This is a genomic window from Streptomyces sp. NPDC039609 (assembly GCF_055596705.1).
In genome coordinates this window covers 334593-391935 of sequence record NZ_JBVIUJ010000002.1, presented here as the reverse complement: position 1 = coordinate 391935, position 57343 = coordinate 334593, and the positions used below count along the sequence as shown (strand labels likewise).

The 57343-nt window shown below is 71.7% G+C and carries 47 protein-coding genes, 1 tRNA gene and 1 pseudogene (2 of these 49 only partly in view); 21 read left to right on the top strand and 28 right to left on the bottom strand.

Annotated elements, in window-relative coordinates; all coding sequences use genetic code 11:
* Positions 1-989, bottom strand: partial view of an energy-dependent translational throttle protein EttA gene (gene ettA, locus ACZ561_RS07210; protein WP_470990658.1) — the 5' portion only. It extends 676 nt beyond the left edge of the window; only the first 989 of its 1665 coding nucleotides appear in the window; its start codon is at positions 987-989; its stop codon lies beyond the left edge, outside the window.
* Between the two features lie 368 nt (positions 990-1357).
* On the opposite strand from ettA, the pseudogene ACZ561_RS07205 reads away from it, so the two are divergent.
* Positions 1358-2099: pseudogene (locus ACZ561_RS07205) on the top strand (helix-turn-helix domain-containing protein); the annotation flags it as partial.
* An 88-nt stretch (positions 2100-2187) separates the two neighbouring features.
* Here ACZ561_RS07205 and ACZ561_RS07200 read toward each other — a convergent pair.
* On the bottom strand, positions 2188-3273 hold the full coding sequence (locus ACZ561_RS07200) for a pentapeptide repeat-containing protein (protein ID WP_470990656.1): 1086 nt from the start codon (positions 3271-3273) through the stop codon (positions 2188-2190).
* 227 nt (positions 3274-3500) lie between these two features.
* Here ACZ561_RS07200 and ACZ561_RS07195 point away from each other — a divergent pair, with 227 nt between their 5' ends.
* Positions 3501-4169, top strand: a complete 669-nt coding sequence (locus ACZ561_RS07195; RefSeq protein WP_470990654.1) for a hypothetical protein — start codon at positions 3501-3503, stop codon at positions 4167-4169.
* 330 nt (positions 4170-4499) lie between these two features.
* Positions 4500-4790, top strand: coding sequence for a hypothetical protein (locus ACZ561_RS07190; protein ID WP_470990652.1), 291 nt, complete (start codon positions 4500-4502; stop codon positions 4788-4790).
* A 241-nt stretch (positions 4791-5031) separates the two neighbouring features.
* On the opposite strand, the gene ACZ561_RS07185 is transcribed toward ACZ561_RS07190, so the two are convergent.
* The 5 genes from ACZ561_RS07185 to ACZ561_RS07165 all read right to left on the bottom strand — a co-directional run bounded on the left by ACZ561_RS07185 (position 5032) and on the right by ACZ561_RS07165 (position 11364).
* Positions 5032-5412, bottom strand: coding sequence for a hypothetical protein (locus ACZ561_RS07185; RefSeq protein ID WP_470990650.1), 381 nt, complete (start codon positions 5410-5412; stop codon positions 5032-5034).
* Positions 5413-5542: 130 nt separating this feature from the next.
* Entirely contained in the window at positions 5543-6946 is a 1404-nt protein-coding gene (locus ACZ561_RS07180; protein WP_470990648.1) for a Cys-Gln thioester bond-forming surface protein, read from the bottom strand.
* A gap of 286 nt (positions 6947-7232) precedes the next feature.
* The gene (locus ACZ561_RS07175) at positions 7233-7751 is read right to left on the bottom strand and encodes a single-stranded DNA-binding protein (protein WP_470990646.1); all 519 of its coding nucleotides are present in this window, start codon (positions 7749-7751) and stop codon (positions 7233-7235) included.
* A 148-nt stretch (positions 7752-7899) separates the two neighbouring features.
* Complete coding sequence (locus ACZ561_RS07170; protein WP_470991318.1) at positions 7900-9729, bottom strand: GTPase; 1830 nt, start codon at positions 9727-9729, stop codon at positions 7900-7902.
* A 27-nt stretch (positions 9730-9756) separates the two neighbouring features.
* Positions 9757-11364 (bottom strand): dynamin family protein, encoded by a 1608-nt coding sequence (locus tag ACZ561_RS07165; protein ID WP_470991316.1) that lies wholly within the window; start codon positions 11362-11364, stop codon positions 9757-9759.
* 302 nt (positions 11365-11666) lie between these two features.
* On the opposite strand from ACZ561_RS07165, the gene ACZ561_RS07160 reads away from it, so the two are divergent.
* Positions 11667-11739: transfer RNA gene (locus tag ACZ561_RS07160), tRNA-Arg, on the top strand.
* Between the two features lie 117 nt (positions 11740-11856).
* On the opposite strand, the gene ACZ561_RS07155 is transcribed toward ACZ561_RS07160, so the two are convergent.
* From ACZ561_RS07155 to ACZ561_RS07135, 5 genes are all read right to left on the bottom strand, one after another.
* Positions 11857-13023, bottom strand: coding sequence for a lactate 2-monooxygenase (locus ACZ561_RS07155; RefSeq protein WP_470990644.1), 1167 nt, complete (start codon positions 13021-13023; stop codon positions 11857-11859).
* A 61-nt stretch (positions 13024-13084) separates the two neighbouring features.
* Complete coding sequence (gene crcB / locus ACZ561_RS07150) at positions 13085-13438, bottom strand: fluoride efflux transporter CrcB (protein ID WP_470990642.1); 354 nt, start codon at positions 13436-13438, stop codon at positions 13085-13087.
* 70 nt (positions 13439-13508) lie between these two features.
* On the bottom strand, positions 13509-13856 hold the full coding sequence (locus ACZ561_RS07145) for a DUF190 domain-containing protein (RefSeq protein WP_470990640.1): 348 nt from the start codon (positions 13854-13856) through the stop codon (positions 13509-13511).
* Entirely contained in the window at positions 13853-14263 is a 411-nt protein-coding gene (locus tag ACZ561_RS07140) for a FluC/FEX family fluoride channel (protein ID WP_470990638.1), read from the bottom strand. Before ACZ561_RS07140 ends, ACZ561_RS07145 begins: the two co-directional genes overlap by 4 nt.
* 9 nt (positions 14264-14272) lie before the next feature.
* On the bottom strand, positions 14273-15001 hold the full coding sequence (locus ACZ561_RS07135; protein ID WP_470990636.1) for a DsbA family oxidoreductase: 729 nt from the start codon (positions 14999-15001) through the stop codon (positions 14273-14275).
* 155 nt (positions 15002-15156) lie between these two features.
* Between ACZ561_RS07135 and ACZ561_RS07130 the strand changes: the two genes are divergently transcribed.
* Both ACZ561_RS07130 and ACZ561_RS07125 read left to right on the top strand, forming a co-directional pair.
* Positions 15157-16257: an LLM class flavin-dependent oxidoreductase gene (locus ACZ561_RS07130; RefSeq protein ID WP_470990634.1), complete on the top strand. Its 1101-nt coding sequence runs from the start codon at positions 15157-15159 to the stop codon at positions 16255-16257.
* Between the two features lie 944 nt (positions 16258-17201).
* Complete coding sequence (locus ACZ561_RS07125) at positions 17202-18395, top strand: IS701 family transposase (RefSeq protein WP_470991314.1); 1194 nt, start codon at positions 17202-17204, stop codon at positions 18393-18395.
* A gap of 186 nt (positions 18396-18581) precedes the next feature.
* On the opposite strand, the gene ACZ561_RS07120 is transcribed toward ACZ561_RS07125, so the two are convergent.
* Positions 18582-20549, bottom strand: coding sequence for a helix-turn-helix domain-containing protein (locus ACZ561_RS07120; RefSeq protein ID WP_470990632.1), 1968 nt, complete (start codon positions 20547-20549; stop codon positions 18582-18584).
* A 406-nt stretch (positions 20550-20955) separates the two neighbouring features.
* On the bottom strand, positions 20956-21939 hold the full coding sequence (locus tag ACZ561_RS07115) for an NADPH:quinone reductase (RefSeq protein ID WP_470990630.1): 984 nt from the start codon (positions 21937-21939) through the stop codon (positions 20956-20958).
* A 100-nt stretch (positions 21940-22039) separates the two neighbouring features.
* Between ACZ561_RS07115 and ACZ561_RS07110 the strand changes: the two genes are divergently transcribed.
* The 8 genes from ACZ561_RS07110 to ACZ561_RS07075 all read left to right on the top strand — a co-directional run bounded on the left by ACZ561_RS07110 (position 22040) and on the right by ACZ561_RS07075 (position 33982).
* A complete protein-coding gene (locus ACZ561_RS07110; RefSeq protein ID WP_470990628.1) occupies positions 22040-22492 on the top strand; it encodes a GNAT family N-acetyltransferase in 453 nt (150 codons plus the stop codon).
* A 197-nt stretch (positions 22493-22689) separates the two neighbouring features.
* Positions 22690-24279 (top strand): class I adenylate-forming enzyme family protein, encoded by a 1590-nt coding sequence (locus tag ACZ561_RS07105; RefSeq protein WP_470990626.1) that lies wholly within the window; start codon positions 22690-22692, stop codon positions 24277-24279.
* The gene (locus ACZ561_RS07100) at positions 24276-26297 is read left to right on the top strand and encodes an FAD/NAD(P)-binding protein (RefSeq protein WP_470990624.1); all 2022 of its coding nucleotides are present in this window, start codon (positions 24276-24278) and stop codon (positions 26295-26297) included. Before ACZ561_RS07105 ends, ACZ561_RS07100 begins: the two co-directional genes overlap by 4 nt.
* 43 nt (positions 26298-26340) lie before the next feature.
* Entirely contained in the window at positions 26341-27975 is a 1635-nt protein-coding gene (locus ACZ561_RS07095) for a lyase family protein (RefSeq protein ID WP_470990622.1), read from the top strand.
* A 104-nt stretch (positions 27976-28079) separates the two neighbouring features.
* Complete coding sequence (locus ACZ561_RS07090; protein ID WP_470991312.1) at positions 28080-29432, top strand: MFS transporter; 1353 nt, start codon at positions 28080-28082, stop codon at positions 29430-29432.
* Positions 29425-31557 carry a molybdopterin oxidoreductase family protein gene (locus ACZ561_RS07085; RefSeq protein ID WP_470990620.1) on the top strand — a complete coding sequence of 711 codons (2133 nt, stop codon included), beginning with the start codon at positions 29425-29427 and terminating at the stop codon, positions 31555-31557. The genes ACZ561_RS07090 and ACZ561_RS07085 overlap by 8 nt, the downstream gene beginning before the upstream one ends.
* Positions 31554-32873 (top strand): FAD-dependent oxidoreductase, encoded by a 1320-nt coding sequence (locus ACZ561_RS07080; RefSeq protein WP_470990618.1) that lies wholly within the window; start codon positions 31554-31556, stop codon positions 32871-32873. The genes ACZ561_RS07085 and ACZ561_RS07080 overlap by 4 nt, the downstream gene beginning before the upstream one ends.
* A complete protein-coding gene (locus ACZ561_RS07075) occupies positions 32870-33982 on the top strand; it encodes an NAD(P)/FAD-dependent oxidoreductase (protein WP_470990616.1) in 1113 nt (370 codons plus the stop codon). The genes ACZ561_RS07080 and ACZ561_RS07075 overlap by 4 nt, the downstream gene beginning before the upstream one ends.
* A 94-nt stretch (positions 33983-34076) precedes the next feature.
* Here the strand turns inward: ACZ561_RS07075 and ACZ561_RS07070 are convergent, their stop codons facing one another.
* The 6 genes from ACZ561_RS07070 to ACZ561_RS07045 form a co-directional block, all read right to left on the bottom strand.
* Positions 34077-35978 (bottom strand): anthranilate synthase family protein, encoded by a 1902-nt coding sequence (locus tag ACZ561_RS07070; RefSeq protein ID WP_470990614.1) that lies wholly within the window; start codon positions 35976-35978, stop codon positions 34077-34079.
* Positions 35975-36598 (bottom strand): isochorismatase family protein, encoded by a 624-nt coding sequence (locus ACZ561_RS07065; RefSeq protein WP_470990612.1) that lies wholly within the window; start codon positions 36596-36598, stop codon positions 35975-35977. Before ACZ561_RS07065 ends, ACZ561_RS07070 begins: the two co-directional genes overlap by 4 nt.
* Before the next feature lie 47 nt (positions 36599-36645).
* Entirely contained in the window at positions 36646-37416 is a 771-nt protein-coding gene (locus ACZ561_RS07060) for a 2,3-dihydro-2,3-dihydroxybenzoate dehydrogenase (RefSeq protein ID WP_470990610.1), read from the bottom strand.
* A gap of 46 nt (positions 37417-37462) precedes the next feature.
* On the bottom strand, positions 37463-38635 hold the full coding sequence (locus tag ACZ561_RS07055; RefSeq protein ID WP_470990608.1) for a 3-deoxy-7-phosphoheptulonate synthase: 1173 nt from the start codon (positions 38633-38635) through the stop codon (positions 37463-37465).
* Between the two features lie 253 nt (positions 38636-38888).
* Positions 38889-40328: a multicopper oxidase family protein gene (locus tag ACZ561_RS07050; protein WP_470990606.1), complete on the bottom strand. Its 1440-nt coding sequence runs from the start codon at positions 40326-40328 to the stop codon at positions 38889-38891.
* Positions 40329-40854: 526 nt separating this feature from the next.
* A complete protein-coding gene (locus ACZ561_RS07045; protein WP_470990604.1) occupies positions 40855-41397 on the bottom strand; it encodes an SRPBCC family protein in 543 nt (180 codons plus the stop codon).
* Between the two features lie 249 nt (positions 41398-41646).
* On the opposite strand from ACZ561_RS07045, the gene ACZ561_RS07040 reads away from it, so the two are divergent.
* The 5 genes from ACZ561_RS07040 (at position 41647) to wrbA (ending at position 47939) form a co-directional block, all read left to right on the top strand.
* Positions 41647-43377 carry a carboxylesterase family protein gene (locus ACZ561_RS07040; RefSeq protein ID WP_470990601.1) on the top strand — a complete coding sequence of 577 codons (1731 nt, stop codon included), beginning with the start codon at positions 41647-41649 and terminating at the stop codon, positions 43375-43377.
* A gap of 44 nt (positions 43378-43421) precedes the next feature.
* The gene (asnB, locus tag ACZ561_RS07035; RefSeq protein WP_470990597.1) at positions 43422-45278 is read left to right on the top strand and encodes an asparagine synthase (glutamine-hydrolyzing); all 1857 of its coding nucleotides are present in this window, start codon (positions 43422-43424) and stop codon (positions 45276-45278) included.
* A 130-nt stretch (positions 45279-45408) separates the two neighbouring features.
* Positions 45409-46284: an MIP/aquaporin family protein gene (locus ACZ561_RS07030; RefSeq protein ID WP_470990595.1), complete on the top strand. Its 876-nt coding sequence runs from the start codon at positions 45409-45411 to the stop codon at positions 46282-46284.
* A 38-nt stretch (positions 46285-46322) separates the two neighbouring features.
* Complete coding sequence (locus ACZ561_RS07025) at positions 46323-47189, top strand: arylamine N-acetyltransferase family protein (RefSeq protein WP_470990593.1); 867 nt, start codon at positions 46323-46325, stop codon at positions 47187-47189.
* A gap of 132 nt (positions 47190-47321) precedes the next feature.
* Complete coding sequence (gene wrbA, locus ACZ561_RS07020) at positions 47322-47939, top strand: NAD(P)H:quinone oxidoreductase (RefSeq protein ID WP_470990590.1); 618 nt, start codon at positions 47322-47324, stop codon at positions 47937-47939.
* A gap of 123 nt (positions 47940-48062) precedes the next feature.
* Here wrbA and ACZ561_RS07015 read toward each other — a convergent pair whose 3' ends face one another.
* The 4 genes from ACZ561_RS07015 to ACZ561_RS07000 all read right to left on the bottom strand — a co-directional run bounded on the left by ACZ561_RS07015 (position 48063) and on the right by ACZ561_RS07000 (position 51670).
* Positions 48063-48926 carry an AfsR/SARP family transcriptional regulator gene (locus ACZ561_RS07015; protein WP_376446332.1) on the bottom strand — a complete coding sequence of 288 codons (864 nt, stop codon included), beginning with the start codon at positions 48924-48926 and terminating at the stop codon, positions 48063-48065.
* Positions 48927-49259: 333 nt separating this feature from the next.
* Positions 49260-49910: a ScbR family autoregulator-binding transcription factor gene (locus ACZ561_RS07010; protein WP_376446333.1), complete on the bottom strand. Its 651-nt coding sequence runs from the start codon at positions 49908-49910 to the stop codon at positions 49260-49262.
* Positions 49911-50068: 158 nt separating this feature from the next.
* The gene (locus ACZ561_RS07005) at positions 50069-50839 is read right to left on the bottom strand and encodes a glucose 1-dehydrogenase (RefSeq protein WP_470990587.1); all 771 of its coding nucleotides are present in this window, start codon (positions 50837-50839) and stop codon (positions 50069-50071) included.
* Between the two features lie 138 nt (positions 50840-50977).
* On the bottom strand, positions 50978-51670 hold the full coding sequence (locus tag ACZ561_RS07000; protein ID WP_470990585.1) for an HAD family hydrolase: 693 nt from the start codon (positions 51668-51670) through the stop codon (positions 50978-50980).
* A gap of 364 nt (positions 51671-52034) precedes the next feature.
* On the opposite strand from ACZ561_RS07000, the gene ACZ561_RS06995 reads away from it, so the two are divergent.
* Positions 52035-52991: a ScbA/BarX family gamma-butyrolactone biosynthesis protein gene (locus ACZ561_RS06995; protein WP_470990583.1), complete on the top strand. Its 957-nt coding sequence runs from the start codon at positions 52035-52037 to the stop codon at positions 52989-52991.
* Between the two features lie 5 nt (positions 52992-52996).
* Here the strand turns inward: ACZ561_RS06995 and ACZ561_RS06990 are convergent, their stop codons facing one another.
* Both ACZ561_RS06990 and ACZ561_RS06985 read right to left on the bottom strand, forming a co-directional pair.
* The gene (locus tag ACZ561_RS06990) at positions 52997-53464 is read right to left on the bottom strand and encodes an anthrone oxygenase family protein (protein WP_329120396.1); all 468 of its coding nucleotides are present in this window, start codon (positions 53462-53464) and stop codon (positions 52997-52999) included.
* Positions 53465-53510: 46 nt separating this feature from the next.
* Positions 53511-55061, bottom strand: coding sequence for a vWA domain-containing protein (locus tag ACZ561_RS06985; RefSeq protein WP_470990581.1), 1551 nt, complete (start codon positions 55059-55061; stop codon positions 53511-53513).
* A 216-nt stretch (positions 55062-55277) separates the two neighbouring features.
* On the opposite strand from ACZ561_RS06985, the gene ACZ561_RS06980 reads away from it, so the two are divergent.
* The gene (locus ACZ561_RS06980) at positions 55278-55988 is read left to right on the top strand and encodes a helix-turn-helix transcriptional regulator (protein ID WP_470990579.1); all 711 of its coding nucleotides are present in this window, start codon (positions 55278-55280) and stop codon (positions 55986-55988) included.
* Between the two features lie 6 nt (positions 55989-55994).
* Here ACZ561_RS06980 and ACZ561_RS06975 read toward each other — a convergent pair whose 3' ends face one another.
* Positions 55995-56861: an ABC transporter permease gene (locus ACZ561_RS06975; protein ID WP_329120389.1), complete on the bottom strand. Its 867-nt coding sequence runs from the start codon at positions 56859-56861 to the stop codon at positions 55995-55997.
* Positions 56858-57343: the end of an alpha/beta fold hydrolase gene (locus ACZ561_RS06970; RefSeq protein WP_470990577.1), read on the bottom strand. 2208 nt of this gene lie beyond the right edge of the window; the window shows 486 of its 2694 coding nt (coding positions 2209-2694); the start codon falls outside the window, past its right edge; the stop codon is at positions 56858-56860. The genes ACZ561_RS06975 and ACZ561_RS06970 overlap by 4 nt, the downstream gene beginning before the upstream one ends.

The window sequence follows — 57343 nt, the reverse complement described above, 5'->3', positions numbered from 1 at the left end:
GCCTTGGAGAGGTTGTTGACCTCGACGACGATGGAGCCCAGGCGCGGGCCCGGCGGGATCTGGATCTCCTCGAAGTCCAGCTTCCGCATCTTGTCGGCCTCGGCGGCCATCTCCTCGTAGCGAGCGAGACGGGCCTTGGACTTGGCCTGACGCCCCTTGGCGTTCGACCGCACCCACTCGAGCTCTTCCTTCAGACGCTTCGCACGCTTGGCGTCCTTCTGGCCCTCGACCTTGAGGCGGGTGGCCTTGTTCTCCAGGTAGGTGGAGTAGTTGCCCTCGTAGGGGTGGGCGCGACCACGGTCGAGCTCCAGGATCCACTGGGCCACGTTGTCGAGGAAGTACCGGTCGTGGGTGACGGCGACGACGGTGCCGGGGTACTTGGCGAGGTGCTGCTCCAGCCACTGCACGGACTCGGCGTCCAGGTGGTTGGTGGGCTCGTCGAGGAGGAGCAGGTCGGGCGCCTCGAGGAGGAGCTTGCAGAGCGCGACGCGGCGCTTCTCTCCACCGGAGAGGTTGGTGACGGGCCAGTCGCCGGGCGGGCAGCCCAGCGCGTCCATGGCCTGCTCGAGCTGCGCGTCGAGGTCCCAGGCGTTGGCGTGGTCCAGGTCCTCCTGGAGCTTGCCCATCTCCTCCATGAGCGCGTCCGAGTAGTCGGTCGCCATGAGCTCGGCGACCTCGTTGAAGCGGTGAAGCTTCCCCATGATCTCGGCGGCGCCGTCCTGGACGTTCTGGAGGACCGTCTTGGACTCGTCGAGCGGCGGCTCCTGGAGGAGCATGCCGACGGTGTAGCCGGGCGACAGGAAGGCGTCACCGTTGGACGGCTGCTCAAGACCGGCCATGATCTTGAGGACGGTGGACTTACCGGCACCGTTCGGGCCGACCACACCGATCTTCGCACCGGGCAGGAAGCTCAGCGTCACGTCATCGAGGATGACCTTGTCGCCGTGCGCCTTGCGCGTCTTGCGCATCGTGTAGATGTACTCAGCCAAGAGAAACCGTCCGGCAAAGAGTGAGTGGGCAGATACACCCCATCTTGCCTGACCGCCACCCCTGGGGGCGAACCAGTAGGCGAGGGACCCGCTGACCTGCGGGTTAGCGGATCACTCCGGTAGCCGATCTGTCACTGTTGGTCGCCCCTGGTCGCCCTTGAGCCCCTTCGCACGGCCCACAGACGGCCCGGGAGGGCTCGACTCGGACCTACTAGACGTCGCAGGGATGCCGCCTGTCCCATGGAGACGCGCACCACCCGGAACGTCCTGTGAATGAGACGGCTGGTGCTGTGACCGCGAACCTTTGCCGGGTTGATCGTTGCGCTGGTTGGAAGTGACGGCGCTTCCAACCAGCATGGGGAGGCGGGATGGCGCAACCGGTCAGGGTTCGCAGGCTGACCGAGCAGGAGGGGCAGAAGCTCCAGAGGATCGTGCGGCGGGGCAGTACCAGCTCGGTGCGGTTTCGGCGGGCGATGATGCTGATGGCCTCGGCCGGCGGCAGCACGGTCCCCGTCATCGCGCGTCTGGTCCAGGCGGACGAGGACACAGTCCGCGACGCGATCCACCGCTTCAACGAGAAACGAGATCGGACTCGCATGCCTGAACCCTCAGTGGGCGGGAGGCCGCCACCGCCTGCTCAGTGGTGACGATGAGGACTCCGTCGTCCAGACGGCCACCACCCGGCCGCCCCAGGTCGGCAGGCCTTTCACGCACTGGTCGATCCGCAAGCTCGCCGATCACCTACGGCGCAACATCGCCCGCCCGATCCGGATAGGCCGCGAGGCCCTGCGGTGCCTACTGGCCCGCCGGGGGATCTCCTTCCAGCGCACGAAAACCTGGAAAGAGTCCCCGGATGCAGAATTCGATGCCCAGCTGGAGCGGATCGAGTACGCGATCAACGAGCGGCCCGACCGAACGTTCGCCTTCGACGAATTCGGCCCGCTGGGCATCCGCCCAAGCCGGTTCCTGCTAGGCCGAGGAAACCCGTCCCGCCGACTGCCGGCCACGTATCGCCGCACCCACGGAATCACCTACTTCCACGGCTGCTACTCGGTCGGCGACGACCAGATGTGGGGCGTCAACCGCCGCCGCAAGGGCATCGACCACACGACGCGAACGCGCCCGCAGCGAGAAAGGCATCCGCTGGGGCGGACGACCCCTCAGTGCATCCGCCTGACGGACTACCTCGGTTGAAGCATCAGTCCGAATGCAGGGGTGGGACGTTCCTCGCGAGCGCGGCGGCTTGCAGCAGGATGCTCGGCTCGGCGCCGGGGTCCTCGACCATGACGACGCCTGCCGCCTGGATGTCGAAGCCTGTCGGCCAGATGGTGACGTCGCTTGCCAGCGCACCCTCCAGCTTCGCCCGTGTCAGGTCGGCACTGGTGAGGTCGCTTCCTCGGAGGTCAGCCAGTCTCAGATCCGCGCCGGTGAACTTGGCGCCATGGCCCCGCGCCTTGCGCAGATTCGCCTCCCGCAGGTCGGCACCCGAGAAGTCAGCCTCGCGGAGGTCGGCCCTGACCATGCGAGCACCGCGCAGGTCGGCTTCGATACAGCGGCTCTGGTGGAGAATCGACGTCCCGAGCTCCACGTGTCGCATGTTGGCCGCGATCAGCGATGCCTTGGTCAGGTTGACCTGGTAGATGCTCGCAGCTTCCAGGCAGGCGCCGTCGAAGTTGATGTGGTGCAGCCACAGTCCGTCGCAGTCGGCCCGACGCAGGTCGGTATAGCTGACGTTGAGCCAGTCGGGCTGGCGTTCCTGGCACAGGACTCCGAGGCCGGTGAGCGCCACCTGGGCATCCGGGGCACGTGTCTCCAGCGGAGGCACGGAGTTGATCGAGGCTTCCGCCGCCGGCGAGTCTTGCGCTTGCGGGGGCCATGGCAGGTGAGTCCGGAGGAACGCGGCCTTGATCGAGATGACCGCCTCCCGGTCGTGAGCCGAATGGTCCGCGATCCGCCACAGTGCGTAGAGGCCGCCGATCCGCACGTCCGTCTTCTCGCTGCCGAGCTGGTCGACCGCCCGGCTGAAGCGGTCGGTGATGTGTCCCTCCCGGGTGGCGTTCAGCCCCTCCTGGTTGACCCTCAACTGCCGCCAGGTGGCGTACGCGCCGAAGAGGACGACAGCGCCACCGACCGCCTGCACGAGCGTCGTGCGTACGTTGTTCACAGCCGCGAGCCGCTCAGCGGCCGAGATCCTGGCCTCGCCGAGATCGCGCTCGACTACCAGCCCTGGCAGCACCACGACCACTACGGCCAGCGCGGCGGGCACGGCCAGCAACGCCGCCACCGCGGAAAGAGCGGCACTGACACGACGCTGCCGAGAGGTGCCCGGTATGCGCCGCCTATGAGTAGATCCCCCCGCATCCATGCGTACATGATCGCAGGGCGACCCGGAAGCCGGTGTACCTATCCGGTCAGAGCACTAGCCGCGACCGGTGTACCTATCCGGTCAGAGCACTAGCCGCGCGGGGGCCTTGGATACTCCTTGGTAGCCGCATGAGCGGGAGCGTCAACGTGGCCTCGTGGATCGCCTACGCCGTGCAGCCGTACAACTGGCCCTTGGAGAGCAGCCCACTCGAACTGGACATGCGGCTGGCTGCCGCCAACCTTCCGCGCAGCCATGACAAGCAGGTGCCTGAGTGCGCCCGGCACCCCACCCGTCGGGCACGGAGTGTTCACGACTACCTTCTTATCCGTGGCTTCGGCCGGATCGGTCAGCGACGTCATTCCCCGCTACCAGGCCCCGGAGGAGCGCTACCGGACGCGGGCGGTTGCTGGGATTGCCGTACCTGGCTGCTGTACTGCAGGATCCAGGCGGGGGTGACCATGGAACGGCATGTTCTGGAATCGCTGTTGGCCGGTGATGACGAGGCGTCCCTGATAGCTCTGGCCACCCTCCGCAGCGGCGCCACCTACTCGGTGGCAGACCGGGCACAACCCGCAGGAGCGCATGCCGGAGTCTTCAACCGCCGACTTCAGCGCATGCGGATGCACGGACTCGAACCTCTTGGGCTGGAACGAGCAGTGCAGCTCATCCGCGAACATGGCCAGCCCGTGCGCACAGGGCTGATCGATGCCGCCGATCGGACATGGACCACCCTGCTCTTCCTCACCGAGGACGGCAGCGCACTAGTGGCCTGCGCCGGCTGGCCGAAGCCGCTGGTCAGGAAGCCACCGCCTTAGGAGAGACGGAGGGCCTGCCCGCGCCCGACCCGCACGGTTGTGGTGCTGGTCGGCCCACTGCGCAGACTCCGTAGACGCCCCTCGTTCCCCGTGACTCCCCGCACGATCTGGCACGGATATGGCACGGCGGCCTCTTCGTCCCGAAGCAACTCGGGTGGGGGCGCCTCCTTAGGTTGCTGTGCCACTCACCTGCGCTGATGGCCCGCAGGCGTCCGCACTCGTTCGCCGGTGTTCGTCTGCGTTGTCACGCAGACGGACACTCACTGCGGTTGGTCTTCTTATGCGGGAAACCTCGCTGCGGACGTGCCGAACTGCCAGTACGGTCGGCTCGTGATCAACATCAACGTGCGTGGAGACCTGGGAAAACCCATAGCTCGTGCCCAGGTCGGACTGGAGTGGACGGACCTCTTTCCTGCTCTGGACCCGGTGAACTTCCCGATGCTGTGGGCCTTGGATCCCTACGGGGATGCCATCTTCAATAAGCGGCAGGTGCCGTTGCTGCTGGCAGAGCTTGATCGACTTCCCGAAGCACACGGCGGTGAGTGGGTGGGCCAGGCTCGGGAGTTGTGCCAGGTCGTTCAGAGTGGAACACACCGTTACCTTTGGTTCATCGGGGACTGAGTGGTCTTGAAAACCGTCGTGGCAGCGATGTCGCCGCGGGTTCAATCCCACCCCCACCGCAGGTGAACGGCCCCTGACCAGCCAACTTGGTCGGGGGCCGCTTCCGTGTCCGCGCACCGTGATCGTCCCGGTATTCCCCGAGGTTCCCTGCTCGATCGGGCACGGGAGGGGCACGCTTCCAGTCGTCGAGCCATGGGCCGGGTGATAGGGAGCGCGCCACTGTACGAACGACCTGGGCCTGTCACCGACGGTCGCCGCCGGTCACCGCTGCCTTCCGCGCGCTCGTCCGGGCCCGGGCCGTCACCATGCCCGTGATCGCACAGGCCCCGGCAGCGACGGTCAGGCACACGAGGGTCGGGTTGATCCAGGCGGGAACGAGGTCGAAGGAGGCGTTGCACTTGTTGTGCAGCGGAAACGGGCGGCTCGGCTCCTGCCAGTGCTCGGCCCGGTACGCCTCGTCGTAGTCCTGGCCTGCCAGGCCGCAGGATTCTCTGACATCGAGGCCCCCTGCGAGCGCGCCCATGACGAATACGAGGAACAGCCCGCAGCAGCAGGCCGCGGTGAGAAGCAGCCACAGGGCCGGGCTGCGCCGGACTGCGCCACTGCTCGGTTGGTCGGTCATCTTGCGATCTTCCCCCTTGGCCCCGGGCCCCTCGCCCCTGCGGGCCGTCGCGGCGGCACGACACCGGCCCCGGCGCGCGAGTCGCGCACCGGGGCCGGTGGGTGCCGTGAGGCGGGTACTGCTTCGGGTACTACTGGCCGGCCGTCTTCTTCTTACGGAGGAAGAAGACCGCGCCGCCGCCGAGGACCACGAGGAGCGCGGCGATGCCGGCGATCATCGGGGTGGCGTTGGAGCTACCGGTCTCGGCCAGGTCGCCGCCGCCGGTCGTGGAGCCGGTGGTGGAGCCGCCCGTGGTGGTGGCCGGCGTGGTCGGGGACGGCTCGGTCGACGGGGTCTCCGACGGGAGCGGGCCCGGGGTGGCCGTCTTGCAGTCGAGAACGCCCTTGAAGTTCTTCTCGAAGCCGTTCGGGCCGGTGATCGTGAAGTCGTAGGCCTCGTCCTCGGCCAGCGGGATCGTCACCGTCTGCGACTTGCCGGCGCCGATGGTGACCGTCTTGCCCTTGAGCTCGAAGGTGAAGTCCTCGTCACCCTCGTTGGAGGCCGTGACGTCCAGGCCGCCCTTGGCGCAGTTCTTCTCGGCCGTGACGGCCGGGATCGCGCCCTTCTTCGCCCAGGTGGCGGTGGCCTTCGCCGTGACGCTGGAGGTGCTGGTGCCCGCCAGGATCAGAGTCTGGCTCTTGACCTTGGTGGAGACGAACGCGCGGCCGATCGGGACCGTCGTGTCGGCCTTGATCGTCAGCTCGGCGGCGCCGTCGGGCGTGCCGGCCGGAACGTCGAAGAAGACCTGGCTGCCGTTGGAGACGTTGGAGACGACCTTGCCGTCCTTGTCCACGAGCTTGACGCCCGCGGGCGCGCCCGGCGCGAGGGAGACGGCGGCCGAGGCGGCGTTGGTGTCGACCGTGATCGGGCCGAGGCGCTCGCCCGACTTACCGGCGACGGAGGCCGGGGAGAGGCTGAGGGAGGGCTTGGGCTCCGTCAGGTTCTCGGCGTTCTTCTCCAGGTACTCGGTGAGCTTCTTCGCGTCCTTGTTGACCGGCTCGGCGTCAACGTTGTCCGAGAAGTGCCAGATCGCGGCCTGGGTGGCGGCGGCGGCGGTCTCCTTGGTCAGGTTCTTCGCGCCGACCTTCTTGGCCAGCTCGTCGAGCTTGTCCACCTGCGGGTAGGAGTTCTGCAGGATCCAGCGGATCTTGCCGGCGTTCTTGTTGTCGTGCAGGGAGGACTGGTCCCAGCCGACTTCCTTGTACTCCTGGCCGGTCTTCGCGCCGGTGTACAGGTCGATGCAGTACGTCTGCAGCGAACCGCCGGGCGTCACCTGCATCTCGAACAGGCCGGCGGAGACCTTGCCCTGGCCCTTGATCTTGACCGTGTCGAAGACGGTGAGCTTGCCCAGCGTGGCGGTCGCGCCGCCGGTGCCGTCGGCGCCCTCGTCAGCGGCAGCCGGTCCCGCGATGGCTATGGCACCCGCAGCGACGAGGCCGGAGACCACGGTCGCGGCGGCAAGGCGGGCAACGCCGCGCCTCCGAACAGAAAACATGAATTTCCCCTCCGGGCGAGCTGCTCCGCATCGTCGGTCGCGACACGTGGGGGGAGCGCTTCGCCAGCAGACTCACTGACCCAGTTGACTCAAAAGACCCAAGCGGCTCACATGGCGCATGTGCCGACTCAAGTCCCGTATGAGTACCCGCGAATCCTAGGGAGAGGGAAGACCCGAGTGCCCGTTCATACGGTCTGATAACCATTCCGACTCGGAATCGTTATGTCCGGGGTCCGATTCACGAAGAAGCGCTGGTCGCAGTATCGACAAATCCCCCAACTCGAGGTCAGGACACGGGCTCCCATACACGCGGAGTCCCTCCCTCCACTTGTGCCCTCACCTGGGCCTCCGCCTCCGCCCCCACCTCCGCCGTCTCCCACGGGTCGCTCTCCGCACCCCCGTTCGCCTGGCGTTCCGTCAGACGGGGCTCACCTTTCACCACCCGGCGGAACGCCGCCGTACCGCGCGTCAGATCGTGACCCACGGCCAGCGCGTCGATGTCCACGAAGGTCCTGCGGCGGCCGTCCGGCCGACCCTCCTCCAGGTCCTCCTCGCGCACCCGCAATCGGCCGTGCACCACCAGCGGTTCGCCCACCGAGACCGAGGCGGCCAGGTTCGCGCCGAGTGCCCGCCAGGCGAACACCGTGTAGAAGCTGGTGCGTCCGTCCGTCCAGGTGCCGCGCTCCCGGTCCCAGCGGCGCGCGGTCACCGCGAAGCGGAACCGGGCCACCCCACCCGTCGCCGTGTCCCGGTACTCCACGGCCGTCGCGACGTTCCCGACGAGCGTCACCATCGTGTCGTTCATGCGTCTCCCCTTTCCGCGCCTTCTCCGAAACCGGCTCCGCTCCCGAAGCCGGTTTCATCGTGGACCGGGCCAAGAACCCCTGCCCGAGCCTGTGGAGAGGTCACCTCCTGGGGAAAACTCCGTCACCCGTGGGGGTGTCGCGGAGGGCTCACCTCAGCCGTGCCCCCGACCTCGTACCGCCCCACCGCGTACCGCCCGCCCCGCCCAGCCGTGTCACCCGCATGCCCGACCGGGTCGCCGACACCGTCACGAACTGGTCGCGCACCTCCCGATACCGCATCAACTCCGCCGAGATCGGGTCCAGCACCCGCGCCCGTCCGCACGCGGCCGCCGCCTCCCGCAGCTTCCGCTCGGCCTCCTGCCCGTACCGTCGGGCCGGCCCCGTCACGGCCGCGGCGCACGCCCACTCCACCAGCGGACCGCCGACGATGCCGCCGATCATGATGAGCACCGGCGGCAGCAGCCCCGGCTCGACGACACCGACGATCTGCCCGACCAGCCACAACGCGCCGAAGATCTGCAGCAACGTCATGAGCACCTGGGCGAGGACGGCGGCCGGCCACCAGGCGGGCCGCGGCGGCCGGGCGGCCGGATCGCCGATGGTCACGGCGAGTTCGTCGAGCGCCTCGGGCAGCCCCTCGGCCCCGCGCGCCGCCGCCTCGCGCACCGCCTGGGCCCAGGGGGCCGGCAGCCCGCGCGAGGCCTCGTCGGCCACGGTCCGCACCGCCTGTTCCACTCTCTGGCGCGCGGTCAGTTCGTCCTCCACCGGCGTCTTGAGGCGGGGGTCGGTGGAGCCGTGCCAGCGGACCCGCTCGTACCAGCGGTAGAGCCGCAGCCAGGGCGTGCCGCAGGCACGGATGGCTCCCCGGCGCCAGACGCGTTCGGCCGCCTCGCCGGCGGCGGTGGCACCGACGGCGACCGCGAGGCGGCCCGCGAAGGCCTCCCGCGCCCGCTCGCCCAGACCGGTCTGCCCGTCGGAGACGTAGACCGGCCGGAGCCGGGCCGCCGCCGCGTCGACGTCGGCCGAGAGCCGCCGCGCGGGCGCGGTGCGCTCCTGGACGAACTGGCCGAGCAGTTCGCGCAGTTCGCCCACGCCCTCCCCGGTGAGGGCGGAGAGCGCGAGGACGGTGGCACCGGGCTCGCCGTGCTCGCCGAGGGCCATGCCGTCCTCGTCGAGGAGGCGGCGCAGGTCGTCCAGGACGATGTCGGCCGCCTCGCCGCCCAGCCGGTCGATCTGGTTGAGGACGACGAAGGTGACCTCTGCGTGGCCCGCGAGCGGGCGGAGATAGCGCTCGTGGAGGACGGCGTCGGCGTACTTCTCCGGGTCCACGACCCAGATCACGGCGTCGACCAGGCCGAGGACGCGGTCGACCTGGTCCCGGTGGGCGGTGACGGCCGAGTCGTGGTCGGGCAGGTCGATCAGGACGAGCCCCTGCAGCTCCTCGTCGGCCGCGCCGCCCGCGAGGGGGCGACGGCGGAGCCGGCTGGGAACGGCGAGCCGGTCCAGGAGCCCCGCCGAGCCCTCGGACCAGCTGAGCGCGATGGGCGCGGAGGTGGTGGGACGGCGCAGCCCGGTCTCGGAGACGGGGACGCCGGCGAGGGCGTTGAAGAGGGAGGACTTGCCGCTGCCGGTGGGTCCGGCGATGGCCACCACGGTGTGGCGGGCGGAGAGCCGCTGGCGGGCGGCGGCCTCGTCCAGGACGCGTCCCGCCTCGGCGAGCCCGGCCTCGGCGAGGGCGTCGTTCTCCAGGCGGGTACGGGAGAGGCCGACGAGTTCGTTCAGGGCGTCGAGGCGGGTGCGCAGGGCGCCGCCGTAGTTCCCGACCAGGAGTGGCAGATCCTCGTCGGCGGGCCCTCTCTCCGGCCCCGCCCTCTCGCCCGTCTTCATTCCCGCGGCCAGGTCCGCCCGGCGCGCGATCAGGCCGTCGTCCCAGCGGTCGTCCACCGTGGCGCCCGTGGCGCCACCCGCGTTGCCCATGCTGTCCGTGCTGCTGCTCACCGGTCGTCACTTCTCCTTCTGCAGTACGGAGAGCGCGGCGATCAGCGCCGCCTGCGGCTCGGGGGTCACGTCGAGGGCTTCGAGGGGCGCGAGACGCCGGTGGCGTTCGATGCGCAGGACGTGGCCGAGGTACGTCATGACCAGGTCGCCGCCCTTGTCGCGCAGCCGCAGGGCGGCCTGGGCGCCGAGGAGTTCGGCGAGGCGCTCGCCGGCGCTGCGGGTGCGGCGGCCGCCGAGGAGCGCGGCGGCGAGCAGGGCGGAGACGGTGCCGGCGTCGGGGGCGGCGGTACGGGCGCTGGCGGGTCGCTCCGTGGTGCGGAGCTCGTCCTCCGCAAGCTCTTCGAGTTCGCGCCGCCAGCGCCGCACGGTCATCTCGATCCGCTCGTTGGCCTCCCGGTCGGGGGCGGCGACGGCGTCGCCGAGGCCCGCCGCCGCGGGCTCGCGGCGCCAGACGTCCTGTACGCGCTCGTCCGCGGCGGCGACCGCGCACTGGAGGAGGGCGGCGAGGGATTCGACGAGGGCGTCGAGGAGCTCGTCGGCGGAGCTGTCGCGGGGGTAGCCACGCCAGCGGGTCCTGGCGTCCCCGGCCAGGACGGCCCCACGGCCCAGCTGCTTGCGGAGGCGCTCGCTCTGCTCCTCGTACGCCGCCTCGACCGCGCCGCCGAGGCGGACGGCGGCGGCGTACTGGGCGGCGACCGCCCCCGCGAGCTCGGGAATCCTGGAGTCGAGGGAGCTGACGACACCGGAGGCGGTGCGGCCGACGGCCTGCTGGCGGGCGGCGGGGTCCTGGGCTCTGTGGGCGAGCCAGGCGCGCAGCGGGGCGACGGCGGTGTCGGGCAGCAGCCCGCGTCCGCCGCCCGCGGACTCGGGCAGCTCGGGGATGGTGAACCGGGGCACGTCCCCGAGGCCCGCCTTGTGGAGAAGGGCCTCGTACTGCCGGGAGACCTCGCCGATGATCTGGTGCGGGACGCGGTCGAGGACGGTGATCAGGGTGGCGTCGTACTCCTTGGCTGTACGGAGCAGATGCCAGGGGATGGCGTCGGCGTAGCGGGAGGCGGTCGTGACCATCACCCAGATGTCGGCGGCGCAGATCAATTCGGAGGCGAGCAGCCGGTTCTCGACGACGAGGGAGTCGATGTCGGGCGCGTCGAGCAGGGCGAGCCCGCGGGCGAGGGCGGAGGACGTCTCGACCCGCAGCGCGTTGTCCTCCGGCGGCTCCTCGGCCGCGTGGTCGTCGTCCTGGTGGGGCAGCCAGACGCGGGTGAGCTGGGACAGGATGCGCAGCCCGGCGAACCAGTGGTGATCGTCGGGGTGGCAGACGAGGACAGGGGTACGCGTGGTGGGGCGGAGCACGCCTGCCTCGCTGACCCGCCGCCCCACAAGCGAGTTGACGAGGGTGGACTTGCCGGCTCCGGTGGAGCCGCCGATGACGGCGAGAAGAGGGGCGTCGGGATCCTTCAGGCGGGGCACCAGATAGTCGTCCAGCTGGGCGAGCAGCTCGACGCGGTTCTGCCGGGCGCGCGGGGCGCCTGGGAGGGGGAGTGGGAGACGCACGGCCGCGACACAGTCGCGCAGGGCGGAGAGTGCGTCGATCAGCTGAGGCCGTTCGTCCAAGGTCACCACATGCGAAGAATGCCCAATTTTGGAGCCATTTTGAAGCGTATAGCGGTCCTACGCGCCGACCGAACAGCCGATGACACGAGCCTCAGGCATAACGAGTGCACAACACCCGGGCCAAGTGGCGCGAAAAGCGCTGCGGGAATCGCACCTGCCTGCGATTATCGTTCCGCTTCACCGAACCTCCACATCGTGCCACGCAGGTGAAGCAACCGGGCCAAGGGGATCGGAGCCCTATCCTTGACCCGACAGGCCACGCCCCACCCACCAGGGGCTCCCGGCCGCACGGCCACCACCCGGCCCCCGTAGCTCAGTGGATAGAGCAGGCGCCTTCTAAGCGCTTGGCCGCAGGTTCGAGTCCTGCCGGGGGCGCATATCACAGGACCCTCCTTCGGGAGGGTCTTTTTGCTGGCCGGCGGCGGGTTTCGGCTCGCTTTGCATGCACTCGGTCCCGCCGGGCGTGTTCCGGCCCGGCGGGACCGCCGGGGGTCAGGCCGTCGGGGCGGTCGTGAGATCGTCGCGGGTCAGGGTGGTCGGGGTCGTGTGGCCCGACAGGGCCAGGGTGAGGTCGAGTTCGGCGAGCAGGCAGCGGATGACGTGGTCCACGCCCGCCTGGCCGTCGAGGGCCAGGCCGTAGGCGTACGGGCGGCCCACGAGGACGCCGTCCGCGCCCAGGGCGAGGGCCTTCGCGATGTCGTCGCCCGTGCGTACGCCGCTGTCGAAGAGGACCGTCAGGCGGTCGCCGACCGCGTCCGCCACGGCCGGGAGGGCGTCGGCGGCGGCGATCGAGCCGGCCACCTGGCGGCCTCCGTGGTTGGAGACCACCACGCCGTCCATGCCCGCGTCGGCGGCGGCGCGGGCGTCGTCGGGGTGGAGGATGCCCTTGAGGACGATCGGGCCGTCCCAGTTCTCGCGCAGGAACGACAGGTCCGCCCATGTCTTGCCCGGGTCGGAGAACATGGACACGAAGTGCATCACGGCCGCGTTCGGGTCCTCCTCCACCGGCTTCGCCAGGCCGGCGCGGAACGCCGGGTCGGAGAAGTAGTTCGCCGTCCCGACGCCGTGCAGAAACGGCAGGTACGCCTGGTCGAGGTCGCGCGGCCGCCAGGAGAGCATCGGCGTGTCGAGCGTGACGACGAGCGCCGTGTAACCGGCCGCCTTCGCCCGGCTCAGGAAGGAGCGCGCGACCTCGACGTCCTTCGGCCAGTACAGCTGGAACCACCGCTCCCCCTCCCCCATCGCCTCCGCGACCTGCTCCATCGGCGTGCTGGACGCGGAGGAGAGGATGTACGGGATGCCGCGCGCCGCCGCCGCACGCGCGGCCGCCGGCTCGGCGTCGGGGTGCAGGATCGACAGCACGCCGACGGGCGCGAGGGCCATCGGGGCGGGCAGCGAACGGCCCAACAGCTCTACGGAGAGGTCCCGTTCGCGCACGTCACGGAGCATCCGGGGGACCAGCCGCCGCCGTTCGAGCGCCGCCCGGTTGGCGCGGGCGGTGGAACCGTCGCCCGCGCTGCCGGCGACGTAACCGACGGGCCCAGGGCCGAGCCGCTGGGCGGTCAGTTCCTCCAGCCGGGTCAGATCGGTGGGGAGCCGCGGTACGGCTCCGGTCAGCCCGTTGAGGTAGATCTCGTACTGGAAGTCCGCCCAGCTCATGCGCAGACACCGCCCTTCGGAAGATCGCCGTGGGAGCACCTTGCCACCGGAGTCGGGCGCCTCACCAGGCCCGTGCTGCCTCCACTCCCAGCCATACGGCCCCGAGTCCGGCGGCCAGGCTCCCGGTCACGTTCGCCACCGCGTACCCCTTCGCCCCGCCTTCGTACAGCCTCAACGTCTCGTAGGAGAACGTGGAGTACGTCGTCAGCGCCCCGCAGAGACCGGTGCCGAGCAGCAGGTGCGCCTGCGCGGACGAGACCCCGGTCAGCAAGCCGAGGACGAACGATCCGACGATGTTGACCGTGAAGGTGCCCCAGGGGAAGACGGAGTCGTGGCGCGACTGGACGGCACGGTCGGTGAGATAGCGCAGGGGCGCGCCGACCGCGGCGCCCACGAGGACCAGAAGCCAGTTCACGTGAGGTCGCCCTCCGCCACAAGCCGCCGGCAGACACGTGTGCGGCGGTCGGTCGGTCCGCGGCCGTGTGTCACTCCCGCCGCTCCCTGCCCACGTACCGGATCACCTCGCAGTCGTCGAGGATCACCAGCCCCTCCGACACCAGCGCGTCGAGCTGGGGCAGGAAGTCCCTGATCCGGTCCTCGGTGTCCACGATCACGATGGCGACGGGCAGGTCCTCGCTCAGTGAGAGCAGCCGCGAGGTGTGGACGAGCGAGGACGCGCCGAAGCCCTCGACGCCCCGGAAGACGGAGGCGCCGGCGAGGCCCGCCTCGTGCGCGCGGTGCACGATCTCGGCGTACAGCGGCCGGTGGTGCCAGGTGTCGCTCTCGCCGAGGAGGATCGTCACGCGCAGGGCCCTGCCCGCCAGTCTCGTCATCGTGTCCTCCTCGCCAGAGCGCCACGGGTCGCGAAGGTCGCGGCCCACACGGCGGCCATCGCGGCCACCACCGTCGCTCCCATGTATGCCACGCCGCGGGCCGTGTCCCCCGCGCCCAGCAGACGCTGTGTGTCGAGGGCGTACGTGGAGAAGGTGGTGAAGCCGCCGAGGACGCCCGTACCGAGAAAGGGGCGTACGAGCCGGTGGGACGGGGTGGCGACCTCGGTGACCAGGACCGTCAGGACGCCGATCGCCGCGCAGCCGGACACGTTCACGACCAAGGTGGTCCAGGGGAACGCACCGGCCGGCGTGGGCCAGACGAGCGACGCGCCGTGGCGGGCGGCCGCGCCGAGGGCGCCGCCGACCGCCACGGCCGCGACGACCGGAAGCTGCCCGCGCACATCCATGCGGTCAGGTTAGGCGGTCTCCTGCCCCGAGCCGTCGGACACCCGCTCCGCCGCCAGGGAGTCCAGGAGCGCCCCGGCCCAGCCCGCGTCGTAGTGGTCGAGGCGCGGGAAGCCTCCGTTGTACAGGTCGCCGGTGAAGACGTACGTGGCGCCCGGGTTGTGCGCCGCGTAACCGCCGTCCGCGAAGAAGTGCGGGCTGCCCTGGATCGCGGGGCCCTGCGCCTCGTGCCACTGCTCGTACACCTCGCGTCGGCCCGCGCCGCGCGCGAGGGCCGCCTCCAGGGCCCGGGCGTCGACGTCGGGGCAGGTCTCGGCGATGTCGAGGATCACGGAGTGGATCGCTATGCAGCGGTGCTCGGTGTAGAAGGCCTTCCGCAGCCCGGCGTCGAGCTGGTCGGCGCCGCGCAGCCCGCCGGCCTCGGGCGCCTTCGCCGCCTGGACGGCTTCGAGGGCGGGCAGGACGCTCGACGGGTACTCCCACGCGGGCGCGTCCCACAGGCGCCAGCCGAGCTCCGGGCGGTGGGCACCGAGCATGACGATCTCGGCGTCGACGATGTGCTTGGGCGTGGGCTGGCGGTTGAACAGCTCCAGCGGGAAGGCGCGGTGGTCGATCAGGAGGTCCTGCCCGCGCTCGGCGGCGGTGGCCCGCAGGGTGTGCAGGGCGAGCGAGGCCCAGGGACAGCCGATGTCCGACCAGGCGGTGACGACGGGCGGTTGCGCGTCTCGTACGGGAGTCATGGCTGTGAGCGTGGGCGTCCCCGGACGGCTCGTCCAGTGACCGCGACCGACTCCGTCACCATGCCGCCAGCTTTCCGGATAAGTTTCCGTTTCTGCTCGGGGTCGTGCACTATGGAGGGGACAGACTTTCCTGGGGCGGCTTGGAGTGTTGTGTCATGCAGTTCGGAATCTTCACCGTCGGGGACAGGACCACCGATCCCACCGACGGCAGCACGCCGGGCGAGTACGAGCGGATCAAGGCGATGGTCGCCATCGCCCGCAAGGCGGAGGAGGTCGGGCTCGACGTCTTCGCGACCGGCGAGCACCACAACCCGCCCTTCGTGCCGTCCTCCCCGACGACCCTCCTCGGGCACATCGCCGCCCGTACGGAACGGCTGATCCTCTCCACGTCCACGACGCTGATCACCACCAACGACCCGGTGAAGATCGCCGAGGACTTCGCGATGCTCCAGCATCTCGCGGACGGCCGCGTCGACCTGATGATGGGCCGGGGCAACACCGGCCCGGTGTACCCCTGGTTCGGGCAGGACATCCGCCAGGGCATCCCGCTGGCCGTCGAGAACTACGCGCTGCTGCACCGGCTGTGGCGCGAGGACGTGGTGAACTGGGAGGGCCGCTTCCGTACGGCTCTCCAGGGCTTCACCTCGACGCCGCGACCGCTGGACGGTGTCCCGCCCTTCGTCTGGCACGGCTCCATCCGCTCCCCCGAGATCGCCGAGCAGGCCGCGTTCTACGGCGACGGCTTCTTCGCCAACCACATCTTCTGGCCCAAGCAGCACACGGCCAAGATGGTCGGCCTCTACCGGAAGAGGTTCGCGCACTACGGGCACGGCACGCCCGAGCAGGCCGTCGTCGGCCTGGGCGGCCATGTGTTCATGCGCAAGAACTCCCAGGACGCGGTACGGGAGTTCAGGCCGTACTTCGACAACGCGCCCGTCTACGGCCACGGTCCGTCCCTTGAGGAGTACACGCGCGAGACCCCGCTGACCGTCGGGTCTCCGCAGGAGGTCATCGACCGCACGATGTCGTTCCGCGAGTACGTGGGCGACTACCAGCGGCAGTTGTTCCTCGTGGACAGCGGCGGGCTGCCGCTGAAGACGGTCCTGGAGCAGCTCGATCTGCTCGGCGAGGAGGTCGTCCCGGTGCTGCGCAAGGAGATGGAGAGCCTGCGCCCGGCCGGGGTGCCGGCGGGCCCGACCCATGCGGCCCGGGTGGCGGCGCGCGACGCGAAGAGCGGTGAAGGGGCCGGCGCGTAGACCCACGGCGCGGGGGCCGGCGCGTGGACGCGCGGCGCGCGGGCGGCGCGTGGAGAACGGCACGTGGGCCGGCCCCGTAGACCGCGCGTAGGCCCGCCCGCAGACCGCGCGTACGCCGGCCCGTGGAACGGCCCGTGGGCCGACCCGGACACGCACGCGCGGGCCCGCGCGCGGACGCGCGGCGCGCGGGCGGCACGTGGGCCGGCGCGTGGAGAACGGCACGTGGGCCGGCCCCGTAGACCGCGCGTACGCCGGCCCGTGGAACGGCCCGTGGGCCGACCCGGACACGCACGCGCGGGCCGGCGCGGAGACTCGCGCGTCGGCCAACCCATAGACCCGCGCGCAGGCCGGCGCGGGGACCGGTGCGTCGGCCGGCGCTCGGTGGCGTGAAGGCCGACGTGTGGTCGGCACGGGCCGGAGCGCGCGAGATCGGCCCGCGTACATCGGCGTGTGGGCGGAGGCGCATACCCGGAACGCGCGCCTAAGCGGAACGGGCCGGGAGCGGCCTCCAGACGTGAGCGAGGCGGACAGGCGCGGTCCCTGGCCTGGGGCATTAACCAGGGGCCGGCCCGTGCCGCCTCGTTCAGCGATGGTCGGCCCGGGCCACATGGCGGTCAAAGTCGGGGCGCGGAGTCTGTCAGATCCCCTACCGGTATGCCGCCCCGACGCCCGCCCCCGCGACCCGTCGCGCTGCCTCTGGTGGGCCGGCCACACCTCACCCCCCGTCCGACCTGAGCCCGACACCCCCTGCGGCGCTCCCCGGGCCGGTGACGGTGGTCCGACCACCATCCGGCGGCCCAGGGGGGTGCCGGGTACACCTCGTGCCACGGACGCCGGGGCGAGACCGTGGAGGTGCAGCTGGAGGGAGCTGCAAAACCGTAGGCAGGAGTGTCGTGAGTACATCCGTCGCAACCAAGAGCAGGACCCTTCTCGATCCACTGGGAATCCAGCACCGCAACGAGCAGGTGCCGCACTCCGCGGCGTACCGGAACGCGGTGGCCGACGATGTCTACGACGAGCTCTGTGCCACGCTCTTCTCGGGGTTCCCCCGGCGGGACCAGCGGCTGAAGGCGGAGCAGTATCTTCGGGGGCTGCTGACCGCACAGGGCCGGAAGTCCATCCGTAACATCGCGGCGCAGATCGGCGGGCCGGCCGCCGAGCAGAGCCTGCACCACTTCATCTCCAGCTCCACCTGGGACTGGCGGCCGATGCGGGCCGCGCTCGCCGGGTTCCTGGAGCAGAACAGCTGCCCGCAGGCGTGGGTGGTGCGGTCGATGCCGATACCGAAGGCCGGCGAGCACTCGGTGGGCGTGGACCGCCGGTTCGACCCCGAGCGCGGGCAGGTCTTCCGGGGCCAGCAGGCGTTCGGCGTGTGGTTCGCCGCGGAGGAGCTGAGCGTTCCGGTCAACTGGCGGCTGTTCCTGCCCGATCCGTGGGTGAAGGACCGGACCCGGCGCGACCGGGCGGAGGTTCCGGAGGGCGCGGGCGAGGAGACGATGGAGGAGTGCGCGGTCGCGGCGGCGCTCGACACGGCGCGCTGGCAGGACGTCACCCGCAAGCCGGTGCTGCTCGACATCCGGGGCGGCGCGGGGCGGGCGGCGCTGAACCGGCTGTCCGGGGCGGGTGTTCCGGTCGTCGCCCGGATCGGCGCGACGTGCCGGCTCGCGGTCGCGGACCGGGCGCTGCCCGGCTTCGGCGCCGGGCCGCTGCCGGCCCAGCAGATCCTGGAGTCGCTCAAGGGCCTGCGCCGCCCGGTGGGCTGGCTGGACACCGCGGCCGGCGCGCGGACGTCGCGTACGTCGCTGGCGACGGTGGTCCGGGTCGCGCTGCCGGCGCCCGCGGGGGAACGGATGCGTCCGCTGCTGCTGCTCGGCGAGTGGGACGACCCCCGGCGGCCCCCGGCCCGGCTGTGGATCACCGACCTCAACGGTTCGACGGTCGGCTCGCTGCTCCGGCTGACGAAGCTGGCCGGACGGGTCGAGCGCGACTTCACCCAGGTCGGCGAGAGGGCGGGCCTGCGGGACTTCGTGGGCCGCTCGTTCCGTGGCTGGCACCGCCACATCACCCTGGCCTCGGCGGCGCACGCGGCGACGGTCCTGGCGACGGACTGGGACGCGGCGTACGGCTCCGCCGGCTGACACCGGCCGGGGCGGGGGCGGCCACCGTGCCCCCCGCCCCGGCGGGTCATGAGATCGGCCCCTCCCATCTCGAGGCCTCCCGAGGCCTCCCGACGCGTCCCGACGCGTCCCGACGTCGGAACAGGCCCGTCCCGACGTCGGAACAGGCCCGTCCCGCACGTCACGGAGTCGGCGCGGTCCCGCGCGTCACGACGGTGGGCGGGGCGCGTCCGGGGCTGGGCGGGTCGGGTCGGTGCCGCGCTGCTGGGCCAGGACGTCGCGGGTGCGCTGGAGGCGGAGGGCCAGCTGGACCTCCAGGACCTGGCCCGGCTTCTGCCATTCCGCGCCCAGGAGTTCACCGATCCGCTCCAGCCGCCGCGAGACCGTGTTCGGATGGACGTGCAGCGCCTCCGCCGCGTTCGTCGGGCTGCCGCCCGACGCGAAGTACGCCTCCAGCGTGCGCGTCAGATCGGTGAACCGTTCAGCGTCGTACTCCAGTACGGGGCCGATCGCGGACTCGATGAAGCCGTCGACGTCGTGGTCGTCGGAGAGCAGTAGCCCCAGGAACCCCAGGTCCTGAACGGACGCCGCGGACCCCGAACCGCCCAGCGCGCTCATCGCGTCCAGGCAGCGCATGGCCTCCAGATACATCCGGCCCACCCCGTCCGGGCTCCAGCCCGGGCCCGCCGCGGCGACCGAGACCGGATGGCCGAGGAGCGGGGACAGCTCGCCGGAGACCGCGCGGGCGGCGGCCGAGGCGTCGAGCCCGGGCAGCAGCAGGACGAGGCAGCCGCCCTGGACCGTCTTCAGACCGGACATCCGGTACGCGTACGAGGACGCCCACACCACGGCCCGCCCCTGCTCCCCGCCCTCCGGCCGGGCCACCACCAGGACGTGCGGCTTGCGCAGGTCGATGCCGAGGCGGCCGGCGCGCTGCACCAGCTGCTGCGGCGGGGCGTGCTGCGGGTCGGCGAGCAGGTCGTCGAGGAGCTCGTCGCGGACCGGGCCCTCGGCGACCGCCGTGGAGCGCTGCATCAGGAGAAGGAACGCGACCGACTGAGCGGCCAGTTCGAGCAGTCGCTCGTCCTCCCCGGTCAGTCCGGTCGCCGCGCGTATCACCAGGACGCCGAGGTCCTCGGAGCCCGCGATGACGGGCGCGACCCAGGTGTTGTCGCCGGTCACGACGGGCCGTCGGCCGGCGTGCGCGTCCAGCGACGCCTTCGCCACGGACTCCTCGTCGAGGCCCGCGATCTCGCCGCCCGAGGCGAGGCTGCGGCCGCCCGGATCACGGATCATCACGGTGCCGTCGAGGGCGTCTCCCGCCGCCTTGGCCACGTTGCACAGGTCCCCGCCCGCCAGGACGAGGTTCATGATCCGGCTGTGCGCCTCGCTGACGTGCCGCATCCGCGTGAGGCTCGACCTGGCGCGGGAGCTGTCCAGCTCCAGTTCGGTGACCTCGGCGCGGGTCTGGTCGAGGAGGCCCGCCTTCTCGATGGCGACGGCGGCGAGGTCGGCCAACGAGGACATCAGCCCGATCTCGTCGGGGGTGTAGTGGCGGACCCTGCGGTCCGCCCCGTAGAGCGCGCCGACGGTCGTGTCCCCGCTGCGCATCGGTATGGCCATGATGGCGTGCAGCCCCTCGGCCCGGACGACCTCGTCGACCGCCCGCGCGTACGGAAAACGGTCGTCGTCCAGATAGTCCGAGGTCCAGGCCGGTTCACCGTGGGCATGGGCCTCGGCGCCGAGGCCGTGGCCGTCGAGGACGCGCAGACCGGTGGTCAGTCCGGTGTGCGAGCCCTCGGTGGTGTGGATGAACGAACCGTTCGTGTCGCGCAGGCTGACGTAGGCCATGTCGAAGAACAACAGCCGCTTGGCGCGGCGGGTGATGACCCGCAGCAGGCTGTCGAGGTCGTACGGCAGCGTCAGGTCGCGGGCCGTGTCGACGAGGGCGGCGAGACCGGCCTCGCGCTGTTCGCGGCGCTCGAAGGAGGAGGAGATACCGGTGGCGAGGTGGACGGCCCGTTCGAGCCGGGCCAGTTCGTCCACCGGGAGGCCCGCGTCGCGGGCCTCGTGGAGCAGCGTCTCGTAGCGGCTGGGTGGGGCCTGTTGAGCCAGCAACTCCAGAACCGCGAGCGCGTCGGTGCCCCCACCGCCGTCCGCGCCGTGCTTGGACATGTCCCAACCCCCGTTGTTGAGAGAAACCGGGAGCCCCGGAGGGAACCCGTACCGCTGGCCGAAACTAATTCGGCCCCGGGAGAGGGTCAACGGTGACCTCGGCCACTTGGTTCCCGCGGCGTGGCAGGGTGGGGAGATCACCGTCGGACAGGGGCAGTGGTGTCGTGGGACCACCTTCCGCCCGGAGGTGGGCGGAAGGTGGTGTGGTCGACCACGGCAGGACGTCAGGGCGGCCCGGGCCGGACGGACCCACCGTCAGGAGCCGGACCGCGGCCGGGCGTCGGGGCGCTGCCGAGGACGTGTGACGGAGCGCTGGGTCGCGGGCACGTGTCCGGGCGCGGGCGGGTGACGACGCCGAGCCATGAGGACCCGCCCGCCCTCGTCGGGAACGGGCCTCGGCCCCGCCTCAGAACCCCGTCGTACGGAGCACCAGGCGGGTGCCGTGCGGGCCCGTCGTCTCGATGCGGCGGTGGACCTCGGCGGCCTCGCTCAGCGGGCGGACCTCCATCTCGCGCGGACAGAGGAGCCCGGCGGCGAGCAGGTGGTTGATCGCCTCCGCGGCCTCGGCCAGTTCGGCGGTGGTGGCGTGCGAGATGACGAAGCCCGCGATCGAGCCGTCCTTCATGTAGAGCTGCCCGGCAGGCAGGACGGGCCGGCTGCGGGCGCCCGCGAGGAGCACGATCCGGCCCCGGCGGGCCAGCAGGTCCACGCTGTGCGCGAGGTCGTTGGTGCCGGAGGCGTCGAGGTACGCGTCGACACCGTCCGGGGCCGCCTTGCGAATCAGCTCGTGCGCGCCGGGGTCGGTGTAGTCGAAGACCTCCGAGGCGCCGAGCGAGAAGACGTACGCCGCGTCCCGCTGCCGGGCGGTGGCGATCACCCGCGCCCCCGCCCACACGGCGAGGGCGACCATCGCGCTGCCGACGTTGCCGGCCGCTCCCGCGACCACCACCGTCTCCCCGGCCCGTACGCGGCCGTGCGTGAACAGTCCGAGGTACGCGGTGGCCGCTGGGTGGACCACGGCGACGGCGGTCTCCGGGTCGACGCCGGCCGGGAGCCGGTAGAGCCGGTCGGCGGCGACCACGGCCTTCTCGGCCGCCGCGCCCTGGCGCCCCTCGTGGCCCAGGCTGTTGCTCCACACCAGATCGCCGGTGGTGAATCCGGTGGCGCCCGCTCCGCTCTCCACGACCCGGCCGACGAGATCGCGGCCGATCACGAAGGGAAAGGGCAGCGGCGTGCTGAAGACTCCGGATCGGACGAATGTATCGACCGGATTGACGGTGGTGGCCAGGACATCGACCAGAACATCCGTGGGCCCGGGGCGTGGTTCGGCCACCTCTCCGTAATGAATCGCTTCCGGCGGTCCGAGCTCTTCGATGTAGGCAGCGCGCATACCCGGATACTGACAGGACTGTTCCGCGATTTCGCCCGCTCGTCCCATGATCTGTCAACTCGGCCGGATCGTGCGGCATTACGGTCCTAGTCTGACGTTCATGGAATTGACAATGACCGATCCCACTCCGGACGACCCCGCGTTCGGCACCGACGTCGGCTCCCTGATCCGGGCCCTGCGCCCCGGCCTGGACGCCGCCGGCTTCCTGGAGTTCGCGACAGCGGCGCACCGCCAGGGACTGGTCTTCACCGCCGCCCACGACACCACCGGCCGCTGCCTGGGCGTGGCCTCGCACCGCGTACTGGCCACCAGCCGGGGCCGCCTGCTCTTCGTCGACGACCTCGTCACCGATCCCGCCGCCCGCTCGGCCGGGGTGGGCGCGCGTCTTCTCGACGAACTGCGGGAGCGGGGCCGACGGGCCGGCTGCGTACGGATGGAACTCGACACGGGCACGGTCAACCACGGCGCACAACGCTTCTACCACGCACAGCGGATGAACATCGTGGCCCTCCACTTCGCGCAGGAGTTGGACACCGGACTTGACGTACCTTGATTGGCTTCGTTGACCATCTCCCAGGCGCTCAGCAGTATCCCCTTCCGAGAACGGCGAAATAGCTCCGTCCATTCTCCGTCCGCCCTTCTTCACCCGCGCATTCCTGCGGGAGCGGCCCGAATTCGCCTTGCCGACCTCTGCCGATCACTGCTGATCTCTGCCGAACTCGGCATTTCTACTGACGAAAGCCTGGGGACATGCTGCTGCAGCGCATTGGAAACCGTGGAATCCGGCTGGGCACGCTGTTCGAGCGAGCAGCGTCCCGGCATCCGGCGAACGTGGTGATCCTCGACCACGACCTCGACATCGCGCCCGACCTGGGGCGACGCACGACGGTCGCGGAGCTGGCCGACCTGATCGACGACTTCGCGTCCCGGCTGTGGGCGGCGAAGGTACGCCCCGGGGAGCGGGTCGTCGTATACAAGTCCGACGGCTTCGACATCACGCTGCTGTCCTGCGCCATCGCCCGTATCGGGGCCGTACCGGTGCTCCTGTCGCCGAAGCTGGACGGCGCGACCGCCACGGAGTTGGTGCGGCGCACGGACCGGCCGTTCCTGCTGACCGACGCGGCGAAGCTGGAGAAGGAACTGCCGCCGGAGGTCTTCGACCTTGCCGGGAAGGTGCTGCTGGCCTCCGGCAGCCACGAGGGCGCGACGGAGCTCGCCGGTCTCGCCGGCGTGGCGCGGGTTCCCGCCGTGACGATGCCGCCGGAACACCCGACCCTGATCACGCACACCTCGGGCACGACGGGCACCCCGAAGCTGGCCGTGCACACCGGCCGTACGCTGCAGGCCCGTTACCGACCGCAGATCTCCGCCGTCGCACCGCTGATCCGCGGCCGTGAGACGATCGCGATGCATGTGTCGTTCGTGCACTCGCGGCTCTTCACCGCGCTCGCGATCTCCCTCTTCCGGGGCTTCCCGATCATCGTGCTCGCCGACCCGGACGCCAAGCAGGCCGCCGACCTGTTCGCCCGGCTGAAGCCCGGCATCCTCGAGGCGCACCCCAACTCGTTCATGGAGTGGGAGGAGTTGGCGAGCGACCCGCGCGGGCCGCTGTCCAACGTGAAACTGTTCTCCTCCACCTTCGACGCGATCCACCCGCGGACGGTGCACACCCTGCTGCGGGCCACGAAGCGGCGCGCTCCGCTCTTCGGCCAGCTGTACGGACAGAGCGAGGTCGGCCCGGCCGTGGTCCGCGCCTTCACCCGGCGCCGCTCGCCCGACGACGACGGCCGCTGTGTCGGCCGCCCCTTCCCGGGCATGACGGACGTGCGGGTGGTGAGCCGCGACGGCAAGGAGCCCTCGGCGGACAACCCGGGCTACATCGAGGTGCGCAGCGACGGCCGGATCGTCACCTACCTCGGCGAGCAGGAGCGCTACGACCAGCAGGTGTCCGCGGACGGCTGGTGGCGGATGGGCGATGTCGGTTACCGCACCAGGTGGGGCTGTGTGCACCTGCTCGACCGGGAGGTCGACCTGATCGAGGGCTTCGGCTCCACGCTCGCCGCCGAGGACACGCTCTTCGGGAAGCTGCCGGAGCTGGCCGAGGTCATCATCATCCCCGGCGCCGACGGCCGGGCGGTCCCGGTGGTGTGCACCAAGGACGACCGTCCGCTGGACCCGGCGGCCTGGAAGGCCGCGGCGGCCACGCTCCCGCCGATGGCGGAGCCGGTCCAGTGGCAGCTCCGCGAGCTGCCGCAGACCGCCACGACCAAGATCAAGCGGCTCGAGCTGGCGAAGCTGCTCGCCGCCGGCGCCGCGTCGACCACCGGGGAGCACGCGTGAACGACACGCACGCGGAGTACTGCATCGTCGGCGCCGGACCGCGCGGCCTGTCGGTCCTGGAGCGGATCTGCGCCAATGAGCGGATCGCGCCCAGCCACCGGACCCTGACGCTCCATGTCGTCGACCCGGCCGCGCCGGGCGCCGGTGCGGTGTGGCGGACGGAGCAGTCGCGGCACCTGCTGATGAACACGGTCGCCTCGCAGGTGACCGTGTACACCGACGACAGCGCCCGGATCGAGGGCCCCGTCGAACCCGGCCCCAGCCTCTACGAGTGGGCGCGGGAACTCGCCGCGCTCGCCGCGCTCACCGACGACGGGGCACGCGCGGAGAGCGCGGGCGCCGAAGGATACGACGAGGCGACCCTGGAGGAGGCACGCCGCCTCGGCCCGGACTCGTACCCCTCACGGGCCTTCTACGGCCGGTATCTGCACGACTCGTTCCAGCGGGTGGTGGCCCGCGCGCCCGGTCACATCACGGTGCGCGTGCACCGTTCTCGGGCGGTCGCGATGGCCGACACCCATGGGGTGCCGGGCGGCCCACAGGGCGTGCGACTCGAGGACGGCACCCGGCTCAACCACCTCGACGGGGTCGTCCTCGCGCAGGGCCATGTGCCGGCCCGGCTGACGGCCCGCGAGGCCCGTACGGCGAGCCTGGCCCGGATCCACAACCTGCGCTACATCACGCCCGCCAACCCGGCGGACCTGGACCTGAGCGGGATCGAGCCGGGCCGGCACGTGCTGCTGCGCGGTCTCGGGCTCAACTTCTTCGACCACATGGCGCTGTTCACGGCCGGACGGGGCGGGGTCTTCGAGCGGCGCGACGGCCGTCTGGTGTACCGCGCGTCGGGGCGGGAGCCGAAGCTTTTCGCGTCCTCGCGGCGCGGGGTGCCGTACCACGCGCGCGGTGAGAACCAGAAGGGCGCGTACGGGCGGTATCTGCCGCAGCTGCTGACCCCGGAGTTCATCGCCCGGCTGCGGGCCCGGAACGCCGACGGCGAGCGGGTGAACTTCGCACAGGACCTGTGGCCGGTGATCTCGCGGGAGGTGGAGAGCGTCTATTACGGAACGCTCCTGGACTCCCTGGGGCGCGGCGCCGAGCGGGAGCGGTTCACCACCCGCTACCTGGCCACGGCCGAGGAGTCCGAGCGGGCGGCGCTGGTGTCCTCGTACGGCTTCGAGGAGCTCCGCCGCTGGGACTGGGAGAAGCTGTCGCGACCTTACGGGGAGCGGGAGTTCACCGGTCGGGACGACTTCCGGGCGTGGCTGCTCGGCCACCTGGAGCAGGACGTGGCGGAGGCACGGGCGGGCAATGTGGACGGCCCGCTGAAGGCGGCGCTCGACGTGCTGCGGGACCTGCGCAACGAGGTCCGGCTCGCCGTCGATCACGGCGGTCTGGAGGGCAACTCGCACCGGGACGACCTGGAGGGCTGGTACACACCGCTCAACGGCTTCCTGTCGATCGGCCCGCCCGTCTCCCGCATCGAGGAGATGATCGCGCTGATCGAGGCGGGTGTCCTGGAGGTCACAGGTCCTGGCACGCAGATCCGGCTCGACGCGGCGGCGCCGTCGTTCGTGGCCGCGTCGGACACGGTGCCGGGGCCGCCGGTACGGGCGACGGTGCTGATCGAGGCGCGGCTGCCGGAGCCGGACGTACGGCGCACGCAGGACCCGTTGCTGCTGCACCTGCTCGACACCGACCAGGCGGCGCCCTACCGGATCCCCGGTTCCTGCGGCACGAGTTACGAGACCGGGGGCCTGGCCGTCACCGAGCGGCCGTACCGGGTGGTGGACGGCCGTGGCCGGCCGCATCCGCGCCGGTTCGCGTACGGGGTGCCGACGGAGTCCGTGCACTGGGTGACCGCGGCCGGGATCCGGCCGGGCGTCGACTCGGTGACGCTCGGCGACTCGGACGCGATCGCGCGGGCCCTGTGCGGGCTGCCGCCGACGGCGCTCGTGCCGGCGGGGGTGCGGCCGATGACGCAGGAGGCCACGACGGAGTTCGCCGGGGTGATCGTGTGAGCGGGCGCCGGGGCGGGGCGACCGGGCGCGCCGGGGTGATCGTGTGACCCGGTCCTACGACGACGCCGGTCTCCTTTCGCCCGTGCGGGCCGGAACGCCCGTGGAGGCGGCGGTCGGAGACCGGGCGTGGCTGCAGGCCATGCTGGACGCGGAGGCCGCGCTGGTCCGGGCGCAGGCGCGGCTCGGCACGGTCCCGGAGTGGGCGGCGCGGGCCGTCTCCAACGCGGCGCGCGCGGAGCGCCTGGACGTCCGATCCCTGGCCCTCGCGGCCCGTGAGACCGCGAACCCGGTCGTCGGCCTGGTGCAGGCGCTCACACGGGTGGTCGCGGCGGATGACCCGGCTGCGGCGGAGTACGTCCACCGGGGCTCGACGAGCCAGGACATCTTCGACACCGGCGCGATGCTGGTGGCGGACCGGGCGCTGCGGCTGATCCGCGCGGACCTCTCCCGTACGGCGGCGGCGCTGGCCGCCCTCGCGGAACACCACCGCGACACGCTGATCGCCGGCCGCACCCTGGCCCTGCACGCGGTGCCGACCACCTTCGGCCTCAAGGCCGCGGGCTGGCGCACCCTGCTCCTCGCGGCCGACGACCGCCTGGCCCGCGTCCAGGAGACCCTCCCGGTCTCCCTGGGCGGAGCGGCGGGAACGCTGGCGGGGTACGTGGAGTACGCGCGGCTGGCGGCGGGCGATGGCCCGCGGGATGCGGCCGTGGCGGCGGGCGATGGCCCGACGGACGCGGCCGGGGCTGCGGGCGGTGGCGCCGACGCGGCGGGCCCGGTGCCGGGAGGCGGCCACGGCGGCCCGGCTGACCCCGCCGAGGCGGCGGCCGACGGTGCGCGCCCGGCGGACCGGATTCCGGGCGGCGGGGTCGGTGGGACCGGCGGGGCTGGTAGGACCGGCCCCGTGCCGGGCGGCCGCCCGCTCGGCGGGTTCGACGTCGGGGCGTACCACGATCGGCTCGTCGAGGCGTTCGCCGAGGAGACCGGGCTGGAGTCCGCGTTGGTGCCGTGGCACGCGCTGCGCGCCCCCGTCGCGGATCTGGCGTTCGCGCTCGCGTTCGCGACCGGCGCGCTCGGGAAGGTCGCGATCGATGTCCAGTCGCTCGCGCGGACCGAGGTCGGCGAGGTCGCCGAGCCGTCGGGCGGGGCAGGGCGCGGGGCGTCGTCGGCGATGCCGCACAAGCGCAATCCGGTACTGGCCACGCTCATCCGGTCGGCCGCGCTGCAGGTGCCCGCGCTCGCGGGCGCGTTGGCGCAGTGCCTCGTCGCCGAGGACGAGCGGTCGGCCGGGGTCTGGCACGCCGAGTGGCAGCTGCTGCGGGAGTGCCTGCGGCTGACCGGTGGCGCCGCGCACACGGCCGTCGAGCTGGTCGAGGGCCTGGAGGTGCGGGCGGAGCGGATGCGGGCCAACGTCGCGCTCACCGGCAGCCGGATCGTCTCCGAGCGGATCGCGGCCGTGCTCGCGCCCCGCCTCGGGAAGGCCGCCGCGAAGGAGCTGCTCACCTGGGCGTCGGTGACGGCGGACCGGGACGGGCGCCCGCTGCCGGAGGTCCTCGCGGACGCCCCGGAGCTCGCCGGCGTCATGGACCGTGCCGAGGTCGACGCGCTGTGCGACCCGGCGGCCTACACGGGCGCGGCGGGCCCGCTGGTGGACCGGGCCCTGAAGGGCGCGTCGTGAGCACCGGCGGCCCCCGGCCCGGGCTCGGGTCCGGGCCCGAGCCCGCGCCCACGTCGCGGCCGGAGCCCCCGTCCCCGTCCCGCCCCGGCCCCCGTTCCCGGTGGATCGAGGACTGGGACCCCGAGGACGTCCGGTTCTGGGAGGCCCGGGGCAAGCGGATCGCACGGCGGAACCTCGTGCTGTCCGTCGCCTCCGAGCACATCGGGTTCTCCGTCTGGAGCATGTGGTCGGTCCTCGTCCTCTTCATGTCGCCGCGCATCGGGCTGCCGTTCACCCCCGGTGAGAAGTTCCTCCTCGTCGTCACCCCCACCCTCGTCGGCGCGGTGCTGAGGCTCCCGTACAGCCATGCCGTCACCCGCTTCGGCGGCCGCAACTGGACCGTGTTCGCGACCGCCGTGCTGCTCGTCCCCGCCTCCGCCGCCGCGTACTTCGTGCAGCGGCCGGGCACGCCCCTGTGGGTGTTCCTCGTCATCGGCGCGCTCGGCGGCGTCGGTGGCGGCAACTTCGCCTCCTCGATGACGAACATCACCGCCTTCTTCCCGCAGCGCCACCAGGGCTGGGCCCTCGGTCTCAACGCGGGCGGCGGCAACCTCGGGGTCGCCGTCGTCCAGCTCCTCGGCCTGCTCGTGATCGCCACCGCCGGCGACACCCACCCCGCCTACGTCGCCGCGTTCTACCTCCCCCTGATCGTCGCCGTCGCACTCCTCGCCGCGCTGCGGATGGACAACCTGGCGCCGGTGCGGAGCGAGAAGGGCTCCCAGCGCGACGCCCTGCGCACCCCGCACACCTGGTGGATCTCGCTGCTCTACATCGGCACCTTCGGCTCGTTCATCGGGTACGGCTTCGCCTTCGGCCTGGTCCTGCAGACCCAGTTCGGCTCCAGCCCGCTCGAAGCGGCCTCGTACACGTTCCTCGGCCCGCTGCTCGGTTCCTTCGCCCGCCCGTTCGGCGGACGGCTCGCGGACCGCTGGGGCGGGGCGCTGGTGACCGCGTGGACGTTCGTGGCGATGGCGGCCGGGACCGGCGGGCTGCTCCTCGCCTCCGCGCAGGGGTCGTTCGGGCTGTTCGTGGGCGGCTTCACCGTCCTGTTCGTCCTCACCGGGATCGGCAACGGCTCCACGTACAAGATGATCCCGGCCGTCTTCGCCGAGCAGGCCGGCCGTGAGGTCACCGACGGCGGGGACGCCACGGCGGCGTTCGCCCGCGCCCGGCGCCTCTCGGGGGCCGTGATCGGCATCGCGGGGGCCGTCGGCGCGCTCGGCGGCGTCGCGGTGAACCTGGCCTTCCGGGGGGCGTACGGCTCCGAGGGCGGCAGCGGCGCCCCCGCGTTCCTCGCCTTCCTCGGCTTCTACGCGCTGTGCGTTGCGGTCACCTGGGTGGTCTATCTGCGCCCCGCCGCCGACACCCGCCGGCCGCTGGAGGCCCCGCCCGTACGCCGTGGAGTCACCCGTGTCTGACCTCGGTTCCGGCTCCCGCACCGTCCATACGCACTGTCCGTACTGCGCGTTGCAGTGCGGTACGAAGCTCAGTCGCGCCCTCGGCGAGGTGTCCGTCGCCCCGTCGGCCTTCCCGGTCAACCAGGGTGGTCTGTGCCAGAAGGGCTGGACCGCGCCGGACGTGCTGACCGTGGCCGACCGGCTTCGGGAGCCGCTGGTGCGCGGCGGGGACGGTCGGCTCGCCCCGGCCGGCTGGGACACCGCCCTCGATCTGGTCGCGGGGCGGCTGGGGGCGGTCCGGCGGGAGCACGGCCCGGACGCGGTCGGCGTCTTCGGCGGCGGTGGGCTCACCAATGAGAAGGCGTATCTGCTGGGCAAGTTCGCCCGGCTCGCGCTGCGCACCAGCCGGATCGACTACAACGGCCGTTTCTGCATGTCCTCGGCCGCCGCCGCCTCCAACGCCGCCTTCGGCGTCGACCGGGGCCTGCCCTTCCCGGTCACCGATCTCGGGCGGGCCGACGTGGTGCTGCTCGCCGGGGCGAACCCGGCCGAGACGATGCCGCCGCTGATGCGCCATCTGGACCGGGCCGCGCTGATCGTCCTCGACCCGCGCCGTACCCCGACCGCCGAGCGGGCCGCGCTGCATCTGCGGCCGGCCCCCGGCACCGATCTCGCCCTGGCGCTCGGTCTGTTGCAGCTGGCGGTGCTCGACGGTCGGCTCGACCACGCCTTCGTGCGGGAGCGGACGAACGGCTTCGAGGCGGCCTGGCAGCGGGCGCTGCCCTGGACGCCGGAGCGGACCGAGCGGGTGACCGGGGTGCCCGTCGCGGACCAGCGGGAGGCGGTACGGCTGCTCGCCGACGCCCGGCGGGCCTACGTCCTGACGGGGCGGGGCGCCGAACAGCACAGCAAGGGCGCCGACACGGTCTCCGCGTTCGTCAATCTGGCGCTGGCGCTGGGCCTCCCGGGCCGGGAGGGCAGCGGCTACGGCTGTCTGACCGGCCAGGGCAACGGACAGGGCGGGCGTGAACTGGGCCAGAAGGCGGACCAGCTGCCCGGCTACCGGATGATCACCGACCCGGCGGCGCGTGAGCATGTGGCCGGGGTGTGGGGCGTGGACGCGCCCTCCCTTCCCGGACCTGGGCCCAGCGCGTACGAACTCCTCGACTCGCTGGGGACCTCCCACGGTCCGCGCGCCCTGCTCGTGTTCGGCTCGAACCCGGTGGTGTCCGCCCCGCACGCCGGGCATGTCGCCGAGCGGCTCGCCGCGCTCGACCTGCTGGTGGTGGCGGACTTCGTCCCCTCCGAGACCGCGCGGATGGCGGACGTCGTCCTGCCGGTGACCCAATGGGCCGAGGAGGAGGGCACGTTGACGAATCTGGAGGGGCGGGTGCTGCGCCGGCGGGCGCTGCTCGATCCGCCGCCGGGGGTACGGAGCGACCTGGAGGTGCTGCGCGGGCTCGCCGTACGGCTCGGGGAGCCGGCCGAGCGCTATCCGGCCAGGCCGCGAGAGGTCTTCGAGGAGCTGCGTCGTGCGACGGAGGGCGGCCGGGCGGACTACTCCGGGGTGAGCTACGAACGGCTCGACGCGGGCGAGGCGCTGCACTGGCCGTGCCCGGCGGTGCCGTCGGGACCCGCGCATCCGGGCACGCCCCGGCTCTTCCTGGACGGTTTCGCGCATCCGGACGGGCGGGCCCGCTTCCTGCCGGTCGAGCACCGCGATTCCGCCGAACTGCCGGACACCGAATGGCCCTTGTACGCGACGACGGGCCGGGTTCTGGCCCACTACCAGTCCGGGGCGCAGACCCGGCGGGTACGGCGTCTCAACGAGGCGGAGCCGGAACCGTACGTGGAGATCCACCCCGACACGGCCCGGCGGGCGGGCGTCGAGGCGGGCGCGCTCGCCCGGGTGGTGTCGGCCCGGGGCTCGGTGGTGGCGCGGGTGCGTCTGGTGGAGAGCCTGCGGACGGACACGGTGTTCCTGCCGTTCCACTTCCCGGGCGAGGGGCGGGCGAACCTGCTCACCGGCGGGGCGCTCGACCCGCGCAGCGGGATGCCGGAGTTCAAGGTGAGCGCGGTACGGGTCGAGCCGGTACGCACTCCGCCTGCCACGGCGGACGTCGTGCACGCTCCGGTGACCGCGTGAACGGGCGGATCCTGGTCGTCGGCAACGGCCTCGCCGCGCACCGGCTGACCGCCCGCCTCGCGGCGCTCGGTCACGACGGCCCGGTCACCGTCCTGGGCGACGAGCCGCACCCCGCGTACCAGCGCACCCTGCTCGGTGCGGTCCTGGCCGGCAGCCTGCCGCCGGGCGCTCTGACGCTGCCGCCGCCACCGGCGGGGGTACGGGTGCGGACGGGTCTGCGGGCCCTCGCGATCGACCGGGAGCAGCGGACCGTACGGTGCGCCGACGGGACGCGCCTCGGCTACGACACGCTGGTCCTGGCCACCGGGTCCCGGCCGGCCGGCGATGTGCACACCCTCACCGACTGCACCCGCCCGGTGCGCGGCAAGGTGGCCGTGGTGGGCGGCGGCGTCCTCGGCGTGGAGACGGCGACGGCGCTGCGCAGGCGCGGCCACCGCGTGGTCCTGGCCCACCCCGGCCCGTACCCGATGCACCACCGACTCGACGAGGTCTCCGGCCAGTTGGTCGCGGCGCGGCTCGAGTCGTGGGGGATCGAGCTGCGGCTGGGCGCGTACGTCCCGTCGGACGACACGCTCGGCGCCGACACCGTCCTGCGGTGCACCGGCACCGCTCCGGAGACCGCGCTGGCCGAGCGGGCCGGTCTGGCGGTCCGGCGCGGCGTCGTCGTCGACGACCGGCTGCGTACGAGCGACCCCTCGATCCGGGCGATCGGTGCGTGCACGGACACCCCGGACCTCGTGGGCGCCGTGGACCTCTCGGGCACGCTGGCCCAGGCGGAAACCCTGGCCACGCTCCTGACGGGCGGCGACGCCTCGTACACCCCCGCTCCCCCGGTCGTCCGGCCACGGGTCCCGGGCCTGGACATCGTGTGCCTGGGCCCGCGCGGCCGGGCGGAGAGCGACGAGGTCGTGACGTTCTCCGACCCCGCCCGGGGGCGGTACGCGCGGATCGAGATCACGGAACGGAAGGTGGTGCGGGCCGTGCTGGTCGGAATGCCCGAAGGGATCGCGGCCGTCAGCCAGTTGTACGACCGGGGACGCCCCGTGCCCGGCGACCGGCTCGCTCTCCTGCTCGGCCTCGGGGCCGGGGCGGCTGCCGGGGGCGCGGGAGCCGATCCCACCACCCTGGCCGACGACGCCGTGCTCTGCCACTGCAACAACGTCAGCAAGGGGGCCGTCGTACGGGCCTGGCAGGACGGCGCACGGGACGTCGGGGCGGTCGCCGCGGCGACCCGGGCCACCACCGGCTGCGGCGGCTGTGCCGACGCGGTCCGCGCGGTGTGCGCCGCGCTCCGCGTCCCGGAGGGCGTCGCATGAGCCGTCGGACGCTGGTCGTCGCCGGGTACGGGCCCGTCGGGCACCGGCTCGTCACGGAGCTGCGCACCCTGGACCGGACCGACGGATGGCGGGTGGTCGTCCTCGGGGAGGAGCCGCGCGGGGCGTACGACCGGGTCGCGCTCTCCTCCCTCGTCTCCGGTCCGACGCCCGCGGATCTCGCGCTGCCCTCCCCCGACTCCCTGGTGGACGTGCGTCTTTCGACGACCGTGACCGGGATCGACCGGGAGCGGCGGACCGTGCGGTGCGCCGACGGGACGCGCCTCGGCTACGACGCGCTGGTCCTGGCCACCGGGTCCCGGCCGTTCGTACCGCCCGTCCCGGGTCACGACCGGCCGCACTGCTTCACGTACCGGACGGTCGAGGACATCGACGCGATCCGCGGTGCCGCGCGCCCCGGCCGCACCGGTGTCGTCATCGGCGGCGGGCTGCTCGGTCTGGAGGCCGCCGACGCGCTGCGGCACCTCGGGATGCGCCCGCATGTGGTGGAGGCCGCCCCGCGCCTGATGCCGCTCCAGGTGGACGCGGGCGGCGGCCGGCTCCTCGGCACGCTGGTGCGGGACCTCGGTGTCGAGGTGCACTGCGGGGTGACGACCGTGTCCGTGGAGCCGGACCGGGTGCGGCTCGCGGACGGTATGGAGATCGAGGCCGACGTCGTCGTCTTCTCGGCCGGGATCCGGCCCCGTGACGAACTCGCCACGGGGGCGGATCTGGCGGTCGGCGAACGCGGCGGGTTCCTCGTCGACGACCGGCTGCGGACCGCGGACGAGCGGATCTGGGCGGTCGGCGAGTGCGCCGCCGTCGAGGGCCGCTGCCACGGGCTCGTCGCCCCCGGCCTGCGGATGGCCGCTTCGGTGGCCCGACAGCTCCTCGGCCTCGACCACACGCCGTTCACGGACACCGGCCAACCGACGCGGCTCAAGCTGCTGGGCATCGGGGTCTCGGGCTTCGGCGACATCCACGCCCGTACCGAGGGCGCGATCGAGTTCAGCGAGGCCGACCGGGCCGGCGGCCGCTACCGGAAGCTGGTCCTGGCGCCCGACGGACGGACCCTGCTCGGCCGGGTCGAGGTCGGCGCGGCACGCCCCTGAAATCCCCGGGCCGGTGGATTCCTGAACGGTCCTGGAACAGCACGACGCGGCGCCGCCGGGGTCTCCGGCGGCGCCGCGTCCTGTGCGCCCCGCCCTACCGCGGCGTCGGCACGACACCGCTCTTCACGAGGCCGCCCAGCATCGACGCGACGATCCGCGGACCGCTCTGGGTGAGCACCGACTCGGCGTGGAACTGCATCGACGCGAAGCCCGCGCCGCGCAGGGCGTGCACCTCGCCGGTCTCGGGGTCCCGGCTGACCTCGACGGGGCCGAACTCCGGGTGCAGGAAACCGTCCTCGTGGCAGCGCGCCGCGAACGTGTTGTAGAAGCCGACCCGTTCCCGCGCGCCGAAGAGGTCGATCTCCTTCTGGACGCCCTGGTTGGGCACCTCCCGGCGGGTGAGGTCCAGGCCCAGGCGCAGGCTGAGGATCTGGTGGCTGAGGCAGACCGCGAGGAACGGCCGGCGCTCGCTCAGCAGTCCGGCGACGGCCTCCCGCAGGTGCGCGATCTTCGGGTGCCCGGCCTCGCGCGGATCGCCGGGGCCGGGGCCCATGATGACGAGGTCGTGGCCGTCGACGTCGTACGCCTCGTCGAAGCGGCGGACCGTCACCTCGGGCCCCATCGCGCGGACTTGCTGTCCGATCATCGAGGTGAACGTGTCCTCGGCGTCGACGATCAGGACGCGCTGTCCGGCGAGGGCGGGATCGGGCCGGTCGCGGCCCGACTCCTCCGCCAGCCAGAAGCCGGCGATGGTGGCGTTGCGCCGCTCCAGCGCCTCGCGTACGCGCGGGTGGGCGCGGAAGCGGGAGCCTCCGTCGTCCTGGAGCGCGGAGAGCAGCCCGGCGGCCTTGGCGCGGGTCTCCGCGACCTCAGACATCGGGTCGGAGTGGCGCACCAGGGTCGCGCCGACGCCGATGGAGACCCGGCCGCCCGCGTCGATGTCGGCGGTACGGATGAGGATGGCGGAGTCCATGGCCCGGCCGCCGAGCGCGTCGCGGCCGATGAGGGCGGCGATCCCGCTGTAGTAGCCCCGGCCGTGGGGCTCGTACCTGGAGATCACCTTGCAGGCGCTCTCCAGGGGTGAGCCCGTCACCGTCGGGGCGAACAGCGTCTCGCGCAGGATCTCGCGCGGGTCGCGGTCGGTCTGGCCCTCGATGAAGTACTCGGTGTGGGCGAGCAGGGCCATCTCCTTGAGGTACGGGCCGACGACCCGGCCACCGCCCTCGCAGACCCGGGCCATCATCTTCAGTTCCTCGTCGACGACCATGTACAGCTCGTCGGCCTCCTTGCGGTCGGCGAGGAACTCGAGGACGCCGGGGAGCGTGGGGCCGGAGGCCGGATAGCGGTACGTGCCGCTGATGGGGTTCATGACGGCGGTGCCGTCGGCGAGGCTGACGTGCCGCTCGGGGGACGCGCCGACGAAGGTGCGGTCCCCGGTGTGGATGAGGAAGGTCCAGTACGCGCCCGACTCGCGTTCCAGGAGCCGGCGGAAGAAGGTCAGCGCGCTGCCGGGGCCGTAGTCGGTGATCTCGACGGTGAAGGAGCGGCGGATGACGAAGTTGGCACCCTCGCCGGTGCCGATCTCGTCGGCGACGACCCGGCGCACGATCTCGGCGTACGCCTCGTCGTCCACGTCGAAGCTGCCGTCGGCGAGGGTGATCGGGACGTCGGGGATCGCGGCGAGGACGGTGTCGAGCGGGACGGTGGTCTGCTCGGTGACGCTCATCGCGATGAGCGGGTCGCCGTCGTCGGTCCGGTCGTAGCCGCGCTCGCCGATCTGGCGGTACGGGACGACGGCGAGGACCTCGTGGCGCGCGGTGCCCTGGCCGTCCTCGCGCAGCGGGAGGTCGGCGAGGGTCTCGGGCAGGGAGATCTCGCCGGTCAGCAGGTCGAGCGCGCCGGGTCCGGTGGTCTCGGGCCGGTGCAGCACGGCGAAGGCGGGCGGGTTGGGGCCGAGGATTCGGCTCAGCAGGTCGGTACGGGCCGGTGTGTTCATCCCAGTACCTCCTTGGCGGTGGTGACGACGGCGCAGCGCTTGGCCGCGTACGCGACGGCCGATCGGTGCTCGGCCTCGGTGAAGTCGCCGACGGCGTCGGCGACCAGGAAGGTCTCGATGTCGTGGGTGAACGACTCGACGGCGCTGGCGAGCACGCCGATGTGGGCGTAGACCCCGCAGATGATCAGCTGGTCGCGGCCGTGGAAGCGCATGCGCTCCAGGAGGTCCGTCCTGAAGAAGGCGCTGTAGCGCCACTTGGTGAGCAGCCAGTCGCCCGAGGCGGGCGCGAGCGGCTCGACGATCTCGCGGTCGGCGGGGTCGAGGCGCATCCCCGGGCCCCAGAAGTCGGCGAGCAGACCGCGCTGTTCGGGGGTCATGCCGCCGGGCTGCGCGGTGTACGCGACGGGGATGCCGTGGGCCGCGCAACGGTCGCGGAGCAGGGCCGCGTTGGCGATGATCTCCTCGCGCAGCGGCGAGGGGAACGGCGCCAGGAAGTAGCGCTGCATGTCGTGGACGAGCAGCACGGCGCGGTCCGGGTCCACGGTCCAGTGCGGGGTGACCGGCGGCAGGGCGCCGGCCGTCGGCAACGGATAGGCCTCGATGGGGGGTATCCCGGCCATGACCGTCCTCTCGTGACGTGTGTGCGGGTACGCGGGTGAGGGGTTGCTCAGACGCCGAGGGACGCGCCGCCGTCGACGGTGAGGTCGTGCAGCGTGATGTGGGACGCCTGGTCCGACAGGAGGAAGACGACGGCCTCGGCGACGTCGGTGGGCAGGGCCAGCTTCTTCAGCGGGATGCCGACACGGAACGCCTCGGGGCGGCCCTCGATCGTGCCCTGGGGCCCGGTCTCGTCGTGCCACATCGAGGAGAGCATCGGGGTGTCCGTGGAGCCGGGCGCGACCAGGTTGCAGCGGATGCCGTAGGGCGCGACCTCCAGACCCAGCGACTTGGTGAACAGGGAGGCCGCGGCCTTGGAGGCGGCGTACGCGGCCATCTCGGTACGCGGGGTGTTGGCCGCGTTGGAGGCGACGGTGACGAGGGCACCGGAACCACGCGGGATCATCCGGTCGACGACGGCGCGGGAGACCTGGAAGACGCCGGTGGCGTTGACGGCGAAGGTGGCCGCCCAGTCCTCGTCGGAGAAGGTGCGGACGGGGCCGAGGCGCAGGACGCCGGCCGCGTTGACGAGGTAGTCGATCGGGCCGAGGCGCCGCTCGGCCTCGTCGACCAGGGCGGTGACCTGGGCGCTGTCGGTGACGTCGGCAGGGAACGCCTCGACGGGCAGCCCCTCGACGACGAAGGCCGCGACGCGCTGCTTGAGCGTGGACTCGTCCCGGTCGACGGCGGCGACGGTCACGCCGCGCTCGGCGAGCGCGCGGACCACCGCGGCGCCGATGCCGCCCGCGGCGCCGGTGACGAGGGCGATCTTGTCCTGCATCTCACTACCTCCGTGGTTCCGGTACGGGATAAGGGGCGGGGGCGCGTCAGGCGCGCCAGGCCGAGACGACGGTGACGGCCTGCCCGGGGTTGAGCCTCGGGTCGCAGAAGCTGGTGTAGTACTCGCCGCAGCGGCCGACCCACTGCTCGCCGAGGACGCACTCGGTGACGTCGTCGGGGGTGGTCTCCAGGTGGACGCCGCCGGCGATGCCGCCGGAGGAGCGCACGGCGAGCTGGAACTCGGAGATCTCCCGCTCGACGGTGGTGGTGTAGCGGGTCTTGAGTCCGCCTGGGGCGGTGACGGTGTTGCCGTGCATCGGGTCGGTCAGCCAGATCACCGGGTGGCCGGCGGCGCGGACCGCCTCGACGAGCGGCGGCAGCTTCTGGGCGACCTTGTCGGCGCCCATGCGGGCGATGAGGGTGAGCCGGCCGGGCTCACGGGCCGGGTCGAGGATCTCGCAGAGCGTGAGCAGCTCGTCGGGGGTCATGCTGGGGCCGACCTTGCAGGCGACCGGGTTGACGACCTCGGCGAGCAGGGCGACATGGGCGCCGTCGGTCTGACGGGTGCGTTCGCCGATCCACGGGAAGTGGGTGGAGGCGAGCAGCAGTCGGCCCTCGTCGTCGCGGCGGAGCATCGGCACCTCGTAGTCGAGGAGCAACGCCTCGTGGCTCGTCCAGACCGGCGGGTCGATGGCCGGGCGGCCGACGGGCTTGCGCCAGCCGAGGTGGCCCATGATGTCGTTGGCCGCCATGTATCCGGTGAGCAGCCGCAGCGGGTCGGGGCGGCGGGACTCCGCTTCGGGTTCGGGGCCGTTGACCATGTGGCCGCGGTAGACCGGGAGTTCGAGCTCGCCGACCTTCTCGGTGTCGTTGGAGCGCGGCTTGGCGAACTGGCCGGCCAGGCGGCCCACGCGGATCACCGGCTTGTGCGTGATCATCTTCATGGCGCCGGCGAGCAGGTCGAGGACGGCGGCCTTGCGGGCGATGTGCTGGGCGGTGGACTCGTCGGGGTCCTCGGAGCAGTCGCCGGACTGGACGATCACGGCCTCGCCCGCGGCGACCCTGGCGAGGAGAGTGCGCAGGGTGTGCACATCCTGGGGGCTGACCAGGGCGGGACGGACGCTCAGTTCCTCCCGTACGCGCTCCACCTGCGAGGCGTCGTCCCACACGGGCTGTTGCAGAGCCGGCCTTCGCCGGATGTCGAGCAGAGTGTTGTCCACAGGGAGTCTCTCCTAAGACGACAGGACGACGGGTGCGGGTGGGATTCTTCGAGCGGGAGATCCGAAAAGGGCCGGCCGGGCGGGCAACCGAACCGGTCCGACGAACCGGTGACGTGCGATTGGGTGTGCCACGAGTGGGCCGGCCGGCCCGTAATTCCCTCGGATCATCCGTCGTTGACTGGCTCACGGCCAATGGAGCAGGGCGCACTCCGTCAAGTGGGCGGAAAATCCATCAGGTCGGTTGGTGCGCTGTTCACACGACTTCCATCTGGGCCATCATTCCCATGGCCGCGTGGTCGAGCATGTGGCAGTGGTACAGGTACTTTCCGCGATAGCTGTCGAATGTTGCCTGGAACTTCACCGTCTCGCCCGGCATGACGCGGATCGTGTCCTTGAGTCCCGCCTCGGCAGGACCGGGCGGATTTCCGTTGCGTTCCAGTACACGGAACTGCACCAGGTGAATATGGAAATTGTGCGGGATGGCTTGATTGCTGTTGGTGACCGTCCAGATTTCCGAGCCGCCCCAGGGAACGGTGTTGTCGATTCGGTGGTGGTCGTAGACCTTTCCGTCCATGTAGCCCTGCGGGGCGGGCCGCCCGTCCTCGTCCATGCTCATGACGACGGTCCGCCGGCCGGTGACGGCCGGCAGCGCGGGCAGGGTGCGCAGCGTGGCGGGTACGGCGCTGGGGTCGGACGCGGTCTTCACCACGTCGAAGCGCAGCACCTTGCCGGTCAGTTCGGCCGGACCCGGGCCCTCGGTGTTCTCCAGGACGAGCTGGGTGCCGACGGGATAGCGGGAGAAGTCGATGACGACCTCGGCGCGTTCGCCCGGCGAGAGGGCGACGGTGTCGGTGGAGAAGGGCCGCTCCAGGAGGCCGCCGTCGGAACCGATGTGGATGAACGGCGAGCCGTCCGCGAGCCGCAGGGTGAAGAATCTCAGGTTGGTGGAATTGAGCAGCCGGAAGCGGTACTTGCGGGCCGCGACCTGGAAATACGGCCAGGCCCTGCCGTTGGCCATGATGGTCGAACGGCTGCGGAAGTCGTCCATGGTGTAGACGAGTTGCCCGGCCGTGTCGAAATGCCCCTCGCGCAGCATGATCGGCACGTCGTACACGCCGGAGGGCAGCGGGAGCGCCCGCTCCTCGGCGTCGGTGAGCAGGTAGAACGCGGAGAGGCCGCGGTAGACGTGCTCGGACTCCATGTGGTGGGCATGGTCGTGCAGCCAGAGCGGGGCGTGACCCTGCTGGTTCGGGTAGTGGTACGTGCGCATACCGCCGGGTGCGATGGTGGCCATCGGGTCCCCGTCGTGCTCGGGGGCGACGTGCCCGCCGTGCAGATGGATCGAGGCCGGCATGTCCAGCTTGTTGTACTGGTTGATGACGACCGGGCGGCCGGAGGTGGCCCGGATGAGTCCGGGGAAGCCTCCGTTGAAGGTGAAGACCTCGGTGAGCTGCTTGGGCAGGATCTCCTTGGTGGTCCGCTTGATCGAGATGTTGTAGGTGTCGACGCCGTTGGCGGTCGAGCTGGGCGCGATGACCTGCGGCAGAGGCATCGGCCGGGTGAAGAACGCGACGGCGGTCGCGTCGGCCGCTGTGGCCGATGCCGCGCCGAGCAGCGGGGTCAGGGCTGCGCCGGTGGCCACCGTGCCGCCTGTCGCCAGGGCGGCACCGATGAACCGTCGTCTGGAAAGCATGGGGATTCCCCTCGTCATGGGCGCGCCCTGTGCGCACCCGTATCTCCTTGCTCTGTGGGGGGTGTGGGGGCTGTGGGGGGCTGTGGGGGTGTGGGGGTGTGGGGGTCCGACGGCCCCGGCGCGCGACTGGGCGGCGGCGCGGGGGCGGCTCGTGGGGCCCGGCGCGGTCGCGGGCGGGGCGCGGAACTGGGCGCGGGGCGGTTCCGGGGTACGGACACACGCCGGCGCGCGGCGGGCGCGGGGCGGTTCCGGGGTACGGATACGGGCGAGGCGCGCGGCGGGCGCGGGGCGGTCCTCCGTACGGAGATGCGGCCCGGTTCGGGCCTGACGCAGGCCCGGTGAGGGCCTGGCGCGCGGGCGGTTCCGGGCACGGACGCAGGCCCGGTGGAGGCCTGGCGCGCGGGCGGTTCCCGGCACGGACGTAGTCCCGATGCGGGACGGACGTAGGCCCGTGCGGTCCTGGTGCGCGTCGGGCCGGCCCCTTGGGGCCGGCCCGTCGATGCGTCGTTCCTGGTCGAGGAGGGCGTCAGTCCTTCTCGACGACCACCTTGATCCTGCCCAGCGTCTCGGTGACGTCCCGGGTCATCTTCGCCGTCCAGTCGGAGATGAACTTCCGCTTGTCGGCCTCGTCCATGTCCTTGGTGATCTCGTGGATTCCGGGTGACGCGTATCCCATGCGGAACGTCTGGGAGAGCGTGGCTCCGTTCTCGGCGGGCTCGATGAGGAAGGACCAGGTGAGCTCCTGCGGCTCACCGGTCTTGGAGTGGATCTTCCAGCGGAACACACGGCCGGGGGCGGTCTCCGCGACTTCCGACTTCGTGTGCCAGATTCCGCGGATGAGCGGCGCCCAGGACACGATGTCGTCGCTGCGGAAGTTCTCTCCCTCGAAGATCGCACCGACCGTCCCGGGCTCTCCGGACAGCCATCGGCCGCCCTGGAGTTCCGAGCTCCATTCGGAATGCCGCTGCATGTCGCTGACGATCGAGTAGATCTTGTCGGCGGAAGCCGCGATATGAATCTCGGCGCCCAGCTCGAAAAGGGGGCGAGAGTCCAGAATCGACGTTGTCATGCCTGGATCCTGCCGATCCCCAGGGGTGTGCTCAAAGGGTCGGGCGTGAATCCGTCAGGTCACCGTGACACCGCTTCGGATGCCGCTCCGACTGACCTGACTGAGTACGCCGAACCGCATTGGCCGAGGCCAGGACGTGCGGCACCCTCGCACCGTCGTCACTCTTCGACGCGCCAAGTCTTTTGGCATTCGCATACCCGGGGAGTTTTGTTTATGGACCGGTCGGGAGTTGGACATGAGCCGCCACCCATGCCACGGAGACGTACGGTCGTCGCGGCCGCCGCAGCGGTGGCGACGGCGGTGACCGTACCGGGCGGCGTGGCCTCGGCCGCGGAGACGGACGGCGGAGTGCGCGCCGGTGGCGCCGCGGAGGGCACCGGTGTCGTCACCCGTGCCGCGGAGGGCACCGGTGTCGTCACCCGTGTCGGCGGTGGTCTGATCAGGGGAGAGCGGGCCGGCGGCCTGTCCGTCTTCCGGGGGGTGCCCTACGCCGCTCCCCCGGTCGGCGAGCTGCGCTTCCGCTCACCGCGCCCGGTCGCCCCCTGGCGCGGGACCCGGGACGCGACGCGGTTCGCTCCCGTCTCGTACCAGTCGTACCTGCCCGGCTCCAGCGAGGACAGCCTCTACGCGAACGTCTGGACCCCGGACACCGGCGGCGCCCGCCCCGTCGTGGTGTACATCCACGGCGGCGGCTGGTTCCTCGGCGCCGGCAGCGAGCCGGACTTCGACGGCGCCCGGCCCGCCGCCCACGGCGACATGGTCGTGGTGACCTTCAACTACCGCCTCGGCGCCCTGGGTTGGGGCCTGCACGAGGACCTGGTCGACGAGCGCACCGGCGGGTACTCCAACTGGGGGCTGCAGGACCAGGTGGCGCTGCTGCACTGGGTGCGCCGCAACGCGGCCGCCTTCGGCGGCGACCCCGACAACATCACGCTGGCCGGCACCTCGGCCGGCGGCTCCTCGACCTGGCAGCTGGGACTGCTCCCCGAGCTGCGCGGAATCGTTCGCCGAATCGTCCCCATCAGCGTCAAGCACGTCTGGGAACCGGCGAGTTCGATGAGCCGGGAGGACTCCCACCGGGTCTTCGAGCTGGTCGCCCGCAAGCTCGGCACCACCGTGCGGGGCCTGCGCTCCGTGCCGGCCGCCCGGCTCAAGGACACCTGGGAGAAGATCTTCTCCGGCAGCCCCGTCGACCGGGAGATATCCACCTGGCGCGAGTACCAGGGTCCGGTCGTCGACGACCGCTGGATGCTCGGCCACGACTTCGAGCTGCCCACCCCCGACCTGCCCACCCTGTCGATCTACGGGCGGACCGAGGGCACCTTCTTCACCACCGGGCCCGGCTATCCCTTCCCGGGTCCCCATCCCACCGACGACGCGAGCCTGCGCACCGCGATCCGCGCCGTGCTGCACAAGGGCGCGGTCCATGTCGCCGACACCGAGGTGGACGCGGCGATCTCCGCGTACCGCCGGGCGGCGGCGATCGACGGACTCCCGCAGGACCCGGTGTCCGTCTGGGGCGCGATCTGGGGCGACAGTCTCTTCCGCTACCAGATCACCCGGCTCGCCGAACGGCAGGCCACGGAGCGGCCCGACGTACCCAGCTATCTGGTGGAGTTCGCGCACCCGGTCGCCCCGCCGCTGACCGGCACCCCGCACGAGGCCACGTCCAAGTTCCTCTTCGGTACCTACGGCTCCGCGGCCAACGCCCCGCACTACGGCGACGGCCCGCTGGAGCGGCTCGTCTCGGACACCTTCATCGACCTGCTGTCCTCCTTCGCCCACGGCCGGGCGCCGAGCAGCCCGAACGCGCCCACGGTGCCGGTGTTCTCGCCGGACCGGCCCTCCACGCTGATCCTCGGCGGGGAGCGGGTCGCCGAGGTCGGTGAGCGCTCCGCACTGCGTCAGCTCGCCCACTGGGACACCGCCGGCTGGGTCCCGGTCCCGAAGCCCGCTTCGACGGCCGCCCCCCGCTCCTGACTCCGTACACCCCGCTGATCATTCGAGAAAGGACCTGAGGCGCCATGTGCGGACTCACCGGCTGGATCGCCTACGACCGCGACCTGACGCTCGGCGGCGACACCGCCGAGGCCATGACCCGGACCCTGGAGTGCCGGGGCCCGGACGACGGCGGCATCTGGCTCACCCGCCACGCCGCCCTGGGCCACCGCCGTCTCTCCATCATCGATCTGGAGAACGGCCGCCAGCCCATGCACGCCGTCCCCGGCGACGACGGTCAGCCCGTCCTCGTCTACACCGGCGAGGTCTACAACTTCCGTGAGCTGAAGGAGGAGCTCACCGCCCTCGGGCACGAGTTCCGCACCGCGTCCGACACCGAGGTCGTGCTGCACGCCTATCTCGAGTGGGGCGAGGAGTTCGCGGAGCGGCTCAACGGCATGTACGCGCTGGCGATCTGGGACCCGCGCAGCGAGGAACTCCTCCTGGTCCGCGACCGGATGGGCGTCAAGCCGCTGTACTACTACCCCACCGCCGACGGTGTCCTCTTCGGCTCCGAGCCCAAGTCGATCCTCGCCCACCCCGAGGCGGAGGCCGTCGTCGACGCCGAGGGGCTCGCCGAGATCTTCGCGATCATCAACACCCCCGGCCACGCGGTCTTCAAGGGGATGCGCGAGGTCGTCCCCGGCACGTCCGTCCGCTTCACCAGGGCGGGCTCCACCACCCGTACGTACTGGACGCTCCAGGCGCGCCCGCACACGGACGACCTCGACACCACCATCGCCACCGTCCGCGAACTGCTCGAGGACATCATCGAGCGGCAGCTGATCGCCGATGTGAAGGTCGGCACCCTGCTCTCCGGCGGTCTGGACTCCAGCGCCGTGACCGCGCTCGCCGCGAAGGTACTGCGCGACCAGGGTTCGGACGAGCGGATCACCGCCTTCTCGGTCGACTTCAAGGACCACGGCGAGACCTTCCGCGACAACGGCATCTGGATGGACCCGGACACCCCGTACGCCGTCGACGTGGCCCGGCACTCCGGCGCCGAGCACATCATCGTGGAGCTGGAGAACCACGACATCCTCGACGAGGACGTCCGTACGGCGGTGCTGCGCGCCCAGGACCTGCCGGTGTCGACCGGCGACATGGAGCACTCCCTGTACCACCTGTGCAAGGCGCTCAAGGAGCGCGTCACGGTGGCGCTTTCGGGCGAGGCTGCCGACGAGATCTTCGGCGGCTACAACTGGTTCTTCGACGAGGAGGCCGTCAACGGGGACACCTTCCCCTGGTACGACGCCTGGCGGCGGCTCGGCGGCCTGGACACGGTCAAGGACATCGGGCTCTGGGAACGGCTCGGCATGGAGGAGTACGTCAAGCGCCGGTACGCCGAGTCCCTGGAGGCGGTCCCGCGGCTCGCCGGCGACTCCCGGCACGAGGAGCGGATGAAGGAGCTGACCTGGCTCAACATCCAGCACTGGGAGAAGTTCCTGCTGGACCGCAAGGACCGGATCTCGATGTCCACCAGCCTTGAGGTCCGCGTCCCGTTCACCGACCACCGGCTCGTCGAGTACGTCTACAACGTGCCGTGGGAGATGAAGAACTTCGACGGCCGGGAGAAGAGCCTGCTGCGCGCGGCGTCCGCGCACGTGCTGCCCCAGTCGGTCCTGGAGCGGAAGAAGAGCCCGTACCCCTCCACCCAGGACATCGAGTACGTCACCGCGCTGCGCGCCAAGGTCGAGGCGCTGCTCGCCGACGGCTCCCCGGTGCTGCGGCTCGTCCCGCGCGAGGGCATCCAGCGGCTCCTCGACAGGCCGCTGGAGGAGTACTCGGCGCTCGGTGGGCTCTGGGGCACCCGGGCGGTGATGGAGCGGCTGGTCGAGTTCAACGCCTGGGCGCTCGACTACAAGGTCCGTATCGAGCTCTGACCTGCACGCTCGCCACTCTGCGGCGTCGCGCGCGGCCTTCCGGCCGTGCGCGGCGCCGCGGACGCATGTGTACGCCAAGCCCCACCCGCGCCGCCTGTACCGACCGCATCACAGCTGGGAGTTGGTCACCATGACCCACAGCCGTCACCGGGCTCCGCGCAGGGAGCTGCTCTCCCCGCGCGCCCGCACCGTCGTCCTGGAGTTCCTGATCACGGCGGGGATCCTCTTCCTCATCGTGACCACGTCACGCTGGATCTTCGCTCCGGACGCGCCCCTCGGCTCCGTGCTGAAGGGGCGGGCGGCGTTCGTCGCGCTCGGCCTCATCTTCGGCATCGTCAACACGGCGATCATCCACTACTCGATGTCCCGGAAGACCGCCGGACACATGAACCCCTCGGTGAGCATCGGGCTGTGGCTGCTGCGGGTCTTCCCGGGCCGGGACGTCCTGCCGTTCTGCGTGGCGCAGATGACCGGGGCCCTGGCCGGCGTGGGCCTCGCGCGGCTGGTGTGGGGCGCGCCCGTGGGTCTGCCCCAGGTCGGCTGGGCGGCGGTGGCTCCCCAGCCCGGCTGGGGCTTCTGGGGGGTGCTGACGGCGGAGACGGTCGGCCAGCTGATCTGTATGACGCTGGTGGCGGCGCTGCTGATCCGGCCGCGCTGGGAGTGGCTGATACCCGGGGTCGTCGGGCTGTGCATCACCGGCTTCATCGTGGTCCTCGGGCCGCTCTCGGGCGGCTCGGTCAATCCGGCGCGGCAGTTCGGGCCGGCGCTGTGGGCCGGGAACTTCGGCTTCCTGACCGCGTATCTGATCGGCCCCGTCCTCGGCGCGGCGCTGGCGGCCGCGCTCGCCGCGGCGCTCAGGCCGCCGGTGGAACCACCGGCCGCCGAGGAGGCGGTCCTGCAGGTCGAGCACACCGTCCGCCCCGTCGAGGCGACCGTATGCCCGGACACCATCCCGCCCGAGCTGCTGCGGGAGCGCCCCGCGCACGACGACCCGTATCGCATCTGAGCATTCGAACGCCTGAACACGTGATCCAGGAGACAGACATGTTGGGAACCTACGGACTGCCCGTCGCCGTCGAGGCCGACCCGGAGTGGCAGAGCGAGCTCCTCGACCTCGACGCGTACCTCGCCCGGATCGGCTTCTCCGGGCCCCGCACCCCCACCGCGGTCACTCTGCACCGGGTCCTGCGCTGCCACATGGACGCGATCGCCTTCGAGAACGTCGACATCGCGCTGGGCCGCCCGGTCTCGCTCGACCTGGACCGGATCCAGGACAAGCTCGTACGGGCGGGGCGCGGCGGCTACTGCTACGAGAACAACCTGCTGTTCGCCGCCGCCCTGGACCGGCTCGGTTTCCCGGTGACCCGCCTCCTCGCCCGGATCCGGCAGGGCGAGAGCAGGCGCCGCTTCCGTACGCACACGGTGCTCCTGGTCCGTGCGGAGGACCAGGTGTGGCTCGCGGACGTCGGCTACGGCTACAGCGGCCTGATGGAGGCGCTGCCGCTCCGCGACGGTGCGGTCTCCTCGGTCGCGGACTGGACCTGGCGGCTGACGGCCGACGGGCCGGACTGGGTGGTGCGCATCCCCGAGGAGGGAGCGGACGACGGCTGGTTCGACATGTACGCGTTCCGTCAGGAGCCGCAGTTCCGGATCGACTTCGAGGCGGCGCACTACCTCTCCTCGACCCGGCCCGGCTCGCCGTTCGTCGGTCAGCTGGTCGCCCAGAAGGAGACGGAGAAGGAGCGCCGGCTGCTGCGGGACAAGTCGCTGGAGATCCGGTACGCGGACGGGCGCGTCGAGCGACGTGAGCTGAGCGCCGCCGATACGGTGTGCGCGCTCGGAGAGCTGTTCTCGATCGAGCTGAACGACGACGACGAGCGTGCCCTGCTGCGGTTCTTCGCCACGAAGTGACATCCGGGTACGGAACTTGACGGACTTTCACGGACCGCGTGGAAGGCCGCCGTCCCGTTCGGAGAAAGTCGCGAACGGGCCCTTCCGTTCCGTACCCGGCCCCCCCGTCCCACACCAAGGAGCAGGTCCGTCATGACCAACGTCGCAGTCATCTACTACTCGTCGACCGGCAATGTGCACACGCTGGCGAACGCCGCCGCGCAGGCCGCGGAGAAGGCCGGTGCGGAGGTTCGGCTGCGGAAGGTGGCGGAGTTGGCGCCGCAGTCGGTGATCGACACGAAGGCGGAGTGGGCCGAGCACGTCCAGGCCACCCGTGACGTGGAGGTCGCCTCCCTCGACGACCTGGAGTGGGCCGACGTCGTGCTGATCGGCACGCCGACCCGCTTCGGTCTGCCCGCCGCGCAGATCAAGCAGTTCATCGACACGACCGGTGGTCTGTGGGCGCAGGGCAAGCTGGTCAACAAGGTCGCCGCGTCGTTCACCTCGACCTCGACCGCGCACGGTGGCCAGGAGTCGACGCTGCTCGCCCTGAACAACACCTTCTACCACTGGGGTGCCATCATCGTGGCGCCCGGCTACGCGGACCCGGTGCAGTTCGCTCCGGCCAACGGCAACCCGTACGGCGCCAGCAGCGTCTCGGCGAACGAGGCGGACAACGTGGCCGGCGAGAACCTCGCCGCGATCGAGTTCCAGACGCGTCGCGCCGTCGAGATCGCCACGGCGCTGAAGAAGGGCTTCGGCGCGGCCTGACCGTGGGCCCGGGGACCGGGCCGGGTCAGCTGTCCGGGGGGACACACGAGAGGAGGGGCGGGACGCTTCGAGCGTCCCGCCCCTCCTCTCGTCGTGTTCCGGCACGCGCCCTGGTGCGGCCCCTCAACCGAGCGATCCGGCGGGCACGAGGCGGGGCAGCGTGGACGTCTGGCGGCCGAAGGCCGGCCGGGCCACGTCCCGTACGGTCAGGATCGAACGCTGGAGCCTGCGCAGCCGCGCCGAGGGCTCCATGCCCGTCTCCTTCTTCAGTCCGTTGCGCAGCCGCTGGTAGACCTCCAGGGCCTCGTCCTGCCGTCCGCAGCGCAGCAGCGCGACCATGAACTGGCCGTGCAGCGGTTCGTTGGTGCGGTACTGGGCGACGAGTTCGGAGAGGTCGGAGATCATCTCGAAGTGCCGGCCGAGCCGCAGTTGGGCCTCGACCCACTGGTCGAGGGCGCTCAGCCGGGAGGTCTCCAGGCGCTCGATCTCCATGCGCAGATGGGGACCGGCCGCGACGCCCGCGTACGGTTCGCCGCGCCACAGGGCGAGGGCGTCGGAGAGCCGGCGTGCCGCGCGCTGGAGGTCGCCCGCCTCCATGGCCCGGTAGCCCGCGCCCGCGGCCCGCTCGAACTGCCAGGCGTCGTTGGAGCCGCCGCCGGTGTCGAGCCGGTAACCGCCGGGCAGCGAGACGAGCACGGCCTCGGCGGTGTGGCGCTCCAGCCAGTTGGAACCGTCCGCCGGCGCCCCGGTCCCGCGCAGGGCCATGGTGATCAACGCCCGCAGGTCGATGATGTGGGACTGAAGTTCGACTCGGGCGCCGCGCGGCGGCCCCGACGGCCAGAGCTCCTCCATGAGTACGGTCACGGGCACGACCTGGTCCGCGTTGGCCGCGAGCAGCGCCAGCAACTGTCGCGGCGCGGCGGCGGTCGGAGTGATCGACACCCCGTTCTCGCGTACCGACAGTCCCCCCAGGATCCGGACGTCCACTTTGCCCCCTCAGTGTCGGTGAACGGCTTGGCCCTGGACGATTAGAAAAGAGACCCGGAGGCATGTCAATAAGAAACCGCCGGGTATGGAATTTCTGGACCCGAGAACGCGGAAGAATGTCCGCTTAGCTCGGGTTTGTCGCTATCAGGAATCCGTAAGGGGCACAACGAAGCGTACCCACGGGTCCAAGATCTGGACTCACGGGTACGCTTTCCGATGTCTATTTCAGACGACGTCAAGATGTCGACTTCATGTCTTCCTCGAAAAACCGGCAGCCGGGTATGGTTTCACCCACCAGAATGACCCGCCCCGGGGGCCCGGGGCGGGTGACCCCTAGCCCGCCGCCGCCTCCGCCGCGCGCAGGGCGCGGGCGCCCCGTCCGGGCTCCATGTCGAGCATCGCGAGCACGGCGGGGACCGCGATGCTGGGCAGCACATGGCGGTAGAGCGCCGAGGCCCAGCGGTCCATGTCCGCCCGGTTGCTGCCCAGGGCCTGGGTCATCAGGTTCAGGCCGGCGTAGGAGCCCACCACGAGCGGCGCCACCTCCTCCGGGTCGGCGTGCGGCAGCAGTTCACCGCGCTCCTTGGCCTCTTCGAGCACCCGCAGATTGAGATCGGTCCACTCCCGGTAGGGGCCGCTGCGGTTGAGTTCGTGGCCGCCCTGGTCGAGGGTGAGCCGGACGCTCCCGCGCAGCAGCCCGTCATGGGTCAGCCGGTGCGCGAACACCATGCCGATGTCGACGAACTCCTGCATCTTGGAGACCTGCGGCATCGGCGTGGGCGCGGTCGACACCTGGGCGTCGATCACCGCGTGCGCGAGGTCTTCCTTGGAGTCGAAGTGGAAGTAGAGCGCACCCTTGGTGACCTGGGCGAGCTGGAGGATGTCGGTGAGTTTCGCAGCCTCGTAACCACGCTCGTCGAAGACGGTGGCGGCCGCTTCCAAGATCGCCTGGCGCGTCCGAATCGCGCGATCCTGCTTCGCCATTGGGGGTCACGTCCCTCTCATAGCCCGATGCCCCACAGGACACACGCGCTCGCTCCGTGCCTGCTCGCACTTCACGGTCGAAAACAGCAAGTATGGACGGATACGTGCAGAGGACACAAGACATCGCACGCAGGCCGTTCGGCCGGGCGGCATCCGGCTCACACCATCGTGAAGCCGCCGTCCACCGGCATGATCGCACCGGTGACGAACGACGATCGGTCACTGCAGAGCCAGGCCGCCGCCTCGGCGATCTCCTCGGGCTCGGCCGTCCGCGGCTGCGGGGTGGCGGCGTGCAGCGCCTCCTCGATCCCGGGCACCGCGGCGAACCACTCGGTGACCACTTCGGTACGGGTCGTCCCGGGCGCCACCGAGTTGATCCGGATCCCCTGGGCCGCGTACTCGGCGGCGGCGGCCTTGGTCAGTCCGACCACGGCGTGCTTGGCGGCCACGTAGGGCGCGGCCACCGGGGTCGCGAGCAGTCCGCCGACGCTGCTGGTGTTCACGATCGCGCCGCCGCCTGTGGTCAGCATCGCGGCGATCTCGTCCCGCAGGCAGTTCCAGACCCCGCGCAGATTGACGTCCAGGATCCGGTCGTAGAGCTCGTCGTCCATCTCGTGCAGCGGCTCGCGGCCGGCGCCCCACCCGGCGTTGTTGAACGCCACGTCGAGCCTTCCGTACGTGTCCACCGCGTGCGCCACGGCGGCGCGGGTGTCCTCGCGGCGGGTTATGTCCGCCACCACGTACTCGGCCTCGGCGCCCTGCTCGCGCAATTCGGTCACCAGAGCCTTGAGTCTGTCCTCGCGGCGGGCGGCGAGGACCACGCGGGCGCCCTCACGGGCGAAGACCCGGGCGGCGGCCGCTCCGATTCCGCTGCTCGCTCCGGTGATCAGGGCGACCTTCTCGGGCAGCAGGCGGTGGTCGGCAGTCATGGGACGGTCGTCTCCCTCGGCAGTTGGATGTGTGACGCCTGGCTGTGTGGCGCCGGGCGCGTCGTCGTCGACAGGGCTGACGGAATCACAGGTCCGGCCGCGACGGCGGCGCCTTCGGGTGGATACGCCACACGGATCTCAGCGGTTCCAGACCGTACCGGCGGCGGCCTCGGCGTCGAGGGTCCGCAGCAGGGACTCGTCGATCTCGTCGAGCGAGCGCACCACGTGTCTGACGCCCGCCCGGCGCATCAGCTCGCCCTGGAACCCGTGCGCGAAATCGCTCGGGTGGCCGACGAAGGGCACCCCGAGCTCCTTGGCGGCCTCCGCGACGCGGGCGACGTCGTCGATGAAGAGGATCTGGTCGAAGCGGAGCCCGAGGTCTCGCGTCAACTCGCGTACCCCGGGCCGGAAGTCGTTGGTGCACACATAGCCGGGCGCGTCGAAGAGATGCGCCTGCTCCCGCAGGTGCAGGTCGAAGTGGGACGCGTCGAGCCCGCCGTAGCAGACCGTCCGCAACCCCAGTTCCCGCAGCCGCACCAGCAGCTCGGTGGCGCCGTCGAGCAGGCGCAACGGATGCTCGGCCAGATGGGCGGCACGCTCCTCGAAGTAGGCCGCGAGCACGTCCTCGGGGCTCCAGGAGAGTCCGGCCGCGGCCCCGAGGGCCTTGGCGGCGGTGAGCTGGGTCTGGGAGAAGATCTCCCGCTCCACCTCGGCGTCGTAGAGGCCGCCGCGGCTGGTGATGAACCGGTGGATGACCGGGCTGAACGTGTCGTTCAGCAGGACGCCGTCGATGTTGACGGCGGCGACGGATATCTGACGCAGGTGTTCCACGGAGTCTCCAAGGGACAGCCGATCGGCGGGCCGGGCATATCGGAACGAATCGCGCGCAGACAGTGGCGCGATCACCCGAACCGGCGTCTCGGATGCCCGAGAAACAAACCTGGCGGTACAGATTTCCGGCAGCTGGAAGATACCCGAAGCCACCTCACTCGTGAACCCTCGGGTCTCATGAGTCGGACATCTGCCGTTCTGACAGGCGTCGTTGAACACGGGCAGACTCGAAGGCCCTTCCCCTTCCCCCGCGTCGACCTGACAGAACCGTACCCGCGCCCTTGCGAAACGTACCGAGGGGTTCGTAACTTCCGCGGTGCTGGTTGCCCGAACCTCCTTAGTAGGCCCTTAGTAGAGGGATCTCATGCTGCAGACGTCCGCCCCGACCGACATCGTGGACACGGAAGCCTTCCAGGGGCTCACCACGACGGCTCCCCGTGAGTACGTTCACCGGGCCGCGCTCGCCGAGGTCTTTCTCACCGCCGACTGGTCCCGTACGGACGAGACGCACTTCACGCTCAGCGCCCAGTGGCCGCGTGGACACTCCTTCTTCGGCCCGGTCGGCGGCTCGCACTACGACCCGATGCTGGCTGCCGAAACGATCCGTCAGGTGGGTGCGCTGCTCGCCCACGCGGGCTTCGACGTGCCGCTTGGCCACCAGTTCCTGATGTGGGAGCTCAACTACCGCGTAATGCCCGCGATGCTGCCCGTCGGCGGGGCGCCCGCCGATCTGCGGCTCGACGTCACCTGCACCGACATCCGCCGCCGCGCCGGCCGGCTGGCCGGGCTGAGCTACGAGGTCGTGGTCAGCGAGCAGGGCCGGACGCTCGCCACCGGCAACGCCCGCTACACCTGCACCAGCCCCGAGGTCTACCGCCGACTGCGCGCCGACCGCCTCGCCGAGGCGGCGACCGCCCAGGAGCTGCCCACCGCGGCCGTGGAGCCGCGGTCCGTCGGCCGGCTCAGCGAGTTCGACGTCGTGCTCACGCCGACCGAGCGTGCCGACCGCTGGCAGCTGCGGGTCGACACCCGCCACCCCGTCCTCTTCGACCACCCCGGCGACCACATTCCCGGCATGGTCCTGCTGGAGGCGGCCCGCCAGGCGGTGCAGACACTGACACCCGCCGGCCGGCCGGTGCTGCCGGTGGCGATGGACTCCACCTTCCACCGGTACGCCGAGTTCGGCAGCCCCTGCTGGATCGAGACCGAGCCGGCCGTGGACTACCCGGGCAGCCCGGAACGGCTGATCCGGGTGACCGGCCGCCAGGACGACGAGATCCTCTTCACCGCCATCACCACGGTCGCGGAACTCCCTTCCTGACCCGATCAGTTCAGGGACGCGGCGATCAACAGCCCGAACGCGGCGGTGATCAGCACCGTACGGACCGCGTGGAAGGCGTTCCAACGCTTCTCGAAGGCCGCCCGGACCGCGGACGGATCCACCCCCGTCCGCTCCGAGGCGGCCAGCGCGTTGTTCAGCGGAACGTTGCCGCCCATCGTGATCAGGTGGTTGACCACGGCGCAGACGAGACCGGCCAGGACCAGCCACTTCTGGGTGTCCGAGCGCCCGTCGACCGGCACGAAGAACGCGGCGACCGGGAAGGCCACGACCCCCAGGAACACGATCAGGAACACCGGCTTGGGAACGTACTCGTTGATCCGCCGCATCGCGTCGACGAACTCCGCGTCCCCGAGCCGGGCGAGCGCGGGCATGATCCCGGTCATGAAGATCAGCATGAACCCGGCGTAGAGGCCGGTGGAACCGACGGCGAGGGCGAGCAGCAGGGTGGCCATGGCCCCATCATGACGGGATCCACGGCCACCGCGCAGCGGTTGTGGATCAGCCGGAGTACGGATCGCCCGATTCCGCGCCGCCGTCCCTCGCCAGCAGCTTGTCCGCCTGCCGGATCGCCTCCGTCAGCTCCCGCACCACCTTCGAACCCGACCGCTGCGCGATCGCCTCCGAGCGCTCCGCGAGCTCGGTGAGCCTCGGCGCGCCCGGCATGTCGCCGCCCCGCAGACGGTCGGCGAAGTAGGCGGTGACGGCGGTCAGCTGAAGGCTGTCGTGGCCCGGGGCCCAGAGCGAGGACGTGAGCGCGCTCGTCCCGACGCTCCCGGTGTTCTCGTGCGGGGAGCGGTTCTTCGGGTCGAGCCAGCGGACCGTGGCCGTGGCCAGCGGCCCGGTGCTGCCGGGCCGGGTCTTCACCGCGTACAGCGCGGTGACGGTGTGCCCCGCCCCCACCTCGCCGCCGTCGACCTTGTCGTTGCGGAAGTCCTCGTCGGCGACCTCCCGGTTCTCGTAGCCGATCAGCCTGAACCGCTCGACGGTCTTCGGGTCGAAGGCGACCTGCGCCTTGGCGTCGCGGGCACGCAGCTCGATGTTCGTGGGCAGCTGGTCCACGAAGACCTTGCGCGCCTGCTCGATGGTGGAGACGTACGTGGTGTGCCCGTCGCCCTTGTCGGCGAGCTGCTCCATGAACGCGTCGCCGTAGTCGCTGCCGACGCCGACGCCGAAGAGGGTGATCCCGTACTCCCTGCGCTCCTTGTCGATCCGGTCGAGGATCGACTGCGCGTCGGTGTCACCGGTGTTGGCGAGGGCGTCGGAGAGCAGCACGACCCGGTTGGTGGCGCCCTTGCGGTGCCCCTCGACGGCGACGTCGTAGCCGGTGCGTACGCCGGCCTCCACGTTGGTCGAGGAGGTGGTCCTCAGCTCGTCGACGATTCCGTGGATCCGCTCGCGCTGCCCCTTGACCTTCGTCATCGGGATCCGGATCTCGGCCTCGTCGCTGAAGGTGACGAGCGCGACCGAGTCGTCGTCGCGGAGCTCGTCGGTGAGGATGCCGAGGGACTCCTTGACCAGGTCGAGCCGGCCGGTCTCCGCCATCGAGCCGGAGATGTCGACGACGAAGGTCAGGGCGGCGGGCGGGCGTTCGCCCTTCCGGTCCGCGGCGGCGGTGGCGAGCCCGACGCGGACGAGCGACCAGCCGTCGTCCCCCGTCCTTGCCCCGTCGATCGTCACGCTGAAGCCGTCCCCCTCGGGACGGGGATAGTCCGGCCGGAAGCTGTTGACGAACTCCTCGGGCCGTACGGACGTCGGGTCCGGCAGCCGGCCCTCGGACAGGGTGCGCCGGGCGTAGCCGTACGAGGCGGTGTCCACGTCCAGGGCGAAGGTGGAGAGCCAGTCGGCGGGCGGCCGGGAGCGCTGCTCGCCCTCGGGGGCGTCGTCCTGGCGTGCGTCGGGGCTTGCGTCCTGACGGGCGTCCGGGGCCCGGTAGCCGCCCCCGCTCCCGTCCGCGCTCTGACGGCTGTTCCCCCCGGCCGCGCACCCGGTCAGAAGCAGCCCGGCAGCCAGGATTCCGGCGGCGAGCCGCGCCCTGTGGCGTCGCTTCATGTCATCTCCCCCTCAAGTTCGCGCACTTGTGAATGTGACGTCCGAGGAGGCCAAAAGGAGCAGACGAAGGAGTTGCGGATGGATCTCAATGCGGCAACGGCGGCCGGGGCGGCCTCCCGTGGCATGGACTCGCCATCCTTTTCAACAGGGGTTGTCACCGTGTGCAGTCACATGCGTACATGGAGTGGCGCACCGATCGGGCGGGGGTGGTCAGCGGTGGCAGAGACTGCGGGCTCCGTGATGCTCGCGCGATCGGCGATGAACAGGGCCGTGCCCGAGGCACAGCGGCCACCGGGGCGCCCCGTCCGCGGCACGCGGCGGATCAGCGCCGCTCTGGCCGGACTCGCCGCCTCGACGCGGCACGAACTGCTGACCTTCGACGACCCGGCCGCCTCCGCGGGCCGTGCGATCCCCGAGCCGTTCCTGGAGCTGGCAGGAGCGTGCATGCGGGCCGCGGCGGAGCGGGCGCCGGAGGTCAGACGGATCGTGCCGCGGCACGCCCTGCCGCATGTGGCGGGCGCGGTCGTGGCGCCGGGGCGGGCCCGTCTCACGGACTCGATCCCCTTCAAGATGATCGTCGTCGACCGTACGGTGGCGGCGGTCCCGCTCGATCTGGAGCTGCTGTACAACGGGCTGCTGTTGATCCGCGACCCGGTCGTCGTGCAGGCCCTGGTCCGCGCCCATCACATCAGTTGGGACGCGGGCGAGGAGCTGGTCGACGCCACCACCCCGCCGCGCGAGCTCCCCGCCCAGCTACGCCCGGTCCTCGAAGCGCTCCTCGCCGGCCTCACGGACGAGACGGCCGCCGCCCGCCTCGGCATGTCCGGCCGGACCTACAGCCGCCGGGTCGGTGAGCTGTTGCACGCCCTGGGCACGACGAGCCGCTTCCGCGCGGGCGCGGAAGCGGCTCGAAGGGGGTGGGTATGACCTGGGTCAGGACACGATGTCCTTGCGCGCGAAGCCCCGGAAGGCCAGCGCGAAGAGGATCAGGGCGTACGTCACCGAGATCGCCGCGCCCTTGGCCATCCCGCCCCACTCCAGCTGTGGTTGGAGCGCGTCCGCCCAGGCGAACTGCCAGTGCGCGGGCAGGAAATCACGCCAGGAACCGAGCGCCGTGACGGCATCCAGGACGTTGCCGATGATCGTCAGTCCGACCGCTCCACCGACGGCGCCCAGCGGGGCGTCGGTCCGGGTGGAGAGCCAGAACGCGAGCCCGGCGGTCACCAGCTGGGAGACGAAGATGAACGCGACGGCCAGGGCCAGCCGGGGCAGTGTCTCGGCCGCCGGAAGGGCGCCGCCGGTGGGGAGCCGCAGGGGTCCCCAGCCGTAGGCGACCGTGCCCGCGGCGAGCGCCACCAGCGGCAGCAGCACCATCGCGGCCGCACTGAAGCCGAGCGCCACTGCCAGCTTGGACCAGAGCAGCCGGGCCCGGGGGACGGGCGCGGCCAGCAGATAGCGCAGCGAGGACCAGCTCGCCTCGGAGGCCACGGTGTCCCCGCAGAACAGGGCGACCGGGACCACGAGCAGGAAGCCGGCGGAGACGAAGAGACACGTCGCGGCGAAGTTCGCCGCCGACGCCGTCGCCGTGTCCATCAGCGTGATCCGACCGTTCCCGTTGCCGTCCGGGCCCCCGCCGATCGCGAACGCGATGATCAGGACGAAGGGCAGGGCGGCGAGCACCGCTCCCATGACCAGGGTGCGGCGCCGCTTGAGCTGCCGTACGGCCTCGACGCGCAGCGGCAGGGTGCGCCGCGCCCGGTAGCCGGGTGCGGTCTCCACCAGTTCCGCGGTCGTGCTCATGCGGATCCTCCTCCGATCAGGGTCAGGAACGCGTCCTCGAGGCGGCGGTGCGGACCCACACCGGTCACGGGCACGTCCAGGCGGACGAGTTCGCCGATCAGCGCGGTCGCGTCGGCTCCGTCGAGGCGGACCAGGAGTCCGCCCTCGGTCCGTACGGCCGAGCCGATCCCGGGCAGTGCGTCGATCTTCTCGACGAGCGGGTCCGGGACGGTGTCCCCGAGCGTGACGAGCAGGGTGTCCCCCGCGCCGGTGATCTCGCCGACGGGCCCGGCCTGCACGAGCTGCCCGCGGTCCATGACCACGAGATGGGTGCAGGACTGCTCGACCTCCGAGAGGAGGTGGCTGGAGACGATGACGGTCCGGCCCTCGGCGGCGTACCGGATCATCACGTCCCGCATCTCACGGATCTGTGGCGGGTCGAGTCCGTTGGTCGGCTCGTCGAGGATCAGCAGATCCGGCAGGCCGAGCATGGCCTGTGCGAT

Excerpts from the sequence above, each read along its gene's own strand:
- ACZ561_RS07185 (WP_470990650.1), bottom strand. The coding sequence starts at position 5,412 with ATGACCGACCAACCGAGCAGTGGCGCAGTCCGGCGCAGCCCGGCCCTG.
- ACZ561_RS07180 (WP_470990648.1), bottom strand. The coding sequence starts at position 6,946 with ATGTTTTCTGTTCGGAGGCGCGGCGTTGCCCGCCTTGCCGCCGCGACC.
- ACZ561_RS07175 (WP_470990646.1), bottom strand. The coding sequence starts at position 7,751 with ATGAACGACACGATGGTGACGCTCGTCGGGAACGTCGCGACGGCCGTG.
- ACZ561_RS07170 (WP_470991318.1), bottom strand. The coding sequence starts at position 9,729 with ATGGGCAACGCGGGTGGCGCCACGGGCGCCACGGTGGACGACCGCTGG.
- ACZ561_RS07155 (WP_470990644.1), bottom strand. The coding sequence starts at position 13,023 with ATGAGCTGGGCGGACTTCCAGTACGAGATCTACCTCAACGGGCTGACC.
- ACZ561_RS07145 (WP_470990640.1), bottom strand. The coding sequence starts at position 13,856 with ATGACGAGACTGGCGGGCAGGGCCCTGCGCGTGACGATCCTCCTCGGC.
- ACZ561_RS07140 (WP_470990638.1), bottom strand. The coding sequence starts at position 14,263 with ATGGATGTGCGCGGGCAGCTTCCGGTCGTCGCGGCCGTGGCGGTCGGC.
- ACZ561_RS07135 (WP_470990636.1), bottom strand. The coding sequence starts at position 15,001 with ATGACTCCCGTACGAGACGCGCAACCGCCCGTCGTCACCGCCTGGTCG.
- ACZ561_RS07130 (WP_470990634.1), top strand. The coding sequence starts at position 15,157 with ATGCAGTTCGGAATCTTCACCGTCGGGGACAGGACCACCGATCCCACC.
- ACZ561_RS07120 (WP_470990632.1), bottom strand. The coding sequence starts at position 20,549 with ATGTCCAAGCACGGCGCGGACGGCGGTGGGGGCACCGACGCGCTCGCG.
- ACZ561_RS07115 (WP_470990630.1), bottom strand. The coding sequence starts at position 21,939 with ATGCGCGCTGCCTACATCGAAGAGCTCGGACCGCCGGAAGCGATTCAT.
- ACZ561_RS07110 (WP_470990628.1), top strand. The coding sequence starts at position 22,040 with ATGGAATTGACAATGACCGATCCCACTCCGGACGACCCCGCGTTCGGC.
- ACZ561_RS07105 (WP_470990626.1), top strand. The coding sequence starts at position 22,690 with ATGCTGCTGCAGCGCATTGGAAACCGTGGAATCCGGCTGGGCACGCTG.
- ACZ561_RS07075 (WP_470990616.1), top strand. The coding sequence starts at position 32,870 with ATGAGCCGTCGGACGCTGGTCGTCGCCGGGTACGGGCCCGTCGGGCAC.
- ACZ561_RS07070 (WP_470990614.1), bottom strand. The coding sequence starts at position 35,978 with ATGAACACACCGGCCCGTACCGACCTGCTGAGCCGAATCCTCGGCCCC.
- ACZ561_RS07065 (WP_470990612.1), bottom strand. The coding sequence starts at position 36,598 with ATGGCCGGGATACCCCCCATCGAGGCCTATCCGTTGCCGACGGCCGGC.
- ACZ561_RS07060 (WP_470990610.1), bottom strand. The coding sequence starts at position 37,416 with ATGCAGGACAAGATCGCCCTCGTCACCGGCGCCGCGGGCGGCATCGGC.
- ACZ561_RS07050 (WP_470990606.1), bottom strand. The coding sequence starts at position 40,328 with ATGCTTTCCAGACGACGGTTCATCGGTGCCGCCCTGGCGACAGGCGGC.
- ACZ561_RS07045 (WP_470990604.1), bottom strand. The coding sequence starts at position 41,397 with ATGACAACGTCGATTCTGGACTCTCGCCCCCTTTTCGAGCTGGGCGCC.
- ACZ561_RS07040 (WP_470990601.1), top strand. The coding sequence starts at position 41,647 with ATGCCACGGAGACGTACGGTCGTCGCGGCCGCCGCAGCGGTGGCGACG.
- asnB (WP_470990597.1), top strand. The coding sequence starts at position 43,422 with ATGTGCGGACTCACCGGCTGGATCGCCTACGACCGCGACCTGACGCTC.
- ACZ561_RS07030 (WP_470990595.1), top strand. The coding sequence starts at position 45,409 with ATGACCCACAGCCGTCACCGGGCTCCGCGCAGGGAGCTGCTCTCCCCG.
- ACZ561_RS07025 (WP_470990593.1), top strand. The coding sequence starts at position 46,323 with ATGTTGGGAACCTACGGACTGCCCGTCGCCGTCGAGGCCGACCCGGAG.
- wrbA (WP_470990590.1), top strand. The coding sequence starts at position 47,322 with ATGACCAACGTCGCAGTCATCTACTACTCGTCGACCGGCAATGTGCAC.
- ACZ561_RS07010 (WP_376446333.1), bottom strand. The coding sequence starts at position 49,910 with ATGGCGAAGCAGGATCGCGCGATTCGGACGCGCCAGGCGATCTTGGAA.
- ACZ561_RS07005 (WP_470990587.1), bottom strand. The coding sequence starts at position 50,839 with ATGACTGCCGACCACCGCCTGCTGCCCGAGAAGGTCGCCCTGATCACC.
- ACZ561_RS06995 (WP_470990583.1), top strand. The coding sequence starts at position 52,035 with ATGCTGCAGACGTCCGCCCCGACCGACATCGTGGACACGGAAGCCTTC.
- ACZ561_RS06990 (WP_329120396.1), bottom strand. The coding sequence starts at position 53,464 with ATGGCCACCCTGCTGCTCGCCCTCGCCGTCGGTTCCACCGGCCTCTAC.
- ACZ561_RS06985 (WP_470990581.1), bottom strand. The coding sequence starts at position 55,061 with ATGAAGCGACGCCACAGGGCGCGGCTCGCCGCCGGAATCCTGGCTGCC.
- ACZ561_RS06975 (WP_329120389.1), bottom strand. The coding sequence starts at position 56,861 with ATGAGCACGACCGCGGAACTGGTGGAGACCGCACCCGGCTACCGGGCG.